Raw genomic sequence first — 57,671 nt, 5'->3', positions numbered from 1 at the left:
CACCATGTCTTCCAGGTGGACCGGGGTGTCCTCGGTGCCGGGCGTGCCGTTTCCGGGGTTGCCCAGGGTGCCCACAGTGCTGGTATAAACCACCCGCTCCAGGCCCTGAGCGGTAGCCGCGGTAAGCAACTGCCGGGTCCCGTCCACATTGCTGGCGTACATGGTGGCGGGGTCCGGCACCCAAAGGCGATAGTCCGCGGCCACATGAAAAAGGCGGGTGCAATCAGTGAGGGCCCGCGTAAGCGACTCCGCGTCCCTGAGGTCGCCTACGGCTACTTCCACCGCCAGGCCAGTCAGGGCCGGATGATCGGGATTGCGGGCCAGGACCCGCACCGTGCGCCCGGCAGCCAAAAGTTCTTCCACCACTGCCCGGCCCACAAACCCGGTTCCGCCAGTCACCAGGGTTTTGCCGTCATGCGTCAATGAAAAATCCCCCAACATCCCCCTTTAAGAGGAGGATTTCTTTGCCCCTCGGTTACAGGTGTTTTGCGGATCGATTCCCCCCTTTATGAAAGTTCTTAAAGGGAGGTAAGGGGGGATTTCGCCAGGCAATTTTGCAGGTTCACGAGCCTGGCTAGGCGTCTCGCGGTTCCTTAAGTTCCTGCAAATAGGTGCCCAGAGCCATTAAAGGGAAGCAGTCCCGATAGAGGTGATAGCGAATCATGAAGTGGTTGGGGAAGCCGGTGCCGGTAAACTCTTCCTCGTCCCAGCGGCCTGAGGAATTCTGGGTTTTGACCAGATAGTCCACCCCTGCCTTTACCTCCGGGGCATGAACTTCGCCCGCGGCGAAGAGCCCCAGGAGAGCCCAGGCGGTCTGCGAGGCGGTGGACGGCCCCCGACCCATGAGTTCCGGGTTGCGGTACGACTCACAGCACTCGCCCCAGCCCCCGTCTAAGTTCTGGTGGGCCTTAACCCAGTCCACTGCCCGGCGGACGTAAGGCCGGCTCATGTCCTCGCCGATGCGCTTCAGGGCCACCAGCACCGACCAGGTGCCGTAAATATAATTCACGCCCCAGCGTCCCCACCAGGGACCCTCGGGTCGCTGGGTTTCGTGCAGATAAGCCATGGCCCGGACGGCCACCGGATGGTCCAGGCCGTGACCGAAGGCCCCCATCATCTCGAGGATGCGGGCCGTGATGTCCTCGGTGGGCGGGTCCACCAGGGCCTTTAAGTCGCCGAAGGGAATGGCGTTGAGCCACTCCTTGGTATTGTCTTTATCAAAAGACGCGAAGCCGCCGTTCTTCGACTGCATGCCCAGACACCAGTTGATGCCCCGCTGCAGGGCCGCCTGGTGTTTGGCCGCATCCGCCAGGCCTTCCTTTAAGGCCACCAGCACCATGGAACTGTCGTCGACATCCGGATACCAGTTGTTAACGAACTCGAAGGCCCAGCCCCCCGGCGGCAGGTCGGGACATTTGACGGACCAGTCACCGGGCTTGAAAATCTGTTGGGTCAGCAGCCATTCAGAGGCTTGGACCATGGCGGGATGCTCAGGCGGCACCCCGGCCGCGGCCAGGGCGCGGACTGCCAGGGCAGTATCCCATACCGGCGAAATGCAGGACTGTAACCAGGTGCGCTCGCCTTCCTCCAGGGTGAAAAACTCCAGGGCCTGCAGGCCCCGCTGCATGACGTCGTGCTCCAGGTCGTACCCCCGGCAGTGCAGGGCCAAAAGGGAGTTGACCATGGGCGGCTGAATTCCCCCCCAATCGCCGCTCTCCTCTTGATGTTCCAGAATCCACTTTTCGGCTTGCCGGAGAGCAAAATGCCGGGGCCAGGGGAGGCGCAACCAGGCATAGATCTTCAGAATCCGGTCCAGAATGACAAAGACATTTTCCAACAGCGGCGCTAGGCCTTTCCAGCGCACCCGGTGGTGGGAAAACGGTTCGTCCGCACACAAAAAAAGTTCCTGCACTCCCTGTGAAGGCGGCAGGTGGTGCACCGGACGCTTGGCCATGATGATCATTAAGGGTACGACGGTGAGCCGGGTCCAACTGGAAAATTCATAGATACTCAGCCCGGACCAGGACGGCAGGAGCATGAACTCCACCGGCAACAGCGGAATCCCGTCCCAACTCACCTGACCGAACAGGGCCAGAAAGATGCGGGTAAAGACCCGGGCCTTTAATGCCCCGCCCTTGGCGCAGATAAACTCCCGGGCTTTAACCAGGCGCGGGTCTTGAGCCGATAGCCCCGCCATTTTCAGAGCCAGGTAGGCTTCCACCGAGGCGCTGATCTCGCCGCCATCCCCATGCCAGATGGACCAGCCGCCGTTGTCCAGTTGCTTCTCCAGAATATCCGCAACCATCCGCGGCACCTTGCCCTCGTCCAGACCCAAAAACCGATGGAGCATGATATACTCCGCGGTAATGGTGACGTTGGACTCCAGTTCGGCCCACCAGTATCCCGCCGGATCCTGCATCTGCAGCATGGCGGCAGTGGCTCGTTGGGCAGCGCGTTCGATTCTGTTGAGATGTATTCTGGGAAGCGCGTCAATCACAGACTGGCTGCGGACTGAAATGGTTTCCCCCCCCATTTCTTTCCCCCCCCGAGTTGTTTCTTAATCGGCATAATATAGCATACTCTCTAAAAAAGCCCCAAGATTTTCACCTACTCAAGCACTTTGCACCTACGTTAAGTTTAAGTTAATGGATTATCAACCCCACCATAGTCGCAGAAATCAGTTTTTAAATTTCCTATTAACTAATGGTATCGGCCTGGCCTATTTCTTTGGCTCCCAGAAAGAACTGGGGCCCCGCCTGCTCGCGGGTGAAGACGTCCAGGGGGCCCCGGAGTCCGACCTGGATCTGGGCGTGGTGTTGCTGGAACATCCCCTGGATTACTGGGAGGGACAAAGGTTGCGAAAACAGTTGGAAGACGATCTCGCGCCGCTCTTTGCCCCGGTTCGCTTACATCTTTTGCTCCTGGAAGAAGAAAACGCCCACGTGCAATACGCCGCCATCCGGGGCATCCAGATTTATGCCGTGAACGAGGCATTTGTCACTCAATATCGCCGCCGGGTTTTCACCCTCTACGGCGACTGGCACTCCTGGTGGCCTTAGGGTTTCCTCAGTTCTGGCTCAAATTCCAGCCCCAATCTCCAAAGTTGCACGTTGCATCAAAAATAATCATTATTATCTTGTATAGGGTACAATGACGTTCAGGTTGACCGCGACGGGAAATTCTGCTATGGGAGACTTATCTTGAAAATGATTACTATCTGCCGGCCCGGAATTCCACCTCGCCGCCTCATTGGCGTCCGCTTGCATACCGACTTATCCACAGCCTTCAGGAGATAACATGGCAACGAAAGACGAAGAACAACATCAAATCATCATTCCCGGCGAACTGCCCATGTTGGCGGTCCGGGACGTGGTGGTTTTTCCCAATATGGTGCTGCCCCTGTTTGTGGGACGGGAGACCTCGGTGCTGGCTATCGAAGCGGCCCTGGCCGAAGATCGTCTGATCTTTCTGGCCACCCAGAAAGATCAAAGCGTCGAGAATCCCGAGCCCGAAGAAATCTATACCGTCGGCACGGTAAGCCTCATCCTGCGCATGCTGAAACTTCCGGATGGGCGTCTGAAAATCCTGGTCCAGGGCAAGTCTAAAGCCATGATCCAGGAGTATGTCCAGGAGCGCCCCTACTTCCAGGTGGGCCTGGAAGTTTTGCCCGAGGCCACCGTTACCGAGATTTCTCCAGAGGCCGAGGCCCTGATGCGTAACGCCCGGGAGATGTCCGAGAAGATTTTGACCCTTAAAGGCATCATGAGCCCGGATCTTCTAGCCATCCTGGAATCCATCGAGGAACCCGGGCACCTGGCGGACTTGGTGGCAGCCAACTTGCGTCTAAAAATCGAAGAGGCCCAACTGGTTCTGGAGGAGATGGACCCCATCCGGAGTCTCATCAAGGTCAACGATTTTCTGCGTAAGGAAATGGAAGTCTCCGCCATCCAGGCCAAAATCCAGAACCAGGCTCGGGAAGAAATGGACCGCACCCAGCGGGAATATTTCTTGCGGGAACAGCTCAGGGCCATCAAAAAAGAACTGGGCGACCTGGACGAGACCAGCAAGGAGATGGAGGAGTATCGTCTTAAGATCAACCGGGCCCGGATGCCCAAGGAGGCGGAGGAAGAGGCTGTCAAGCAACTCTCCCGCCTGGAGCAGATGCACCCCGACGCGGCCGAGTCCTCCATCGTCCGCACCTACCTGGATTGGCTGGTGTCTTTGCCTTGGAGCAAGGGCACCCGTGACAAGCTTGAGGTCAAAGAAGCCAAGGCGATCCTGGATGAAGACCATTTCGACCTGGAAAAGGTCAAAGACCGTATCCTGGAGTACTTGAGCGTCCGCAAACTCAATAAGAAGATGAAAGGCCCCATCCTCTGTTTTGTGGGGCCTCCGGGAGTGGGCAAGACCTCCCTGGGGCAGTCCATCGCCCGGGCCATGGGGCGCAAGTTCGTGCGTATCTCTTTGGGGGGCATGCGGGATGAAGCCGAAATCCGCGGCCACCGGCGCACCTATATCGGAGCCCTGCCGGGGCGGATAATCCAGGGGGTCAAAAACGCCGGCTCCAATAATCCCGTCTTCATCCTGGATGAAGTGGACAAGATCGGCATGGATTTTCGGGGCGACCCCGCCGCGGCGCTTTTGGAGGTCCTGGACCCGGAGCAGAACCATTCCTTCAGCGACCACTATCTCAATGTGCCCTTCGACCTGTCCAAGGTGATGTTCATCACCACCGCCAACCTGGTGGACCCCATCCCCTCGGCGCTCCGTGACCGCATGGAGGTCATCCGCCTGGCGGGCTACACCGGAGAAGAGAAACTTGAGATCGTGCTCCGCCACCTCCTGCCCCGGCAACTGACTGAAAATGGCCTGACCGCCCGCGATTTCAAGATCTCCAACGAAGTGATCAAGCAGGTCATCATGTACTACACCCTGGAGGCGGGGCTCCGCAACCTGGAGCGGGAGATCGGCTCTCTGTGCCGCAAGGTGGCCCGTAAGATCGCCGAAGGCGAGAAAGGGCCGTTCGCGGTCAGCCGGGGAAACCTGCATATCTACCTGGGACCGCCTCGCTATCTGCCCGAAGGCGAAGTGGAGAAAGACGAAATTGGTGTGGCCACCGGGCTAGCCTGGACCCAGGTGGGCGGCGAGACCCTGCCGATAGAAGTCAGCCTGATGAAAGGCAAAGGCCAGCTCATCCTTACCGGTCAGTTGGGCGACGTCATGAAGGAGTCTGGCCAGGCGGCCTTGAGTTACGCCCGCGCCCGGGCCGACCGCCTCAACCTGGAGCCGGATTTCTATGAGAAGCTGGACATCCATATCCACGTGCCCGCGGGCGCTACCCCCAAGGACGGTCCCTCGGCCGGAGTCACCATGGCCACCGCCCTGATCTCGGCCCTCACCCAGATTCCGGTGCGCCGGGACGTGGCCATGACCGGGGAAATCACCCTCCGGGGCAAGGTGCTGCCCATCGGCGGCCTCAAAGAGAAGGCCATCGCGGCGCTCCGGGCCCGGGTCCAGAAGGTCATCATTCCCTTGGCCAACAAGAAGGACCTGGTGGAAATTCCCAAAAACGTCAAGCGCCGCCTCAAATTCGTGCCCGTGGCCGATATGGACGAGGTCCTGAACGAGGCCTTGCTGCGCTCCCCTTTCAAAGAGGGCAAAAAAGCCGGAACCCCTAAGTCACGGGTGACCACGCCGCCTTCACACCTGGTGGTCTAGCTTATAGCGTTTAATCTGTAGGGGCGGGTTTCAAACCCGCCCCTACCTTCGCCTACATGGTTTGACCTGGGGTCTATCACCCGGTTGAAAAATCAAAACGGCTTTTCGCCGGTAGCACAGGCTTTCCAGCCTGTGCTCATGCAGGCTAAAGCCTGCGACAACATAATGTCAGGCAATATTGCAGATCTTTTGATAATGATAATAAGAATAAGCCTGGCCCCCCCCTTTCAAACGGAATGTTGTATTTGACCAAGGTGGCCAGGTGCGCCCTGGAACTGCACTCCATTCCGCTTGAGGTCCAGGAGGCGTTGGCCGGCCAGGTGGGGATCAAGGGTGTCATCGAGCTTGTGGTGTTGGTGGGCTTTTACCGCATGATCGCCGGCGTGATCTTTGCCTTCAACGTGGCCTTGCCGGAAGAGGCCGCCGACCCTTTTTCATGAGAAACCGAGTCTGCGCACCCTTTAAGATGCTGGTCACTGACTGCTGAAAAAGTGGATTCCATCCTTTCATATCCCTATTTAACTCGCTGGCTTGCCCTGGGTGGGCTGCTCATCCTCTACATTTTCTTTGCCGCCGCCGAAACCTCTCTTTTTGCCTTGAGTCCCCTTGACCGTCTGCGCCTCAAGGAACGGAGCAAAGCCCGGGGGGAGCTGGTGGAATCTCTCCTGAAGCAGCCGCAGCGTCTCCTGATCACCCTCTTGATAGGGGTTGATATCATCACCATCCTGGCATCGGTGCTGGCCGCTTCCCTGGCCTTAAGCATCTGGGGGGACCGGGGTAAGTGGATCGCCCTGTTGGTGATGTCCCCCATTCTCCTGCTCCTGGGAGAAATCATTCCCAAGTCCGTGGCCCTCACGTATCCGGCTCGCCTGGCGCTGCGCTTGGCCCCCTTGGTGCGGGTGGCCCTGACGGTCTTTGCTCCTGTCCGGGTGGTGCTGCTTCAGACCAGCCGGGGAATCCTGGCTGCCTTGGGGTTTCGGCCTGACCTCCAGGTGCCCGCCGTGCATCAGGAAGATTTTGTCCGCATGGTGGAAGAAAGCCATCGGGGAGGGATGATCGCCGCCTTGGAACGGGATTTCATTCAGAACGTGTTGGACTTCGGGGAGGTCAGGGTAAGTCAGATCATGGTGCCCCGGCCCGACATGTTTTCTCTTCCCGCTGACCTGCCTTTCCCGGAGATAATCCAGGCCATAAAACGGTCCCGGTTCTCCCGGGTGCCCATTTATGAGGAGACCCACGACCACGTGCTGGGGGTCCTCCATTCCAAGGACATTCTGGAGTTGTGCCATCCAATCCCCTGCGCAGGTGAACTGCCCCGGCATCTCCTGCGCCCGGCCTATTATGTCCCGGAAAATAAGCGAGCCTTTGACCTTTTAACCGAACTCCAGACCCACCGCCAGCGCCTGGCCCTGGTGGTGGATGAATACGGCAGTTTGGTGGGTCTGATCACGGTGGAAGACCTGCTGGAGGAGCTCTGTGGCGAAATTCCCCAGGAATTCAAGGTCGAGGAAAAAGTCCTGGAGCAGGTGTCCCCGGAAGTCTGGCGGGTCAAGGGAGCCATGTCTCTGGCGGACTTCAACGATGCACTTAACCTGAACCTGCCGGCCGAGGAATTCGATACCATCGGCGGCCTGGTTCTTAACCTCTGCGGCTCCTTGCCCCGGGAGGGCCGGGTCATTCAATATGACGCAGATGAAAAGCTCATTTTTCGAGTGTTGCGGATGAAGGGCACCCGCATCCTGGATCTGGAAGTGCGGCGGCAAACCCCATGATTATTGGCCTGCTCCTTATTTTTATCCCTTTCCTGCTGCTGGAAGCTTTTTTCTCCGGGTCTGAGATCGCCCTTATTTCAGCCAGCCGCCGCCGTCTCCGGCATTGGGCGGAACAGGGGGACCGGGGGGCGGCCAGGGCCCTGAAGCTGCTGGAACGGCCGGAGCGCCTGCTGGCCACCACCCTCCTGGGCTCCAACCTGTCGGAAATCAGCAATACGATTCTGGTCAGCGCCTTTTTGCTGGAAACCATGGGGACCGGGGGAGAAATCTTGGCCATGCTGCTGCTGCCGCCCTTGATTCTGATCTTCGCGGAGATTACCCCCAAATCCATCGGCCGCCAGCACTCCACCCGTCTGGCCAGGCGCCTGGGACCCATCCTCTGGGTCATATCCTGGGTTCTTTATCCCCTCACCTTCATCTTCGCGGGCTTAAGCCGCGTGGCGCTCTGGCTGACCGGGGCGCGCCACACCAGCAAGTTGCCCTTTATCAGCCGGGAAGATTTGCATCTGGTGGTGGCCAAAAGCGGCCCCGAAGTCGACCTGGAGCGCAAGGAACGCATTTTTATCCACCGCATTCTGCAATTTTCCCTGCGCAGCGTCAAGGAAGTCATGGTGCCGCTGATCCGGGTGACCGCCATCCCGGACACCCTGACCATGAGCCAGGCCTTGGAAGAATTCCGCACTTCCCGCTTTTCCCGCCTGCCGGTCTATCACCACCGCATCGACAACCTCATCGGGGTGGTGCATGACTTCGACCTGTTGGGCGAAGACGACCTGGAACGCCCCGTTCGCACCATCATGCGCTCGGTGGCCTTTGTCCCGGAACTCAAAAAAATCGACCGGCTGCTGGCCGAGATGCAGCGCCAGGGGAACCACCTGGCCGTGGTGGTGGACGAATACGGCGGCGCGGTGGGCATTGTCACCATCGAAGACCTCTTAGAAGAGATCGTCGGCGAGATCATTGACGAATTTGATCAGGAGATTGCGCCCTTCAAGAAGCTGGGGGAAGGCCATTACCTGGTCAGCGCCCGCACTGAAATCAAGGCCCTAAACGAATCTCTCCACCTGAGACTGCCCGCCGGGGATTATGAAACCCTGGCCGGGTTTCTCATTGCTCAGTTGGGGGATTTGCCCCGGGCCGGGGAGCAGTTGCAGTTCCGCAATCTCAAGTTCACCGTGCGCCAGGCCGAGGCCCGGGCCGTGAAGGAGGTAGAACTTGTTGTCGAAAAAACCGCAGAGTGAACCCTGATAGTTTCGCAAAAAGCCAAGAATTCCCAATCCATCTAATAAGAAGATCAAACCTGGAATTTTCGGGGTGAGGTGATAATTGTCGAAGCTGGTAATCATCAACTCATCCGGCAATAATCTCTAGCCACGTTCATTTATCCTAAAACCATTTCTGGAATGCTTCCTTAAATTTGCAAGAAACTCTCTTAACGCTTTCCGGCCGGCCGTCTTCTAAATTAGCAAATCCTGTTTTTCGGAGGGTAAGCGAATGAACCTGAAGAGATGGTTGAGCGTTTTCCTGATGATGGGTCTTATCCTGGCCTTAAACCCCCTGGGCGCCCAGGCCAGACCGAAATATCACCACCCTCGTGGGAATGCCTATGGGTGGGATGGCCCAAGGCATCATAACTTTGAGCGTCACCAAAAGCATTTCCGGCGCTCCTGTAAGGGTCCACACCATCACCGTGAATATGGGCACTACGCAGGACCACCGCAGGTTGCCTATGTCACGCCTGTTGCTCCCATCATTGCAATGCCTTACCAGCAACCCCAACCCTATTACTCGCAGCCCGCAAATCCAGGCTTATCCGGCAACTTAAACTGGAATTTTTAAAAAATATTTAAAAACCTCTAATGTTTTCACACGGGCGACCGTCTAAATTGCAAATCCGGAGTGCAGAATTAATTCAAGGAGGATAATTAAATGAGACCAGGAAGATGGTGTAACGTCATTCTCGCACTGGGTCTGTTTATGGTTCTGAGCCCTCTGAGCGCCCAGGCGGGGCCTAACCGTCCCTTTGCCCCGCAGCCGAATCGTCAGGCTTTCAACCGGCCCCAGCCGAGTAGCCATGCTACTCAGGCCAACGCCTGGAATAGGCAGCCGCATCAGGGGCAGCAGCCTCGCGCCCATGCCTATGGGTTAAATGGCCACAACCGTCAGTGGCAGCAGCCGCGTGGCCATACTAACGCCGGAAATAATCAGCCGCATCGGTGGCAGCAGCCCCGTGGCCATGCCTATGGCTGGAATGGCCAAAACCGTCAGTGGCATCAGCCGCGCGGCCATGCTAACGCCTGGAATAGGCAGCCGCATCAGGGACATCACCCTCAGGGCCATGCCAATGGCTGGAATGGTCATCAACGTCAGGGGCATCAGCCCTCCGGCAATGCCTACGGCTGGAATGGTCATCAACAACGTCCGGGGGACCAGCACCGGAATGTCTATGGGCGGAATGATCAACAGCATCAGGGACAACAGCCGCCCAACGCGGGTCAGCACAATAATCCTGGTTCTTCTTATAATCGTGCAGGCTATCAGGCACATCCCCAATCTCCCAATATCGGCCCCAATCCGTCAGGCTATTCCCATAATACCACCAGGCCGGAGGGTCATACTGGTGCGCGGCCCAGTTCTCGCCACCCCGATGCTTCCGGGAATGCCCCTCTGAGTCAAGGCCAGTCTCCTGCTGGGGTAATCTAGGCTGCTGACTATCAGGAATTGCAGGTTTGGTCGGTAAGAACAAACAAGTAAAAATTCAGATGGATGCAAGGGAGGGGGGCCGCCCGCTTGTGCTCTTCCCCTCCCTTGACCATTATAGCGTTTGCCAAAAGTTTTTTCCGTAATAGGAGATACTTTAACACCCCAAATCCCCCCTAACCCCCCTTTGGCAAATGGGTGAACTATAAGGAATTACTTATAAAGTCACCCTTTGAAAAAGGGGGAGTTAGGGGGATTCTTGGTCAGGGTACTTCTTTTTTTAGGCATAGAGCCTCATGGGTTGGAGAAATCTGCTGTGAACATGGAAATGATTGGCGAGGCACATCCACCACCACTCGGGTGCCCTGGCCAGGTTCTGACTCGACACGGCAATTCCCCTCGATTGCCAAGGCCCGTTCGGTCATAGTCATCAGGCCCCATTTATGCCCTGCCATTGGGAGGGCGACCTTATCCTGGTCGAAGCCTATGCCATTGTCGGCAATGGTGAGGCGAAACGTATCATCGTTTTCTTCATGCCACACCACTACCTTGGTGGCTTTGCTGTGCCTGGCCACGTTGGCCAGGGCCTCCTGGGTGATGCGGAACAGAGCCAGTTCTACCGGGGCTGCCAATCGTAGGGCTAACTCTTCCCCTCTAACTTCCACGGCAATGCCGGTCTGCGTGGAGAACTTGCTTGCAAACTGGCGCACTCCTCCCATTAAGCCGTAATGGTCCAACACCGTGGGCCTTAAACCTTCCATGATGTTCCTGGTAATCTCACCTGTCTGTTCTGCCACCGCGCCAACATCAGCGAGCCTGGACAGCAGCTGATCCAGCGACTCTCTTTGGGCTCTGATCATGAGAGTTTCTATGGCGATATTAATGCTGGTCAGGTTTTGACATACCTGATCGTGGAGTTCCCGCGCCAACTCTTGGCGTTCGGCTTCTTCTACCTGCGCCAGTCGGGCCGTTAGCCCTCGCAGTTCCTCCTGTTGATGAATAATTTTTTCCTCGCCTCGCTTGCGCTCCGTTATATCTTCATAGACACCCAGAACCCCAAAGACTTCACCGTTGGGCATTTGTAACGGGACTTTGCTGGTATTGAGCCAGATATTTTCATGCGTGGGGGTGGTTTGCGGCTCGATAATATTTATCTTGGCGCGGCGGGACTCCATAACCTGATGGTCATCCGCACGGTAGAGCTCCGCTTGTTCCCGCCAGCCCATGTCAAAGTCGCTCTTGCCTATAAGTTGCTCCGGGTGGCTAAGGCCGGCGTCGCGAGCGAACAGGCTATTGCAGCCCATGTAGCAAGAATCCTTATCCTTCCAGAAGACCCTGACCGGGATCGACTCGATAATCAATTGCAGCATGTTCCTGGATTGCTCGAGCTTTTTGGCGGTTTCTTGTAATTCAAGAAGATTCTGAGAAAGCGCCTCCTCCGCCCGCTTGCGCTTCTCCTGGGCAAGATCCATGGCCTGGCCCATAGTCCGCCCCACAACCACCACCAGCGCCCCGGTAATTAGGCTGAAAATCAGGGCCAATACCGCCGCCCCCAAAGCATCGGTGTGAAATAGGGCGGGGATGAACCGATGCAACAAACCTTGGACCATAACTACCGTCACCGCCATGGGGAGAAAAGCCCGCAGCAGCCTGGCCTGGCTCGAAGGGCCCACCAGCATCCGTAGTGGCAAAGCATCAGGACCGGTCCCAGCTACCAGTCCCACCCCCATGAGCAAAAACGCTATGGCGGTGGTTAGCGCCATGGGGATCACGACGCCGCCGTAAAGGAGCGGGGTTCCGAAGAGGTAGCCCAGAGTGGCGATAGTCCCTATTATGGTCACCGAACCCCCTAAAAAGCCTGCCAGGTGCCGACTGATGACCTGATCTTTTCGTCGCAGAATAATTAACAGGTTGGTCCCGCCTAAAAAAAGCGTGAGGCCGGTAAGAGGGGAGATGCGATTGGTGAGCACTTTCCCGAATTTCTTGGCAGTGGGGAACAATAAATTTTCAAAATTTAGATCTCTGCCGACAAAAAGCTCGATAAAACTAACGAGGCCAAAGGCCGCCACCAGGAATGCCACCGCTAAGGCCACTGCCCTGCCCCGGGCTGAAGGCCTTGTCCTGGCCTGATAAGTTAAAATGCCCCCCAGCAGCAGGAATGAGCAAGCTGTGCTGGGGGCCATGCCGATATAAGAGGGATGGATACTGGATAAAACCCGAACTCCGGAATACCAGCTCACCAAGCCGAGCAGGCCAAGCCCCACCACTCCGGCGCCGCAAGAAACTGTCATACATTTAAACCGGCCAGCTTGACGGTCGTCTTGAGGAGTATTCATTAAATCACCCATTGGTCCGACAGCTGTAAGGATAACCGGAGCCATTCTGTTGATCGTGATGCTGTAACTCTATCTGGGCCATAGACAAAGGAAGGAAACCTTCGAAAAGATCTCATAATTCTCTTTTCAAGGCTTATCGGCTTTAAACGGGAATTTCTTAAGGGTCGGTGGCGCTACAAAAATTGAAACCACATGGTTTCTTATGAAAAAATTCGCGGGGAGAAGAGAAAGTACCTGCGCTATATATTCGGAATTCAGCCAAGGATGAATTATAATCGATATGGCGTTAATATCATTTCATTAATCCCCTCTCCCCTGGTGGGAGAGGGTTAGGGTGAGGGGGAATAATTTTTGGGAACTCAGCCATGCTGGGCGTTTTTTGACTGTTTCGCGGGCATCAGCGGTGACATGACCCTGGGGGCCTTGATTGACCTGGGACTCCCGGTGGCCGAACTCCAAGACCTGATCGCCGCCCTGGGGCTTACCGATGTCTCCATCACCGCCCATCAGGTCAGCAAAGCCCTTCTCACCGGCGTCAAGGTGGAGATTTCCTCCCAAGCGCGGCACCCGGCCCGCACCTATCGGGACATCTGCGCCTTGATCGAGGAGGCCCCCCTGACCGACGCGGTCAAAACCCGAAGCCTTACCACGTTCCGCCTCCTGGGTGAGGTGGAAGCCCGCATCCACGGCCAGCCGATTGAGACCGTGCATTTTCATGAACTGGGGGCACTGGATACCATCGTGGACGTGGTGGGCGCGGCGCACGGCTTGGAACGCTTGGGGGTCTCCCGGGTCTTTTGCAGTTCGATCCCCATGGGCTGGGGCATGATCACCGCGGGCCACGGCCGGCTCCCCAACCCGGCCCCGGCCACCCTCGAGTTGTTGAAGGGCTTGGCCGTGTACGGCACCGACCTGCCGGGGGAACTGGTCACCCCCACCGGAGCCGCGATCTTGAAGGCCAGCGAGGCCGTGTGCGAACCCTGCCCCGGCATGACGCTTAAGCGCGTCGGCTACGGCGCGGGCAGCCGGGATCTGCCGGGCTACCCCAATCTCCTGCGCCTCTACCTGGGGGAGCCCCTGACCGCGGCCCCCGGCCGTAAGGAGACCATCCTGGTTATAGAAACCCACCTCGACGACATGAACCCGGAATGGTACGAGCCGCTCATGGCCGGCCTCTTCAGCGCCGGAGCCTTGGACGTGGCTCTCACCCCCATCCAAATGAAAAAAAACCGGCCCGGTGTGCGCTTAACCGTGGTCGCACCCCTGGCAGCCAAAGCCGGGCTCCTGGACCGCATCTTTGCGGATTCCACCACCCTGGGGGTGCGGGTCATGGAAGTGGAGCGGGTCACGGCCCGCCGCTGGCCCGAGACCATTGATACGCCCTACGGCCCCCTCACGGTCAAGGCCATGGAATACGGCGGCCACCGCCGCTTGCTGCCGGAGTACGAAGCCTGCCGCAAAATGGCCGAAGCCCAGGGCCTCCCCTTAATTGAAATCTACCGCCTAATTCCTCGGGAATAACGCGAGACCGTTCAATACGGAGGGGGTCTGATTTTTGCACCGAAATCATAGCTGTTGGCGAGGCACTGAATAGAGGCGGCGAGTTACCCGCAGCGGTTCAAAAATTTCCCCTCGTTCCCAAGTTGTACTTGGGAACGCAAATGCTTGCCAAGCTGAGCTTGGCGGGTAAAGACGTTCCTCACTTAACTAGTTTAGCATTCTGCCCCTGTCAGGACAATTGCTCTTAGGGGGTGGACTTTATGGGTTTACTTGTTGGCCTCTGCAACCGCTTACAACAACTTTTCCCTGACAAGGTATTCCATGGCCCGTTGGGCATAGGTGGTCATGATGCTGATCATCCAGGTGATGTGGGACTGGATATCGGCGAACATCTTGGAATCGGCCATGCCGATGAGCCCGGCCATCACGGTGCGCAGCCGGATCATGTCGGGATCGCCAATTTGCACCGTGGCCAGATTGATCTCTTGCTCCAGGCCCTTGAGTAAGTCCAAAAAAAGCTTGCCCGCGCCTTCCTGCTCCAACCCCTGCATCTGGGTTACGGAGTTGAGCAGGCGGGATGCCAGCAGGAGCTCCGCTTTAATCCGGTCGGCAAAATGGAAAGCCAGGATAGCCTCTCGCCGGTTAGCCGGGAAGGCTTCAGCCATAACGTCACCTCCAGATAGATTGTCGCTCACCTTACCATATCTCATTCCCGGCCACAACCAACGGCTTCGGGGAAGCCAGATGGGACGCTTCAATCGGCCCGTGCCCGCTTTTTTCGTCGGCCCGGTCACTCTGCCGGAATTGGTTTCAATATAATTACGAAAAGTCTTAAATAAAGGGAACTGCAAGGGAAAAAAAAGTGGAGATGACTGGCGAGGCCAATTTGTAATGATTAAATTTACCGGAAACCTTAAAGGAAAATTGGCCCCTTTTTTGCCTGTCGCTCTGTCATTTTTCTGACAACAACAGAGAATCCGGCACGTTCTCCTTTAGGTGGGCAAATCTTTGGAGAGTCTCTCGGGCCGGGAAGCGGAATCGGGATTAGAGGGGATATTCTGTTTTTTCATTTTCTCCAGCAAGGTGGTGCGGTTGAGGTGAAGAAGTTGGGCCGCCTGGCTTTTCACCCAGTTGCTCTGGCGCAAGGCTTTAAGGATCAAGTTACGCTCAAATGATTGCACCGCATCGGTAAAATGAATGCCCCGTTCCGGAAAATCCTCTGGCTTTTCAAGGGGGGGGAGGATCAGGCGTTGAAACTTCTCGGGCAGGTCGGTTACCTCGATGACTTCGCCTTCGGTGAGGATAACCAGGCGTTCCATGAGGTTTTCCAGTTCCCGGACATTGCCGGGCCAGGGATACCGGCAGAGGAGGTCCAGGACTACGGGGCTGAGGCGTCTGAGGGGTTTCTTTTTGGTCCGGCTAAATACCTCCAGGAAATGGTGCACCAGCAATGGAATGTCGGAAGCCCGCTCCCGCAGAGGAGGCACCAGAATGGGGATCACATTGAGGCGGTAGAACAGGTCTTCGCGGAACTTGTTTTGGCTCACCAGTTCTTCCAGATTCCGGTTGGTGGCGGCGATCACCCGGATATCCACCCGGATGGTTTTGATCCCGCCGATTCTTTCAAAGGAATGGTCTTGCAGGACCCGGAGAATCTTCACCTGGAGGCCGGGGCTCATCTCCGAAATTTCATCCAGAAAGATGGTGCCAGCGTTGGCCTGTTCGAAGCGCCCGATGCGGGTGCGCACCGCATGGGTAAAGGCGCCCCGTTCGTGCCCAAAGAGTTCGCTCTCCAAAAGTTCTTCGGGAATGGCGGCGCAATTGACCGGAATAAGAGGCCCTTCGGCGCGAGGACTGTTATAATGTATGGCATGGGCGATGAGCTCCTTGCCGGTGCCGGATTCTCCCAGGATCAAGACGTTGCTGTCGCTTTCCGCGACCTTACGGATCAGTTCGAAGACGCGGGTCATGGGGTCGCTATTGCCCACCATGTTGGCGAAACCGAAGCGCCGCTGCAGCTGTTTCTTGAGGTGCAGGTTTTCCCACTTGAGGCGCCGATGCTCCAAAGCTCGGCTCACCACCAAGCGGAGTTCGGTAGGGTCCACCGGCTTGGTGAAGTAATCGTAGGCTCCGTGGCGCATGGCGGTTACGGCGTTGGTGATGGTGCCGTAGCCGGTGATGATGATGCATGGGCAGGCAGGCTGTTCGCGCCTCAAATATTTCAGCAGTTCCATGCCGTCCAGGCCGGGGAGGGCCAGGTCGCTCAGCACCAGGTCAAAGGCCTGCTCTTTTATCAGGGACAAGCCCTGTTCGCCGTTGGCTGCGGTGGCCACTTCATAGCCCTCGGCCTCCAGGATTTCTTTCAAGCTCTGGAGCAGGGCTGGATCATCATCAACGATCAGGATAGAGGCGTTATCCCGTTTCATGAAAGATCTCCCATGGTTAATAGAGGATACACCAAAGTGCCTCTTGTGTCAATAAAATGACATATGGTTAAGCCGCTCATGATAAGCGTGCGGGAAAAAAGTTGACTTCGAAAAAATATTATTGTTATGCTTTAATAACCTTGGCGTGAGGAGAACTGGTGCTTCCAACTTTAGCTGTTATTTTATGGGCTTATGGAATGTACGCCCTGTTTTCCTTTATTTTGCAGCGCAAAGGCGGCCAGCCTCGCGGACAAAGCCGTTGGCGCAAGCTTACCGGGTTCATTCTGGTGGGCGGCATCGTCGGCTTGGGATTGATTCTCTGGTGCTGCTACTCTCCGGACAAGACTGATCAGCGGTTGAAACTTGCCGGATTTCTGGGGACCGTGTATGCTGAGGGCTGGCCGGACCGCGTGGATAAGGTGGAGTACCCGCCGGTCAAAGCTTCGAACCAGGGAACCGGAGAACAACCGGCCTATGCTCTTCTGCATCCTGAGACCCCGGCCAGCCAGATAGAGCCGGAAAAGAAGCTGATCCGCCCCCGGCCGAGCCGGGCTGCCAACAAGCAAACATCCGGCGTCCATGAAAAGTCCGGCAAAACCGCCAAGGTTGCCAAAACCGTGACGCCCTCGTCCAAAAAGGACAAAATGGCGACCAAGAGTCGCGCCAAGAAAAAGAAACGGTCTTCTACCAATGCCGGTTAGAACACCGGGGTCTGCCCCCTGAGGCCGGTTGGTTTCCCAGCCACTGTGATCCGCCACGTGTCAAGAAATTCGAACGTAGTTGCCTTCATTACCTGGCACCCGGGCCTTTCGGCACTACCATACCCGCCCCCGGCAGAGTAACCGTTGCCCCAGGTTTCAGCCACCCAAACCGGAAAAATCGCCCGAGCTGCGGGGACGGTAAGCCTCGCGGTCTTCGCCAGCCGGATTCTGGGCCTGGTGCGGGAACAGGTCTTTGCCGGTCTCTTTGGCGCGGGTTTTGCTTTTGACGCCTATGTCGTCGCCTTCCGCATCCCCAACCTGCTCCGGGACTTATTTGCCGAAGGGGCCTTGAGCTCCGCCTTCGTCACCGTCTTTACCGACTACGACCAGCGCCTGGGTCACGAACAAACCTGGCGGCTGGCCAACAACGTCATCTTCTGCTGTACCTTGCTTTTGAGCCTGCTGGTCCTGGCGGGCATGATCTTTTCTCCCCAACTCGTGGGATTCATGGCCCCGGATTTCGGGGCGGTCCCGGGGAAGCTCGACCTCACCACCCTGATGACCCGGATCATGTTCCCCTTTCTGGTCTTGGTGTCCCTGGCGGCCCTGGCTATGGGGATGCTCAATACCAAAGGAAAATTTTTTGTCCCGTCGCTGTCCTCCAGTTTTTTCAATCTGGGCTCCGTCGTGGTGGGAGTGGGGGTGAGCCTGGTGGCGCCCCGGTTTGGGGTAGAGCCCATTGTTGGCATGGCTTGGGGGGCTCTGGTGGGCGGGGTCCTGCAATTGGCCGTACAGCTACCGCTCCTATGGCGGGTGGGGTTTAGACTCTGTTGGGTTATAGACTTTAAGGAACCGGGGCTCAGGCGAATCGTCAAGTTGATGCTTCCCGCGGTGGTGGGCCTGTCCGCCACCCAAATCAATATCTTCATCAATACCTTCTACGCTTCCAGTTGTGCCCAGGGCAGCATCTCCTGGCTCAGTTACGCCTATCGGCTGTTCCACCTGCCCATGGGGCTGTTCGGCGTAGCCTTGATGGTGGCCACCCTGCCGATGGTCTCCCGCCACGCGGCCAACAAGGACTTGGGCGCTCTCCGGGAAGCTCTGCAGTCCTCCCTATCTCTGGCCATCCTGGTTACCCTGCCTGCGGCCTGCGGTTTGATTTTCCTGGCTCACCCTATCATTGCCCTCATTTATCAGCACGGCCAGTTCACCGCGCTGGATACCCAGCAAACCGCCACTGCCCTGGCGCTTTATTCCCTGGGGTTGGGGGCCTTTGCCGGGGTCAAAATTATGGTGCCGGTGTTCTATGCTCTGGATGATACCCGCATACCGGTGCTGGGCTCTTTTGTGACGGTGGCCGCTAACCTGGGGTTGATCCACCTCACTCTGGCGCCCCTGCAACACCGGGCCATCGCCCTTTCCACATCCCTCAGCATGATTCTAAACTTCCTTGTTCTCGCGGCGGTGCTCTACTCCAAGTTGGACGGTTACCAGGTGCGCAGCCTGCTCCTCAAACTGATGAAGTTAACCGGGGCCAGCCTGATCATGGGCCTGGCGGTATCTTGGCTCCATGGCCATGCCACCGCCTGGTTGGGGCCTGGTTTGATGGGACGGTGCTTAAGTCTGGCTGGAGTGATCGCGGTGGGGCTGGTCCTCTATGTGGCCTTGGTGTCACGCTTACAGATTCCGGAATTTCAGGAGTTGGTGCAACATATACGGAGTAGGCTTAAACGTTCTTAAGGGAGGACCTCATGGAACCGACCAAGAAGATCGGCCCCATCTTGAAGCTTCTGGAGGAGCATTACCCGGACGCCCACGTCACCCTGGACTTCATCAATCCCCTGGAATTGCTGGTGGCCACGGTGCTGAGCGCCCAATGCACCGATGTCCGGGTCAACCAGGTCACCCCGGAGATATTCAAGCGCTACCGCAGCGCGGCCAACTATGCCGACGCCCCCTTGGAAGACTTGGAGCAGGCCATCTATACCACCGGCTTTTATCACCAGAAGGCCAAGAGCATCAAGGCCATCTGCCAGGCTTTGGTTACGCAGTTCGGCGGGCAGGTGCCCGCGTCTCTGGATGACCTGGTAAAACTGCCGGGCATCGGCCGCAAGACGGCTAACGTGATCCTGGGTAACGCCTTCGGCATTCCGGGTATCACGGTTGACACCCACATGGGCAGGGTGTCCCAGCGTCTGGGGCTTACCAAGCAGAAGGACCCGGTCAAGATCGAGTTTGACCTGATGCCCCTGGTGCCAAAGGAGCGTTGGGTAAAGTTTTCTCACCAGATGATCTGGCATGGCCGGCAGGTCTGCACCGCCAAAAAGCCCGACTGTCCTCGCTGCCCCCTACTGCCCCATTGCGATTACGGGCGAAAAGCCACGGGCCAGGCGGCTTGACAGAAGCGGCGATTCATGGCATAAGACGTTAAACAGTGGCTTTAAGGAGGTTAAAACGATGCAGAAGCAATGGCGGCTCAAACTGGTGGCGGTCCTGGTGGCCCTGGCGATGATGGGTGGCTGCGCCGCGACCATGCTTATGGGACTTGGGGGTCTTGCCGCCCTGGGATCGTATAAGTGGGTGGAAGGCACTATGGAGAAAGACTACCCCAAGCCCATGCAGGAGACCTTTAACGCCGCCCTGGAAGCTGCAACAAAGCTGAACCTGAAGGTCACCGCGCAACAGTATACGCCCTCGCAATCACATATCGACGCCGTGACTCAGGATGGCACCGCGGTTAAGGTGGACCTCATTGCCCGTCCTAACAATATCACCACCGTCAAGATCCGTTTTGGCATGATGGGCAACGCCGACTGGTCGGGCTATTACCACCGCCAGATTATGAAGATCCTTAATATTCCGGATCAGCCGTAAACTGGCGCGATATTATTAAGCGGAGCAGGGCAGGGGAGGGCTAAACCTCACTGCCCTGATGCTCGGGGACATAAAAAGGGCCGGAAGTTTTGCTTCCGGCCTTTATTCCTTCATAGAGGGACGGGGAGGAGGTGAGAGGAAGGGAAATTGATTTCACCTGCCCCCGCTCAAAAATTCTTAGCTCCCCCCTCCCAACAACTGAGCGGAGCGGATGGCGTCGCAGATGGCCGGCGGCAGCTTCTTGCCGGCCAGGTTGCCCCGTTTGCCGGCGTGGGCCGGGTGCTCGGGGTTGCAGGGATACTCCCCGCACTCCTCGCAGACCAGCATGCTGCCCTTGCCGTACATGGTCCAGATCAGGTCCACGATATTCCGGATGCGCTCCATGTTGCCCCGGACCAACTCCGGCATACCCTCCACCGTTTTGAATTCCGCGGCGAACTCCGCGGCGCATTCCAGGAAACGGAAGATCTTGGCCAAGAGCGACACGGACCAGGAAAAGGCGTCGGCGATCTCTTCCGCGAAATCCAGGGCCTTCTCATGATGTTCCTTCAGGAAAGCCTCGGTCTCGTCATCTTTGATCTCCTGCATGAACAGGCTGGCCAGGGACTTGGAGACCTCCCCCACTTCCTCCAGCAGGTGGAAGGCAATTTCCTGGACAGATAAGACCTCTATATTATTGGCAAAGATGGTATTAAGCATCTCCGCCATGCCTCTCATGGAAGCAGGTTTTTTGCGGGCGCGGGTTCTTCGGGCATATTCGTGAACACACTGCTTCGTGAACTTCTTGAAATTTTCGTCTCGGTACTCCACCTCTTTGCTGGCAGCCAGACAGGTGCAATGGGGATTGGCCTTAAAAAAGGCGTTGATTTCCCGCATTTTCTGGGAGATTAAGAACGGCACCGCCTCGGTGGGCTCGCAGTGGGCGTGAATCCAGCGACCCAAACAGACCGGGCAGACCCCGGGATACTTAAACCAGACGATGTCCGAGGGGGTGGTGTTGATATACGGCACCAGCTTCACCGCATCACTGCTGTTCTTGGCAGGCTCCTGGGTGACGCGTCGGGCAAAGGTGAGCCACCAAACCACCACCTCCCCCAGTTCCCGGGCCACCTTGTGCCAGCGGTTCTTGCGCACCTCCTCGCACACCTCGGTGGCGTGGGACAAGACGTGAATCCAGACCAGCCAGATGGGGCGGTCTTTATCCTTGGGCCAGATGCTGCCAATGACTTCAGCGTACTCTTCGATGGACGCTTCAGCAGGATTTAACAGGATATTGGTAGTCAAGGGTTCGGTTCGTAAAACACTCATCATCATAACCTCCTGAAGGAGATATCCCCTGCGTTTCCCCTAGCGAGGAAAAACTCGTGGTTTGGTTGCTTAAAGGGAAGATTTGCCGGTAGTGGCTAAAGGTCAGTCAATGATCCCATGCTCGGCTCCGCCAGCATGACTTTGAGAGATAGGGTGAACATACAAATTCTATGGCGATCGGTCAAGGTCGGGACCGTTAATTTTCAGTGAGAATTTTTAGGTGGCGTCGGCGGATTTAGAACTGCCGCAGGAACCGGAGGTCGTTTTCGAAAAAGAGGCGGATATCGTCGATGCCGTATTTGAGCATGGCGATGCGCTCGATGCCCAGCCCAAAGGCAAAGCCGGTGTAGGTTTCCGGGTCGTAGCCCACGGCTTCGAAGACCGCGGGATGGACCATGCCGGAGCCCAGAACCTCCAGCCAGCCGGTGGCCTTGCAGACCCGGCAGCCCTCGCCCCGGCAGATGACGCATTCGATGTCCACTTCGGCGCTCGGCTCCGTGAAGGGAAAATAGCTGGGACGGAAGCGCACCCCCACCTCCGGGCCGAACATCTGGTGCACGAACGCAGTGAGGACCCCCTTGAGGTCGGCAAAGGTGATCCCTTTATCCACCAAGAGGCCCTCTACCTGATGAAACATGGGAGAGTGGGTGATATCCGAATCCCGGCGGTAAACCTTTCCCGGGGCGATGATGCGCACCGGCGGCTGGCGCTTCTCCATGGTGCGGATCTGCATGGGGGAGGTGTGGGTCCGCAGCAACACTTTGTCGTTAAAGTAAAAGGTGTCCTGCATGTCCCGGGCTGGGTGGTCCGGGGGCAGATTCAGGGCCTCGAAGTTATACCAGTCCAGCTCCACCTCGGGGCCTTCCACGGCCTCAAAGCCCAGGTGCAGGAAGATATCGCAGACCTCCGCCATGATCTGGTTCAAAGGATGGATGCGGCCCTTAAGGGCGCGGCGCCCCGGCAGGGTGACATCCACGGCACTGCTGGCCGCCTGACGGGCCGTTTCTTTCATGGCGCGTAAGGCCTCGTCCAGGACTTCTTCCAACGCGACTTTAGCCCGGTTGGCTTCTTGGCCGACGCTCCGCCTGACCTCAGGGTCCAATTTGCCCAAACCCCTTAGGATGGTGGTCAACGCGCCCTTGCGCCCCAAGTATTTAACCCGCAGGACTTCCAAATCATCAGGGCTGTTGGCCCCTTTAATCTCGCTGAACGCCGCGGTTTCGAGATCCTTGACTGCTTGGGAAGACATGGCGATAGCCAACAAATATAGGGCGTGCCGTGCACGCCGATTGATGGCGGCCATGGGCCGCCCTATGTCTGACCGCCGAGAATGGGCGCTGCTTTACTGCCCGCCCTTGGAAAGCTCGGCCACCCGGGCGAACCCTTGGGGATCAAAGATCGCCATATCGGCCAGGACTTTGCGGTCCAGGTTGATCTGAGCCTTTTTCAGGCCCCCGATGAATTTGCTATAAGACATCCCCAGAGGGCGCAGCGCGGCGTTGATGCGAACGATCCACAGGGCGCGGAATTCCCGTTTCCGCACCTTGCGGTCCCGGTAGGCAAAGGTCAAGGACCGTTCGACGGCCTCCCGGGCGGACCGGTAAAGCTTGTGCCGGCCGCTGCGGAACCCCTTGGCCATTCCCAGAAATTTTTTGCGGCGCGCTCTGGAGGCAACGCTTTTTCTCACGCGTGGCATGACGTACTCCTAATCTCAGAGATAAGGCAACAAACGCTTCAAGCTCTTGGCCTCCGCGATGGACATGTAGGCCGCGGACCGCAACTGCCGCTTGCGCTTGGAGCTCTTGCTGGTCAAAATGTGGCTGGTGAAGGGTTGCTTGTGTTTCAGGCGGCCGTTGCCCGTAGCCTTGAAGCGCTTGGCCGCTCCCCGATGGGTCTTCATTTTGGGCATGGTTGTTCCTCGCATGATGCTAACACTGCGGCCGCCATACCGGCGACCGGGTGGATGACCAGTTCATCGTTCTAACTATCGGCTGAACCCAAAATTACACTTTATACTCTATTCATCATATTTTAACAAGATTTCTGCAAAAAAATCCTTTCCCTCGGCCGATCGGGCGTGGCATCAGGCGCGGCGCGGGAAATGGCGCAGAACTACTTAGGCGTAACGATCATGGAGAGGTTCCGGCCTTCCAGTTTGGGATTCGACTCCACGGTTCCCACATCCGCCAGGGCTTCCGCCATCTGGGTCAGAATACGAAAGCCGCGGTCCGTGTGGGCGATCTCCCGGCCCCGGAAAATTACTGAGATCTTAACCTTGTCGCCCTCGGAGAGAAAGCGCCGGGTATTTTTTAACTTGAAGCCCATATCGTGCTCCTCGATCTTGGGCCGGACCTTGATTTCCTTGACCTGGATCGTGGTCGCCTTACGCCGGGCTTCCTGAAGTTTTTTGCTCTGTTCGTACTTGTACTTGCCATAATCCATGATGCGGCAGACCGGCGGGGCGGCCTGGGGCGCTACCTCCACCAGGTCCAGGTGCGCCTCCACTGCCAGGGCTAGCGCCTCTTTGATGGGCATGACCCCGAGCTGTTGGCCGTCAACGCTGATAAGCCGTACCTCCGGCACCCTGATCTGCTCGTTAATCCTGACTCGTTGTTGCTTCGGCTGGATGACCGTCACCTCCTGTTAAGATTGTCTGTAACTCAATTGCTTTGGGCCTAATTTCCCGGTTGAAGCCCCAATCCTTGTGGTTGGTTCAGGGGGAAAAGGGGAAAAGGGAAAAAGGCGAAAAGGATAAAATGCTCCGCTTTTGTTCTCCCTTTTCACCTCTTCGCCGTTTCGCCTTTTCCCCCAAGTTTTTAAGAACCGGGGGGCTTCGGAATTTGGGATTCTTCCTTGAGGCGCTGGATAAACGCTTCCAGTTGGATGCCCTTCAATTCCGTGCCGTCCCGCAGGCGGGGCGCCAGGGTGCGGTCCGCTGCTTCCCGGTCCCCCATGATCACCATATAAGGAATTTTCTGGACCTGGGCCTCTCTGATCTTGTAGCGCAGGCTTTCCTGCCGGGTATCAACTTCCACTCGCAGGTCCGCATCCAGTAGCGCCCGGGCAACTTCCTGGGCATAAGGATGGACCCGGTCGGTAATGGGCAGCAGGACGGCCTGCACCGGGGCCAGCCAGACCGGGAACGCTCCGGCGAAGTGCTCTATCAGGACACCCATGAAGCGCTCCAGGGAGCCCAGGATCACCCGATGGAGCATGACCGGGCGATGGCGTTCCCCATCGTCGCCCACATAGTTGAGGTCAAAGCGCTCCGGCAGGGTAAAATCGCACTGAATCGTAGCGCATTGCCAGCGCCGCTGCAAGGCGTCCTTGAGTTTAATATCGATTTTGGGGCCGTAAAACGCCCCGTCCCCTTCGCAGATGCCGTAGGCTACCCCCCAGGTCGCCAGCGCCCCGATCAAGGCGTTGGTGGCGAGGTCCCACTCGGCGTCAGTGCCGATGGATTTCTCCGGCCGGGTAGACAGCTCTACTTCATACTCGAAGCCGAAGATGCCCATGACTTCGGACACGAACTGCAGCACCCCCAGGATTTCGCTCTCAACTTGCTCGGGCATGCACAGGATATGGGCATCATCCTGGGTAAACTGGCGCACCCGGGTGAGGCCGTGCAATACCCCGGAGCGCTCGTGGCGCATCACGGTGCCCAGCTCGAAAAAGCGCAGGGGCAACTCCCGGTAGCTCCTGACCTTCGACTTGTAGATCAACATGTGGGCCAGGCAGTTCATGGGCTTGATGCCGTACATCTGGCCTTCGACTTCGGTGAAATACATGTTGTCCCGGTAGTTGTCCCAATGGCCCGAGCGTTTCCACAGGTCGGCCTTGAGCATCTGCGGGCCCATCACCATCTGGTAGCCCCGTTTGAGATGCTCCCGGCGTTCAAAATTCTCGATGAGGCTCCTAAGCAGGGCGCCCTTGGGGTGGTAGATCACCATGCCCGGCCCCGCTTCCTCCTCAATACTGAATAGCCCCAACTCCCGCCCCAGGCGGCGGTGGTCCCGCCGTTTGGCCTCCTCCAGGAGTTCCAGGTGGTGCGTCAGCTCTTCCTGGGTAGCAAAGGCGGTCCCGTAAATGCGCTGGAGCATGGGCCTGTGCTCGTCTCCCCGCCAGTAAGCCCCGGAGGTCGCGGTGAGCTTAAACGCTTTAATATAGCCGGTGGACGGAATATGGGGACCCCGGCACAGATCGATGAAATTGCCCTGCTGATACAGGCTCACCTTATCCTGGGGGATCTCTTCCAGGATTTCGACCTTGTAGGCTTCCCCCTGGCCCCTAAAATACCCGATGGCCTGCTCCCGCAGCATTTCGTCCCGGCGGAAAGGCTGATCCTGGGCTGTCAACTCCGCCATATGGGCTTCGATTTTCGTGAGGTCTTCCGGCGTAAAGGGCTCGGGCACGTCGAAGTCGTAATAAAAACCGGCTTCAATGGCCGGGCCGATGGCCACCCTGACCCCGGGAAACAGGTCCCGCACCGCTTCGGCCATTAGGTGAGCGGCGGAATGGCGCATGATCTCAAGACCCTCGGGACTTTCCAGGGGGATGGGGACAAGGGTGCAGTCCTGCGTGAGCGGAGAGTTTATATCCACCGCGTCCCCATTGATCCTGGCGGCCACAACGTTATGGTCGGTGGCCAGGTTTAGTGCCTGCAAGGCCTGGGCTACCGTAGCCCCCTGCTCCAGGGTGATGGTGGGGCCTTGATCCAGGGTAACTTTGATCATGATCGCCTCAATAAAAAAGGCATCTCGGGCCTCTCAAGGAGCCTTCCCAGATGCCGTCCAATGCCCAATTATGTTACATACGGGTTGAAATCAAAGGAATTGCCGTTTAGTTCCCTTATCCCCAAGCGCCAGGGGGCTCTAATCATTTCGGTTCGGGGATTATTTCTCATAAATACCTGTGTTTGTCAAGAAATTTTCGCAAAGCTGTCAACTTAACGGGACAGTCGCTCATGAGCCTTAGGCCCTCTCAAAACCATGAAATCCCGGTAGGGCGGGCGTCCCCGCCCACCACTCTACTTTGAACCTCGAACCTCGAACCTTGAACTTTTCGTAACAGGGGTCCGCTCGAAAACCCCGGTCCGGTCCGGACCGGCCGGCCAGTCGTTCGTCGTTCCCCATGAGAGCTACGACTGGGGCGCTGTGGACCTCACTGGGCCTCGACGCCCGGCTCCGGAGATTATCCTTGCAAGCCGTGGCGGATAGTGAGAAGGTGCATTAAAAGTGCTTCGAGTTATTTCGAAACCGAGGTTTTTTGTCATCCTGAACGAAGTGAAGGATCTCAGCTTGTCGGTAATACGAGGGTCTTCGCTCCGCTCAGAATGACGATGTTCTCCAAGCTGCGAGGGTTTTGGAGGATTCAGGCCTGGAGCCGCCCCCATCGTGTGAAGCCCGTGACAGGGTCTGTTTTAGAAGGCTTTCACTTGTGAAAAAATGAAAAAATTTAAAATTATTCTCATGGCCCTGCTCGCCGGGCTCTGCCTCGCCTGTCAAACGGAGCCGTCTCCGGCCCGATTAAAACAAGTGCTGACCGCATCCTGGCAGAGTTATCGACGTCATTTCATCAATTCTGAGGGCCAGGTCAAGATTCCCGAAGAGGGTGGCGGCACCATCTCCGAAGCCCAGGTTTACGCTCTGCTCCGGGCCGTGTGGGCTGGGGATGGGACCACTTTTGTCCGGGTTTACAGTTGGACTTACCGGCATCTGTCCCGGGCTACGAAATACGGCGACAGTCTGCTGGCCTGGCGCTGGGGCCGTATGCCCGACGGCTCTTGGGGGGTGCTGGATGCCAACAGCGCCGCGGATGCCGACCTGGATTACGCCCTGGCCCTGATTTTGGCCCACCGCAAGGGCTGGCGGGCTCCGCCGGGCCTGCCCGAGTACCTGGAGGAGTCCCGCCGGGTTACAAATGCGATCCTGGCCAAGGAAGTGGTGCGTCTTCCCAACGGCGAACTGCTCCTCACTCCGGGCAACTGGCATGAACCGAAGCCGCCATACCTGGTGAACCCGTCTTATTTCTCGCCCGCGGCTTACCGCCTATTTGCCCAGACCGGCGCAGGTCCAGGGAGGCAACCAGGGAAAAATACTTCCAATGAGGGTACTCCCGCCCCCTTGATGGGGGAGAGCTGGGGTGGGGGTGAGGGCACAGCCGCGGCTGGCCATTGGCGGGACCTACATAAAGCCACCTATCCGTTTTTGGAAAAAATCTGCCGAAGGTTGGGCGATCTGCAAGGCGTGGGCCTCTTCCCCGACTGGTGCCGGGTGGACGCCGCAGGCACCATCAGCCCGGCGCCTGACAAAGGCACCAATTTCGGCTGGGAAGCAGTGCGGGTGCCTTTCCGGGTGGCCCTGGACGGACTGTGGTTTAAGGAATCCCAGGCCGCCCAGTTGCTGAAGAACAGATTTCTGCCGTTTTTTAAGGACCAGTGGCAGGTCCACCACCGGCTCATGGCGGTCTATCACTATAACGGCGCCCCCGCGGTGGACTATGAGAGCCCGGTGCTCTATGCCGGGGTGCTGGCCGCAGCCCTGGCCGCGGGCGATAAGGACTTTGCCCGGGAGATGGCCCTGAAGATCCTGTCCTTCTACCGGGAAGACGACAACCGCGTTTACTTCGAGGCCCCGGACAACTACTACGCCAACAACTGGGCCTGGCTGGGCTTGGCCCTCTATGCAGGGTGGGCTGAGCTCGACAAATGACCGATCTGAAAGACCTCATCTCCTAAGATCGGTATTGGTGGCACAGGCTTTCCAGCCTGTGCTGCAAAACTTGCCACGCCATGTCAAGGTTAGCTTGGCGGAACAGATCATGCCGACGGCCGGAAAGTTTTCCTCCGGCGGGTGCCAAAATGTGATATAATTACAAAATTAAACTCTTTCTATGAACCAGGAATTGCCCCATATCTATACGGTGACCGCCCTCACCCGGGAGATTCGGGACCGGTTGGAGACCTATTTCTCCCTGGTCTGGGTGAGCGGCGAGATCTCCAATCTCCGGCAGCCGTTGAGCGGCCACTATTACTTTACCCTCAAGGATGCCGGGGCCCAGCTTAAGGCGGTGCTCTTCAAGGGCAATCACCAGCATATGCGCGCCAAGCCTCAGGAGGGCAAACAGTTCCTCTGCCGGGGCCGACTCACGGTGTATGAACCCCGGGGGGAATACCAGTTGGTGGTGGATTACCTGGAGCCCCTGGGGCTCGGAGCCCTGGCGCAGGCCTTCGATATCCTGAAAACCCGCCTTGCCGCCGAGGGACTCTTTGCCCCGGAGTCGAAGAAACCCTTGCCATTCCTGCCCCGGAAAATCGCGCTGGTCACTTCCCCCACGGGCGCGGCGGTGCGGGATTTTCTGCGTCTGTTGAAGCAGCGCTACTTAAACGTTGAGGTGCTTATTCATCCGGTGAAGGTGCAGGGGGCCGAAGCCGCGGGAGAAATTACCCGGGCCTTGGACGACCTGAGCGCTTATCCCGGTATTGACGTCATTGTCCTGGCCCGGGGCGGCGGTTCCCTGGAAGACTTGTGGCCCTTCAATGAAGAGAGCGTGGCCCGGGCCATCCATCGCTGCCCCATCCCGGTGGTCTCGGCGGTGGGTCACGAAGTGGATTTTACCATTGCCGATTTTGTGGCGGACCATAGAGCCCCCACGCCCAGTGCCGCGGTGGAACTGGTGGTGCCGGATAAGGCTGAACTTTTACGCCGCCTGACCCGCCTGGGCGTCACCCTGGCCCGAACCTTAGCCCGGCGCCGGGACCAGGCCCGGCAGCACCTGGATTTGATGGCCCGGCGGCTGCCGGATGTGCGCCGCAATCTCACTGACCTGCGTCTCAGGTTGGATGAGCGCTCCGAGGTCCTGGTGCGGCGGACCCGGCGAGCTGTGATCCACCAGGAGCAGCACCTGCGCCTGGCCACTTCCCGGCTTTTTCTCTTAAGCCCACGGCGGGCCTTGGGGACGCCCCGGCAGCGGCTGGAACAGGCGGCCGCCAGGCTGGGCCAGTGCCTCTGCCAACGCCTGGTGGAACGCCGCCGGCACCTGGACTACTGCCAGACGCACCTGGCGCAACTGAATCCCCTCTCCATTTTACAACGGGGCTACGCGGTGGCCACTCTGCTGCCGGCAGAGACGGTAATTCGGGACGCCGCTCTGGTGCCTCCGGGCGCGGAAATTCGGGTCCAGGTGGCCAGGGGCCGGATGGATTGTGAAGTGCAAAAAGTGAGCGGTAAGCAGTGAGCAGTTTTTTATTGTGGCTGCGAAAATAACCAGTGATTCTATGAGGTTGCGGTAACCGCAGGCTCCATAGGGTGGGCCGTGCCCGCCGAATTTCGGCGGCCACAGGCCGCCCTATAAATACTTTCAAAACCGAAAACGGAAAACAGCTGAAAGAACGGCGGCCACGGGCCGCCCTATATCTACTATAAGGTTGTAGCCGCAGGCTTTAGTCTGCGCCGACCCAGGCTGAAAAGCCTGTGCCACCGAAAACCGAAAACCGAAAAGTGTTCTAAAATGGCCAAAGCAAAGCAGGAAGAACCGACGTTTGAGGCGGGGCTAAAGCGCCTGGAGGAAGTGCTGGATTCTCTGGAGCACGGCGATCTGGCCCTGGAAGAGGCCATGCGCGCCTTCGAGGAAGGGGTGCAATTGGTGCGGGTCTGCCATAAAAAGTTGGACGAAGTGGAAAAGCGGGTGGACCTCCTCCTCAAGGACGATGCCGGGCGGTTTTTTACCCGGCCGTTCCCGGAAGATGAAGGTAACAGCCAGTGATCAGTAATCAGTAATCATTCGCCTGGTTTTGTACTGATCACTGATCACTGTTTACTGATTACTCTTAAGTTTCTTGCGAGGAAAACTTGGATCTCAAAGCTTACCTGGAAGAACGCCGGGGATTAATCAATCGGACCCTGCAGGCATACTTGCCGCAGGTGCGGGGACCGGCCTTCCGGGTGACCCAGGCCATGCACTACAGCCTGTTCGTGGGCGGTAAAAGGCTGCGTCCCATTTTGTGCCTGGCCGCGGCAGAAGCCGTGGGGGGCGACCCGGGTGAAGCCTTGCCCGTAGCCTGCGCCTTGGAAATGGTCCACACCTATTCCCTGATCCATGACGATCTGCCGGCCATGGATGACGATGACCTGCGCCGGGGGCAACCCACCTGCCATAAGCAATATGACGAGGCCACCGCTATCCTGGCAGGAGACGGCCTGCTCACCGAGGCTTTTCGCACCATGGCCGCGGCGGCTTACAAATATGAGGGCCGGGAAAGAGTCCTGCTGGACGTGATCAACCTGGTGGCGTCTGCCGCGGGTTACCAGGGCATGGTGGGGGGCCAGATGTTGGATCTGCTGGCAGAAGGCCGCCGGGTCACCTTAAAGGAGTTGGAGACCATCCATCGCGCCAAGACCGGGGCTTTGCTTACCGCGGCCGTGCGGGCCGGGGCTCTCATGGGGGGCGGCAACCGGGTCGAAGTGACTGCCCTGACCACGTATGGCGAAAAATTTGGGTTAGCGTTTCAGATTACCGATGATCTATTAGATGTAGAAGGTGAAACCGCTGAAATGGGCAAGGCTGCGGGTATGGATGAGAAGCGCCAGAAAGCGACGTATCCTGCGGTGCTGGGCCTGGAAGCCACCCGGGCCTGGTCCCGGCGCCTGGTGGCGGAGGCCGTCGCGTCGCTGGAATCCTTTCAAGCCAAGGCCGAACCCTTGCGGGAACTGGCCCAATATCTGCTGGTACGGCGCTCTTAGGAAAATAGTCATAACTTGAAATGAGTGTGTGATAGTATTGACTTTAGAAACAACCCATGGGGGAGAGGTTAAGCATACATGGACAATCGTCAAGGCAACAGACCGGATGTTTCGGTCCGCCGTTTGTTGGATACCATCAATAATCCTCAGGACTTAAAGAAGCTGCCGCCGGAATTCCTGCCGCAACTGGCCAAGGAGATCCGGGAGAAGATCATCTCCACCGTGGCGCTCACCGGGGGGCACCTGGCCCCCAGCCTGGGGGTCGTTGAGCTCTCCATCGCCCTGCACTACGTCTTTGACTGCCCCCGGGACAAGATCGTCTGGGATGTGGGACACCAGGCCTATGCCCATAAATTGCTCACCGGCCGTCAAGACCGGTTCCATACCCTGCGCCAGCACGGCGGTATCAGCGGCTTTCCCAAGCGCGGCGAAAGTCCCTACGACGCCTTCGACACCGGGCACAGCTCTACCTCCATCTCCGCGGCTTTAGGCATTGCCAGCGCCCGCTGCCTGAAGCGGGAACGCAACCGGGTGATCGCGGTGATCGGCGACGGCTCCATGACCGCGGGGATCGCCTTTGAGGGCCTCAACAACGCCGGGGACCTGAACAAAGATCTTATAGTGATCTTAAATGACAACGGCATGTCCATCGCTCCCAATGTGGGCGCCCTGTCCTCCTTTTTAAGCCGCCAACTCACCCGTCCCACCATGGTCTTTCTGAAAAAGCAGGTGGAAAATCTGCTGCGCTCCTTTCCGGCCATCGGCGATGATCTGTTGCTCTGGGCCAAGCGGAGCGAAGAATCTTTCAAGGCCTTTTTCACCCCGGGCATGCTCTTCGAGGCGCTGAAATTTACCTATCTGGGGCCGGTGAACGGCCACCGCCTGGACCATTTACTTGAGACTTTGCAGAATGTTAAGAACTTAAGAGGCCCCATCCTGGTCCATGTGCTCACCACCAAGGGCAAGGGCTACGAGCCCGCCGAAACCGACCCCACCGGCTTCCATGGCCTGGGCAAATTCGATCCCGATACCGGCGAGCCCACGAAGAGCGTGAGTAAGGTCCCGAGTTACACCCAGGTTTTTGGCGACACCCTGGTTCGACTCGGTCGGGAGAACCCCCGGATTGTCGCCATTACTGCGGCGATGCCTGATGGCACCGGTTTGACGGACTTCCGCACAGAGTTCCCCAGCCGCTTCTTTGATGTAGGCATCTGTGAGCAGCACGCCGTGACTTTTGCCGGCGGCCTGGCCTCGGAAGGCATGCGGCCCGTGACCACCATCTACTCCACCTTCATGCAGCGGGCCTATGATCAGGTGCTCCACGATGTCTGCATCCAAAAGCTGCCGGTGGTCTTTGCCCTGGATCGGAGCGGGGTCGTGGGCGAAGACGGCGAGACCCACCAGGGGCTCTTCGACCTGTCGTTTCTGCGCCATCTGCCCAACCTGGTCGTAATGGCTCCCAAGGACGAAAATGAATTGCGGGACATGCTCTTCACCGCGGTGGAGCATCCTGGTCCCATCGCCCTTCGGTACCCCCGGGGCCGGGGCGTGGGAGTGGCGTTTTCTTCCACCCTGAGCCAGTTGCCCATCGGCAAGGCCGAGGTCTTGCGGGAAGGGGAGGACCTGCTCATCCTGGCCCTGGGCGCCTCGGTGTATCCGGCCCTGGACGCGGCCAAGGAACTGGACAAGCAGGGGTTCAGCGCTACCGTGGTTAACGCCCGCTTCGTCAAGCCTTTAGATGAGCACCTGATCTTGAGCCTGGCGGCCAAACACGGCCGGGTCCTGACGGTGGAGGAAAACGTGCTGGCGGGCGGCTTCGGCAGCGCGGTGCTGGAACTCCTGGCGGACCGGAATCTCTTCGGGATCACGGTCAAACGCTGCGGGATTCCCGACATCTTCGTAGAACACGGCACCCAGGATATTCTCCGTAAGAAATACGGCCTGGATGCCGCCGGCATCCTGAAAAGCGCCCTCGCCATCCTGGAGCAACCGGCCCAGCCCAAGAAAGTGGTCTGGGGCACGTTCAATTAAAGAGGGTTTCGGTTAAGGCAGACAAGGCAGGGGGCAATGATCCCTGCCTTTTTCATTTTTTTATTAAGGGAGTAATCCTTGCATCACCGGAGGATATATGCAACTTAAGCAGTATCGTGAAGTCAGCGCCACGCATTTTGATAATGACCAGGCCAAGGGCATAGACGCCCGGGTGGTCATCGGTAAGAATGACGGCGGCGATAATTTTTATATGCGGGTATTTGAGATAGCTCCCGGAGGCCATACGCCGATGCATACCCATGATTGGGAGCATGAGATGTTTATCCATGCCGGGGAGGGCGAGGTCTTCGGTAATAACTGCTGGAACCCGATCAAGCCTGGCAAAGTAGTCCTTATCCCCGCCAATGAGATGCATCAATTGCGGAATCCCGGCAAGGAGTTATTGGTGGTTGTCTGCCTCGTCCCCGGGACCGCTCCGGAATTATAAGGTGGCTGGAATTCTAACAATCAGAACTCCGTCACTCTCTAAACAAATGGGAATATAATGCCTTGAGCATTATCGTTCTCCAGTTCGCTTGGCCGGCGGGAAAAAAGAGAAAACCGGAAACCTCAAACTGAAAACCGGAAACCCAAAGCCCAAAACTCGCCTGGATCAACTCTTGGTGACCCGGGGTCTGGCTAAGAGCCGGGCCCAGGCCCAAGCCTTGATCCTGGCCGGGCGGGTGCAGGTGGAGGGCCTGTCCGCGCCCAAGGCCGGCGCCTTGGTGCCGGATGAGGTCCGGGTCACCCTGAAGGAGTCGCCTCCCTTTGTCAGCCGGGGTGGGGAGAAACTGGCCGGGGCCCTGGATCATTTTCAAGTGGCCCTAGAGGGCAAGGTGGCCCTCGATGTGGGGGCCTCCACCGGTGGTTTTACCCACTGCCTGCTCACCCGCGGCGCCCGCAAGGTCTATGCCGTGGACGTGGGCTATGGCCAACTGGACGCCGTCTTGAGAAACGATCCCCGGGTGGTGGTATTGGAACGTGTGAATATCCGCCACCTGCCCCGAGAGGCCATTCCCGAGCTTATCGACCTCGCTACCCTCGATCTTTCCTTCATCTCCCTAACTTTGGTGCTGCCGAAGATCCAGGAGTTCCTCCGTCCGGAGGGTGAAATCGTCGCCATGGTCAAGCCCCAATTCGAAGTAGGCAGAGGCCAGGTGGGCAAAGGCGGGGTCGTGCGAGATCTGAAGTTGCAGCAAGACGCGGTGCAGAGGGTGGCCGCGGCTGCGGCCGCTCTAGGCTTTAATGTTAGCCCGGGGTTTCCCGCGCCCCTGAAGGGTCCCAAAGGGAATCAGGAATATTTTCTATATCTTACCCATCAAAGCGAACCCCCGGATTCCCTTGACAAGCCCTCGGACTGATTTTAATATTTAAGTAAATTTGCAGTCTAAAAGAAGAAATGAAGACTGGCGATTTTTCCGGGAGGGAAAAACGCCGGATAGGGAGCAAACATATGGAAAACAGAATCAAAACCGTGCTTTTACTGGCCGGCTTGACCGCGTTTCTCATCTTTATGGGAAGAATCCTGGGCGGCCGCTCCGGCATGTATGTGGCCTTTATCCTGGCCCTGGCCATGAACTTCTTCAGCTACTGGTTTTCCGATAAAATCGTCTTGAAGATGTACGGAGCTCAGGAAACGACGCCCGCCGACGCCCCGCAGCTTCACCAAATCGTAGATGAACTGGCCCATGAGGCAGGTATCCCCAAGCCCCGGGTTTATATCATTCCCGATGATTCGCCCAATGCCTTCGCCACGGGCCGCAACCCGGAGCACGCTGCGGTGGCGGCCACCGAAGGCATCCTGCGCCTGCTCACCCCCGCGGAATTGAAAGGGGTCCTGGCCCATGAGATCGGCCACGTGCGGAACCGGGACATCCTCATTTCCACCATTGCCGCGACCATGGCCGGGGCCATCATGATCCTGGCGGACATGGCCCGGTTCGGGGCCATCTTTGGCGGCTCGCGGGATGACGACGAAAGGGGAGGGATTATCGGAATTTTAGTGATGTCCATCATCGCGCCCATCGCCGCGATGCTCATCCAGATGGCCGTCTCCCGGTCCCGGGAGTACCTGGCGGATGAGACCGGGGCCCACCTGGCCCACAACCCCGAATCTCTGGCCCGGGCCCTGGAGAAGCTCTCCATGGGAGTGCAGCGGGCCCCCATGGACGCCAGCCCAGCCACGGCCCACATGTTTATCGTCAATCCGTTGACGGGCAGCAGCCTCATGAACCTCTTCAGCACCCACCCGCCCATCGAAGAGCGGGTGGCGCGCCTGAGGGCCATGCGCAGCTATTAAGGCTGGAAGGGCAAAATCAATTCATGGTATAAAAGGTCATCCGCCTGGGCAGATGACCTTTTATCGTCCTTGCGCAGGGCTTTTCGACTGATCTCCCGAAGGCGGCAAGGAGGCCGACAATGATAATACGACAAATTGTGGTTACATACCTATTGGGCTTGGTGGTTCTGGCGGTGCCGGCCTGGGCCGGACAGGCGCTTCTGGTAAAAGGGATGGAGGCCCAGAAAGTGGGTCACAATGAGGAAGCCCTGAAACTGCTTAATGGATACATAGACCGCTATCCCCAGGTGGTCGAGGCCAGGTACTATCGCGCCCTGGCCCTGAATGGCTTGGGGCGCAAGAAAGAAGCCCTGGAGGATGTGGACAAGGCCCTGACGGATAACCCCGATAACATCAAGGCCCTCCTGCTCAAGGGGGACCTCTTGGTGGAAATGGACCGGCGCCCCGAGGCCATTTTGGTTTATTCACAGGTTATGAAGTGTGACCCCAAAAACGCCGAGGCCTGCAAGCAAAGGGGAGATTGCCTGGCCCAGGTAGGTAAGTTCGACGAGGCCATCGCCGACCTCAATCGAGCCGCCAGACTGGCTCCCCGAGACCCCTGGGTCTTCAACAAGCGAGGCATGGCCTGGTTTTGCCAGGCTGAATATCAGAAGGCGGTGAACGACTTCACTACGGCAATTGGGTTGCAACCCGACCTGGCCCTATCTTATTTTTTCCGGGGGAATATCTATCGCCACCATTTGAAAGAACCGGACAAGGCCGTTGCCGACTTTCAGGCGGGGTGCCGGCTGGGGAGCACCCTTTGCTGCGGAGAGTTGGAAAAAATGGGGGTCAAGCCGGAAGGAAAATAGTTAAAGTGCTAGTCTAAAGTTCTTTCCTTCTATTCCCCTCTCCCCTTGTGGGAGAGGGGAGGGGTGAATAAGAAAAAACTTTTGGCACTGATTATAACCACCGTTACATTTCAGCTCTGCAATTCCTAATAATGCACACTTGAAAAGCCTGTCATCTTTCATATCGTTGTTGGATGCATCGCAGTCCTGAGTTTATGCTGTCTCCATGCCTTGCCGGGATAAAAGCGAATCACCACTGGCCAACCTGAGAAAAATGGGCAGGCTCCAGCCGTCCCACCCGTGCCGCGTCCCGGGACAAAAATGCCGGTCCATCATTAATTCATTGATATTACTAGCTAAGTTTTACGAAAACCAAATATTTACCCCGGGACAAGCGCGGGACAAGGGCGTGACAACCCTAGCACCGCCTCGACCGGAACGCGCTTGCACGCGGGTTTAGACCGGGTATATGGCGAGGGTACCTCGACAATGTCCCGGCACATGTGCCGGATTTGCCCGTCCAATCGGCCTGCGCCTGGCAATTTTCCACGATTTTTGGGGTCATTTTGAGGGGGTAAAGGCCGTTTAAAAGCCGTTTTTTCTATCATCCTGATAAAACCAAAGCTCTCAACTTGATAAAATATAAAATTTTTCGCTACACTAAAAATGACCATGCTTATCGAAGGAAAGTTTTGATACCGATTCGCCTTCAAATGGTGGCACAGGCGTCTCGCCTGTGCAGGCATAGGCCAGAGCCTCCGCCTGTTAAAATTTGCCCTTTGAACGCAACTCGGTATGAAATGGCTTGCAGTCTGATCCTTCCCAGGTCTTTGGAGATGCCGTCGAATTAACGTGATTCGTATCGGCTGAACAGATATAATATTAAAAATACTTAATCATTGCCTATCACCGAAAATTCGGAGGAAATCGATGTCATTAAAAACCTGGACAAAAGGTACCATATTCCTTTTTGCCCTGGTGTTCCTGTGTACCTGGGCATTACAACTGGAGGCCTGGGCCCGGGCGGGAGGCGGCCGTTCCATGGGCAGCCGCGGCTCTCGCTCCATGACGGCTCCTGCACCCTACACCGCTCCCCGGCCCAGCCAGCCATCCTCCACCTACAACCCCACCAGACCGTCAACACCCGCGCCTGGACCGTCTCAATCGGGGAGCTTCCTGCGGAGCATGGGCGGCGGTATCCTGGGCGGCCTGGCCGGCGGGATGCTTTTCCATAGCCTGTTCGGCGGATCTTCGGCCCATAGTGGGGGCGGAGTCGCCGGCGGCGGTGGGGGCGGCATTGGCATGTTCGATATCCTGCTGCTGGCGGGAATTGCCTACCTGATCTACTGGTACATCAAGAAAAAGCGCCGGGAGGCCACTGCCACTGCGGGATATTATCAGAGCAGCGGCACCGTGGAGTTGCCGCCGCAGCCGCAGTACGCACCGCTCTATGACCAGCCTCAGGGTGCAGCGCCGGCCGGCGACCGGGACCTGGAGGGAGGACTGGCCAATATCCGGCAATACGATCCTTCTTTTGACGAAGCCAAATTCCAGGACCTGGGCATGGATACTTTCTTCAAGATCCAGGGCGCCTGGGCCAACCGGGATATGGCTCCTGTCAGGACCTTGATGACGGACGAAATGTACCGGGGTTTCCAGGAAGACGCGGACAAGCTTAAAGCCCAGAAGGTGATCAACCGCCTGGAAAATATCGCGGTGCGGTCCGTGGATATCACCGAAGCCTGGCAGGAATCGGGCTCCGATTTCATTACCGCGCGGGTCTATGCCAACCTGCTGGATTACAACGTGGATGAAGCCAGCGGCCAGGTGACCTCCGGGAGCAAAACGGAGCCGGTGAAGTTCGAGGAGTACTGGACCTTCACCCGTCCCGTAGGCAATAACGCCTGGCAACTGTCCGCCATCAACCAGTCTTAAAGGATAGTTTTCAGTAGGGGCGACCCATTGGGTCGCCCTTTTTTATGAGGTCGGGAGAGGGGGTAGGGGCCGTCGGCACCTGGCCACCTTTCCCAATGCTTTTTAAATATCCGCCAGGCGTTGTGGAGCGGTGTAGATATTGAGGCGTTGGCCCCTGACGAAGCCCACGGTGGTGAGGTTCAATTCCTGGGCCAGTTCCAGGGCCATGGAAGTGGGGGCCGAGACTGCGGCCAGGATCGGGATGCCGGCCCGAATGCATTTTAAGGCCATCTCGAAGCTGATGCGGCCGCTGAGCAGGGCCACCAGGCCCGTGAGGTTCTGACGGGTGAGGACGGCCCGGCCGATGACCTTATCCATGGCGTTATGGCGGCCCACGTCTTCGGCGGGGATGAAGACCTGGCCGTCGGGGCTGGCCAGGGCCACGGCGTGGGTGCCGCCGGTGGCCTTAAAGACGGTCTGAAAATCATGGAGCCGTTCCATCAGTGCGAAGAGCTTGGCCGGAGCAACGGTGAGGGGGCTGTCCACCTTGGGGACCTTCTGGCAGATCTCGCTGACCGCCTCCTTGGCGCAGAGACCGCAACTGGAATAAGACACTTCCAAGTGGCGGCGGCCCCGCCGGGCCAGGGCCTCTGGCGTCAAGCTGATATCCACTACGTTGGGGGGTAGCAGGGGGTCGGTGGCGGTGCCGCAGAAGTGAATGGTGATGACCTCGGCCAGGTCCCGGACGATGCCTTCAGTGTAAAGAAAGCCCAGGGCCAGTTCCTTTTCCAAACCCGGCAGGCGCATGAGCACCTGAAAGGGCTCGCCCCCCAAGCGGATTTCCAGGGGCTCTTCCACCGCCACCCGGTCTCGGGCGGATTCGATCTTGCCGTGGCCAAAACGCCAAACAGGAAACTCTTTAATAGGTTCATCCATAGTTTTATAGAGGTGACCTCAGGTAATAATATCAACCAGAACCCCTGCCTACTTACACACCCCCAATTCGCCCCAGCCCAATTTGGTGCGCAGGATTTCAAAATGACTGCGGTAGGGCGACTTCACTATCTTCAGATAGCAGGGAGCCCGGTGGATTTCTAGCCGGTCGCCCGGCTCCATGGCCTGACCCACCTGGCCGTCCAGGGTGAGGTAAACATCCTGGACTTTTTCGTCCAGAGAGACAGCCACCGTGACCGTGTCCGGCAGAATGAGAGGACGGTTGCTCAGGGTATGGGAGCAGATGGGCAGCAAGATCAGGTGGCGCAGGGTCGGGTAAACAATGGGGCCTCCGGCGGACAGATTATAGGCCGTGGATCCCGTGGGGGTGGCGACGATGAGCCCGTCGGCCCGGTAGACGGTGAGATATTCCCCGTCTATCCAGGTTCTCATTTCGGCGATGCGGGCCAAAGCGCCTTTGTTGATCACTGCGTCGTTTAAGACGTTTTCCTGCCAGGCCATCCGGCCCTGTCGGAACAGGGTAGCAGTGAGCATCAGGCGCTCTTCCACTTCAAATTTGCCGGTGAGCACATGCTCGGCCATGGAGGGGTAGAGTTCATCCGAGGAGATTTCCGTCAAAAACCCCAGGCCTCCCATATTGACCCCGAAAATGGGCACGCCCTTGCCGCCGTAATGCCGGGCTACACTCAAGATGGTGCCGTCGCCTCCCATCACCACGATGAATTCGACATCCTCAGGCAGAGGCTGGATATGAGGCTCGGGCTCATTTTCGAAATGACACGCCTTGATCCCGCGGCCCTCGAGCCAGGTCTGCAAAGCCCGGCCCGCTTCCAGGGCATCGGGTTTAAACTTTTTGGTGATAATGGCGACCGACTTCACGGGCAGGCCTCCCCCGGTTGACAATTTTCATAATGTTAGATAATTTTTATAAGATTGTCACTGTGAGATTCTGGAGGAGGGTGCGAAATTTCCCTTTCCCCTTAAAATTTTTATCGACAAAGGAGTCACCATGCAACTTGCCAGCCGTATCCGCCAGATTCCCCCTTCCGCCACCCTGGCCCTCAATGCCAAGGCCAATCAGCTCAAGGCGCAGGGGGTCGATATAGTCAATTTCGGGGTTGGAGAGCCGGACTTCGACACCCCGGACAACATCCGGGAGGCCGGCATCCGGGCCATCCAGGAGGGTTTTACCCGTTATACGCCGGTGGGGGGCACCCCGGAACTGAAAGCGGCCATTATCAATAAGTTCCAGGGCGATTACAGCTTGAGCTATAAGCCCAGCGAAATCCTGGTGTCCTGCGGCGGCAAGCACGGCCTCTACAATTTGTTTCAAGTGCTCTTCGAGAAGGGCGACGAAGTCATCATTCCCGCGCCCTTCTGGGTTTCTTATGTGCCCATGGTCATGCTGGCCGAAGCCACGCCGGTGGTCGTCCCCACCCGGGAAGAAAACGGCTTTAAGCTCACCGCGGCGGAGTTAAAGGCGCAGCTCACCCCCCGGACCAAGGCCATTGTGATTAACAGCCCCTCCAACCCCACCGGCGGCGTCTATACCAAAGACGAACTGGCGGCCCTGGGGGAAGTGGTGCTTTCGGCCGGGCTCTCTGTGATCTCGGATGATATCTATGACAAGATCCTGTTTGACGGGGCCAAGTTTGTGAATATGGCCATGCTATCGCCGGAATTGAAGGCCCGGACCTTCATCCTCAACGGGGTCTCCAAGGCTTATGCCATGACCGGCTGGCGCATCGGCTACCTGGCCGGACCGGAGGTCGGGATCAAGGCGGCGGATACTCTCCAGAGCCAGAGCACCTCGAACCCCACCTCCATCTCACAGAAGGCCGCGGTAGAGGCCTTGAACGGCCCCCAGGATTCGGTGCAGACCATGTTGACGGAATTTGCCTGGCGCCGGGACGATATCTATCGGCGGACGCTTTCGATCCCCGGGGTCACCACCATCAAGCCCGGAGGAGCCTTCTATCTCTTTCCTAATTTTTCGGCGTATTATGACAGGCTCAAGGTCGAGCCGGGCCAATCACGGTCCGGGGCCCTGGCGGCCTACCTCCTGGAAGAGGCCCAGGTGGCGGCGGTGCCGGGAGGCGAATTCGGAGAAGACAAGTGCCTGAGATTTTCCTATGCCACATCCCGGGAGCGCATTGCCACGGGATTAAGCCGGATTAAGGCAGCCTTGGAGAAGTTGGGGAAATAAAGATTAAATCGGAAAGATATTGCGGAGAGCGCGGCCGGCTTTTACAGTCGAGCCGCGCTGTCCGTTCAATGCCTGCTTAGTGGCCGGCGGCTTTGCGTTTGGAGGCCTTCAGAGGATTGGTTTTATGGGCAATCTCTTTCTTTTCGGCTTTCACGTGAGTGGCTAGATTACAGGGCCCCCGGCGCCATTTGGAGGTGGGGTCCGGAAAAGAACCACAGAAGGAGCTGCCATTGGATCCCATGATCCGGTCGCAGCCTTCACATTCCGTTACCACCGGTTTACAGCTGCCGCCGTTGAACGAACAGCCTTTCTTAGTCATAAAGGTACAATCTACCCCTGGTTTCAAAGTTTCGCAGTGCATGGCCGTAGCCCCCCTTGATATTCAGTAAATCTTATATTTATATACTACATTTATAATCATTGTCAATTAATTTTCGATAATTTATTGGTTAGCAGGGTATTTTTGTTTCCCCGCCTGCCGGCTGACCTCAAGTTGCGCCGCCGGCTAGGCTTAAAGAGCCCATTGACCCGGCTCGCCCGGGGACTTATTTTATGCTCAAGGACTTAAACAATTGAACATAAGCGCTCTCTGCGTTCTCTGCGCCTCTGCGGTGAAAAATAATTAACCGCAGAGGCGCAGAGATAAATATGTCAAATTAGTGATGACGCTATGTCTAGTTCTAAAATATTGTTGCAGGCCAGGTTTTACAAATTGCCCCGGCCGCGTCTTCACCAGGAAGGGTGGAAATGACCAAAGCCAGTCTCAAGGATTACCAGGAAAAGCGCGACTTTTCCCGTACCCCGGAGCCTTCGGGCAAGGGACCCAGGATTTCCCGGGAGCCCATCTTCGTCATCCAGAAGCACGCCGCCAGCCATCTCCACTACGACTTCCGCCTGGAGGTGGACGGGGTGCTCAAGTCCTGGGCCATCCCCAAGGGCCCCTCCACCAACCCCAAAGACAAGCGCCTGGCCGTGCCCACCGAAGACCATCCTTTGGAGTATGCCAACTTCGAAGGCACCATCCCGGAGGGGGAATACGGCGGCGGCACGGTGTTGGTGTGGGACGCCGGTCCTTACCGCAATCTGACGGAGAAGAAAGGCGAGGGCATCCCCATGGCCCAAGCAGTGGAGCATGGCCACGTCAAGATCTGGTTGGAGGGAAAGAAGCTTAAGGGCGGCTACGCCCTGACCCGCTTTCGGACCGGCAAGGACGAGTCCTGGCTCCTGGTGAAGGCGGACGACGAGGAGGCCGACGCCCGCCGCAACCCCGTGGCCAGCGAACCCCAATCCGTGCTCACCGGCCGCACTGTGGAGGAGATCGGCGGAAAACCGTAAGGCCGACCTGCGTGTCCGCCCAAGGCGCTTTCTGCTATAATGAACCATGGACCTGATCGCGGCCTTGATGGACCCGGCCGCCTACCCGGAATCGACCGGGCGGGTTGACCTGATCCAGACGCATATCTCCTGGGTCTTCATCACCGATGACTTCGCCTACAAAGTCAAAAAACCGGTGGACCTGGGCTTTTTGAACTTCACCACCCTGCGTCGCCGCCACCACTATCTCCAGGAAGAACTCGTCCTCAACCGCCGTCTTTGCCCTGAAATCTATCTGGAGGTCCTGCCCCTTACGGCTCAAGGAGAACGGGTGCGGCTAGGTGGCCAGGGGCACCCGCTAGACTATGCCTTGAAAATGGTGCGCATGCCCCAGGATCGCATGATGGATGAGGTGGCGGACCGGGGCGAGTTGGGCCGGGAGCATCTGGACCGCATCATTGCCCGGCTGGTCCCGTTCTACGAGCAGGCGGCCACTGGCCCCCGCATCAACAAGTACGGGGAACCGGCTATCATCGCCTACAACCATGAGGAGAATTTTTCCCGGACCGAAAATCTGGCGGGGCAGATGTTTCCCCGGGAATTGTTCCAGGGGATTCGCGACTTTGCCCGGTCATTCCTTTCCCGGCACCGCACCCTATTCCGGCAACGCATCCGGGAAGGCCGCATCCGGGATTGTCACGGCGATCTGCACATGAAAAACATTTGCCTGGCCGACAGCATCTATGTCTTTGATTGCATTGAATTTAATCACCGCTTCCGTTATGGTGATGTGGCCGCGGACATCGATTTTTTAGCCATGGACCTGGATTTCCACGGTCTCCGGGACCTGTCGCGCTATTTCGTAGAGCGCTTCGCTACGGCCTCCCGGGACCCTGACCTCCTCCAGATGTTGGATTTTTACAAATGCTACCGGGCCTATGTGCGGGGCAAGATCCACGCCTTTACTGCCCAGGACCCGGCGCAACCGCCAGAAATTCGGGACCAGGCCCGGAAAACCGCCCGGGCCTATTTTGACCTGGCTGGAGAATATGCCGAAGCGGGGGCGCGATGGGCCGCATGATCGTGGTGGTTTTCGGGTTGATGGCCACCGGCAAGAGCAACCGCTCCCGGGCCCTGGCCAAAACTCTGGGGTGGCCGGTCATCCATAGCGACGTGGTGCGCAAAACTCTGGTTGGCCTCAAACCTACGGACCGGGTGCCCGTGGACTTCGGCCAGGGTATCTATAACCAGGATTTTTCCACCCGCACCTACGATGAGATGCTCCGGCAGGCCGGCGAACACCTGGCGGCGGGGCAAAGCGTCATCCTGGACGGCTCTTATAAGCGGGCGTCTGAGCGGGCCCGGGTGCGGCAGTTGGCTAAAGCGCAGGGAGCCCGGCTGGTGTTCGTGTACTGCGAATGCCCTCCGTCCGTGGCTCGGGAACGCCTGGGGATTCGTCTGACCGACCCGGAGGCCATCTCAGATGGACGGGTGGAACTCTTTGAGGCCCAGGCCCGGGACTTCGACCCCTTTACGCCCCAGGACCGGCCGCTACTCCGGCTGGATACCACCCGGGACCCCGAGGTGGTGTTGGAAGAACTGAAAAGCTTCGTGCAAAGTTATTTATAGGGCGGCCCGCGGCCGCCGAAAATCGGCGTGCGCGGCACGCCCTATAGCTGTATCTTTTCAATATGGAGAATAGTAATGACCCCTGAAGAAGCGATTGTCCAGGTAAAAAAACGGGCCAAGCATAACTTCAAAACCGGCCTGAACTGCGCCGAATGTGTCATGGAAGCGGTGTTGACCCATATCGATACCGGCCTGCCCCATGAGGCCATGTGTGTCATGACCGGTTTCGGGGGCGGCGGCGGCCTCTTCGGCGACACCTGCGGCGCCCTGGTGGGGGCCATGGCGGCCCTGGGCGCGGTGTACGGCCGCCGGGAGGTGCCCGCCAGCGCCAAGTCCGCGACCGCGGAACTCTATGGCGAGCCCGGCCTTTACCGCCTGTTCAATCGCCTGCCCAATGAATTCAAGCAGCGCTACGGGAGCACTCAATGCCGCCTGTTGACCTCCCAGTGGCGGAAAACCTGGCTCTGCAAGGACCATCTCCAATTTTGCCGCAACCTGACCATCGAGGCCGCGGGATTGGCCGCCGAGATGGCCTTTCCTAAAGATCTGGCCCGCTGGGGCTCTCTCCCTTTTGGGGAACAACATCCTTAATACCAAGCTGCGATCATGCAATTAACTTAATCATATCTACAACTCTTTGAAATTTTTGATAAGTTTTGTATATGGTAAGTGAGCAAAACATACCATTTGCCGTGCAATTACCACTCCTGGTGTCCATCAGGGGTACACCGCCCTAACCTGCACAAAAGCTGTCAAGGCCGGAGTAGTAATGTTGGGGAGGACGAAGAAGCCGGAGACGGGAGGACGCATATCAACGATGACATTGACGCCAGCCTAGGAGAGAGGGGTATTTAATCAATGTTTTGAATTAAATAAATACTTATGCGCACCTTGATTGGAGAAATTTGATGTATTATGTTTACTCCAATCTGTACAGGGAATAGAATGGCTAATATCTAATCCGTTCAAAAACGGAGGTAAACTATGGAAAGAAGATATTTTTTCATGGCCATGTTGTTGCTTTGTTTACTAATCTTGTCCACCCCTGCTGCTGCCTCTCCCGTCACTTTTTCAGGTACCGGAGCTAATCCGGCCGATATCCAAGCGGTAGTGGATAATTTCAAAGCTGCTCTGGGGCCCCTAAGACAAATTAGATGGGATGGTGTTCCCGAGGCACTTTCTTCCCCTAATGCCTTTCCCCCAGATTTTTTTAAAGCCTCTCAAGGGGCAGTTTTTTCCACCCCGGGATCCGGGTTCGAAGTCAGCGCCAATTCTGGTCCTGGCATTGAATTTGGTAATATTGATCCCTCATTTCCCGCTCTGTTCGAGCCCTTCAGTCCCCAAAAGCTCTTCACTGCCGTTGGCAGCAACATCACCGACACAATTTTTTTCGTTCGTGGTACCGACACTCCTGGGACAGTTAACGGCTTTGGGGTGGTTTTCACGGATGTGGATTTGGTCGACAGCACGAGTATGGAATTTTTTGGGTCGGGTGATGCCTCGTTGGGATCTTTCCTCGTCCCAGCTGCGTCAGGTGATGAAACCTTCTCCTTTCTCGGAGTAATATTCAGCGCGGGGGAGCGAGTAGCAAGGGTCCGTATCACCAGCGGTAATTCCGCGGACCCGGTGGTAATGGATGACTTTATTTACGGAGACCCAATTCCTCTGCCGGGAACCTTTCTGCTTATGGGAACCGGTCTGGCGGGATTTTGGCTGCGTCGCCGTTTCATGAAAAACTAAAACAGCCATTGGTGCCAAACTGAAGGGAAAGCCGGTCCAATTGGAGCGGCTTCCCTTTTGTTTGGCCATACTAGATTATTTTTCTTTTAATTATCGGTTCAAAATTTTCAGATCATCCCGGCTATCCAGGCCCATCCAGATGGAAACTGCATGTTTCCGCTGCCTTTGTCAATTCAATCTGTGAGGTTACCGGCTATCTATGCGCAGTGTAGATCAGGATGATAATCTTTTGATATGTTTATCATTCGTGGCGCATGATCTATAACCCAAATTTACCTATTTTGCTAGAGGCTACCTTGACAAAGAGATTTTGTTGCGATAGAAATAGACCAACTGGTCGGTTTATTTTATAAAGAGGTTTGGAATGTCAACTAAAGGGGACTTAACGCGGCAACATATCATAGAAAAATCAATGCAGCTCTTTTCAGTCCACGGCTACTTCAATACCTCCATTGAAAGCATTGTCAAAGCCACCGGTCTGACCAAGGGCGGACTTTACGGCCACTTCGGCAACAAGCAGGAAATCTGGTCTGCGGTCTATGATGAATGCGTCAGGATTTGGAAAAATATCGTTTTCCGAGGCGTGAGAGATATTCCTGATCCCCTGGGCCGGATCGAAAAAGTCATAGAAAACAGTTTGCAAAATTACCTGGGCGCGGGGGTTTTCGAGGGCGGCTGTTTTCTGCTTAATTCCTTGGTGGAACTCGCCGGACAGTCCCCCGCCATGAGCGCCTATGTCTTGAGGGGCTTCAAGAGCTTTGCCAAATTGATCCGGCTGTGGCTGGAAGAGGCGGAGCAGCAAGGCAGGTTAAAGGATGGCTTAGATCTCGACGGAATCGCCCATTTCATCGTGGTCTCGCTGAACGGCGCCGCACCCTTGTATGCCGCCAGCCATGACCCTGCCGTGTGGCAGCAAACCCTGGCCCAACTACATTATTATATCGAAAGCCTACAACAAACGAATATTACTAACTTATCATGATAAAGGAGAGTGCGTCATGGATTACACCAACGTGCTGGTGGAGAAAAGGGATCAAATCGGCTTTATTACCCTGAATCGCCCGCAAGCGATGAACACCTTCAACGTGCCTTTTGCCCGGGAGCTCAATGATGCCCTCTGGGACATGGAGAACGACCCTGAGGTCCGGGTGGTGGTGATCGATGCCAACGGCAAACATTTTTCTACAGGTATCTCGCTGGATGAATTTAAAAATAAAACCAACAAAGAGTATCGCGAGTTTATCCACCTGATGGATGAGCACAATCACACCATCGCTAAAATGAAAAAGCCGGTGATCGCCTCGGTGAAAGGCTATGCCCTGGCCAACGGCGCCGGTCTGTCCTTTGCCTGTGACCTGACTGTGGCTGCAGAGGATGCCAAATTCGGGACCACGGCCATCAATGTGGGCCTCATCTGCCTGGGACCGGCGGCGCCTTTGGCCCGCAACGTCGGCCGCAAAAAAGCGCTGGAAATGGTGCTGCTGGGAGATATAATCCCGGCCGCGGAGGCCCAAAGGCTGGGACTGGTCAATAAGGTAGTGCCGGCGGATAAACTTGAGGAAGCCACCCTGGAATTGGCTAATAAATTGGTGGCCAAAAGCCCGCTGGCCCTCCAGATTGGCAAAGCCGGGATCTATGGGGCCGAAGATGTGCCCTACCACAAGGCCTTGGATTTGCTGGGCGACATGTTTGCGGCCCTGTGCAGCACGGAAGATGCGGAAGAAGGGGTCAAGGCGTTTCTGGAAAAGCGGAAGCCGGAGTGGAAGGAACGCTAACGGTTCGCACGAGCCGCGATTCACAAAAGCATACAGGTGAAAAAACAATGAGCGTCGAAGAGGTAATGACAAGTCATGGATTCAATCTCTCGGCCAGTTGCGCCGGAAAAGCGTCGTTTACAAAATGGATAAAATACAACGGCAAGCGCGCCTATATAACCGTCAATGATGCAAACGGGGATAGCTTTCCCACTGCCCTGGATGAGCCCGTTCGGGTGACCACTCATGACCTCAGGTCCGGGGACGAACTTGAGGCGCCCTTGGATTTCGGCTCACTCAGCTCTTATTTGGCCTCACTAAAAGAGTGAGGCACAACCGTTTCAGCTCCAGGATCTGCCAAACAGGCCATGTTGAGCGCCGCACTCAGGATGGCCTGTTTTTTGTAATCGGGATGCTGCAGTTTGGGGGGAATATTGGCGCATGTCCTTGCCAAAGGGGGCTGCCAAATGGTAGGTTATAAGCGATCAGCGGTCAGCTTTCAGCTATCAGCAAGACACCTTTGATGCGCCGTGGCCAAATGTAGGGCGGGCACTGCCCGCCATAATTCTGTTATAAAATAGCTAAAAACTTAAATAGGAATAAGCATGGCATCTGACGATTCACGTGGAATAGAGAAACCCGAAGCGCCAAAATTAAAGCGCATTTTAAGCGGTATGCGTCCCACCGGGAAAATGCATCTGGGCAACTATTATGGGGCCCTGTATAACTGGATGCGCCTCCAGGAAGATTATCAGTGTTTCTACTTCGTGGCCGACTGGCATGCCTTGACCACGGAATACGAGACCCCCGGCACCATCAGCGGCTTTATCCCGGAGATGGTGACGGATTGGCTGAGCGTGGGCCTGGATCCGGAAAAATCCACCATCTTTGTGCAGTCGGCTATTCCAGAACATTGCGAGCTCTACCTGATCTTCGGCATGTTCACCCCGGTGCCCTGGCTGGAGCGCAACCCCACCTACAAAGACCAGATGGAGCAGTTGGCCCACAAGGACCTGGCCACCCACGGCTTTTTGGGCTATCCGGTGCTCCAGGCCGCGGATATCCTGATGTACAAGGCGGGAGGGGTGCCGGTGGGGGTGGATCAGGTTCCCCACGTCGAGATGACCCGGGAGATCGCCCGGCGGTTCAACCACCTCTACCGGCCCATTTTCCCGGAACCCGAAGCTCTGCTTACCGAAATTCCCAAGCTCACCGGCACCGACGGCCGCAAGATGAGCAAAAGTTACGGCAACTGTATCTACCTGAGCGACCCGCCGGATGTGATGGCCAAGAAAATTCGCCAGATGACCACCGATACCCAGCGCCCTTTCAAGAAAGATCCAGGCGAACCGGACCGCTGCCTGGCGTTTCCTTTCCACCGGCTCAATCTGCCCAAGGCGCGCCTTGACGAAATTTCCACGGAATGTCGCAAAGCCAACCTGGGCTGTGTGGATTGCAAGAAGATGCTGGCCGAGGCCCTGCTAGAGAATCTGGCCCCCATCCAGGAACGGCGTCGCTATTACGAGGCCCATCCGGACGAGGTCCTGGATGTTATGCGCCAAGGCAACGACCGGGCCCGGCAACAGGCCCGCCAGACCATGGCCGAGGTGCGGGACGCGGTGGGTTTTAACCGGAAATTCCAATTAGGGCCTTTCCCCCCACTCACGTCTTCAAAAAGATAGGGTCGTTGGAGGGAAGGCCGGCGAGGGAAATTTTGTCGGCTTTCCCGGCCAGAGACCATGGCGTGGAATTTGGAAAATTATTTAAAAAATGCTCTGACATTTTTCATTGGGTTGATAGTCGCCCTTTTAATAGCGGAAGCTACTCTCAGGTTATGGCAGCCTATTGAATTCAGGGTAAGAGGGAATAAGATTGTTTTAAAAACAAACCAAAATTATGTGATTAATAATGACAAAATAGAAAAACTAGACAAAGTCGTAATTCATAAAAAAAATAGTTTGGGTTTTAGGGGAGAAGAGCCGCCACAAGAATTTTCTCATTATCTGAGAATTATTACAGTTGGGGGAAGTACTACAGAATGTCTCTATTTATCTGATAGCAAGACCTGGACTGAAGACTTGGGGAGAAAACTAAGAAGCGTCTTCCCTAATCTATGGATTAATAATGCCGGCTTAGATGGTTGTTCTACTTTTGGACATTTAGTTCTACTAGAAGATTATTTATTAAAAATAAAGCCAAATATAATTATTTTTCTTGTTGGCATTAATGATGTAGGGTTACAAAATGAAGCAGATCATGATAGATATATTATCAGTAAATCTTCATCAAGCATATATTCATCAACAATAAAAAAAATCATAATGAAAAGCGAATTGTGTTACTTTATACTTAATCTGTATAGATATTGGCAAGCTAAGCGAATGGGAGTTACACATAGTAATATTGATTTAAAACAAATAGAAAGTGTTGATGTTAAAGATGACGATATAAATAAATTGATTAAAATACATAAAGAGAAATATTTGGATTCTTATAGAAAGCGATTGTCAAGATTAATTGAGGTTTGTAAAGAAAATTCAGTTGAACCAGTTTTAGTTACTCAACCATCTCTTTATGGAACCGGCATTGATGAGGTTACCGGGGTAAATTTAGCAACTGTCAAGTATGGTGATATCAACGGCAGGGCTGAATGGCAATTATTGGAACAATACAATCAAATTACGCGGATAGTTTCTTCAAATTATAAGGTGTTATTGATTGACTTAGCAATCGAGATGCCGAAAAGTTCTCAATATTTTTATGATTGGCATCATTTTACTAACATAGGTGCTCAGAAAGTTTCAGATATAATATATCAAAAACTTGAGCCACACGTAATGGCGGAATTTGGCCACAATGATATAGCTCTGGAAAAGGCTTTGATAAATCCGTCCTTGCCTCACCATCCTGCCCAAAACGAGAAGAGATGAGTAACAGTCCGCCGGAACGCCTCCAAAAATTTCTCGCCCGGGCCGGGGTGGCTTCCCGGCGGGCTGCGGAGGAGATTATCCAAGCCGGGCGGGTAGCCGTCAACGGCCAGGTGGTCACCGCGATGGGGGTTAAAGTCGATCCTGACCGGGACGAGGTCAAGGTCGATGGACGCGCCGTCAAGGTGCAGGGCGCGCTGGTTACCGTTATGCTGCACAAGCCCTCCGGGTATGTCTGCACCACCCGGGACCCCGAAGGGCGGCGGATAGTCACGGAGTTGTTAGGCGCCAGGACGGATCGGCTCTATCCCGTGGGACGCCTGGACTACGACGCCACGGGGCTTTTGCTTCTCACCAACGACGGCGAACTGGCCTATCGCCTGACTCATCCCAGCTTCCAGGTCCCCCGGACCTACCGGGTGACGGTGGAAGGCGAGGTGAGTCGCGAAACCTTGCGGCAAATGGCCGCGGGGATGGACCTGGACGGTCGTTTTGTTTACCCGGAAGTGGCGGTGATCAAGCGGGAGCCGGAAAAAACGGTCTTGGAAATCACTGTACATGAAGGGCGGTATCATCTGATCAAGCGCTTGATGGAGCAAGTGGGGCACCCGGTGCTGAAATTGAAGCGCATCGCCTTCGGCCCGTTACGGCTGGAAGGGTTGCCTCGGGGAAAATTTCGGGAGCTCACCAGGCGGGAAGTACAGGCCTTAAAGGCAGGGGTGGAATTACCGTGAATCCGGAGGGGAGACCGTTGGAACCTTCGAGGCCCCCGGAGCCCTACTGGGGACAGGAGTTTATGCCGCCCGCATCGGCTCCTCGGCCGCCCCGGCTCTGGCTGCACGTGGTGTTGTTACTGGCCACGCTGGCCACTACTATTGTCGCCGGGGCCCTCCAGCAAGGGGTCAATCCCCTGGAAACCCCTGGTCTGCTCTATAAAGGCATCCCGTTTTCCTTAACTCTGCTGCTGATCCTTGGCACCCACGAGATGGGCCATTACTTGATTTCCCGGAAGCACCACCTGGACGTGACCCTGCCCTATTTCATCCCGGCGCCACCCATTCCCTTCATTATCGGCACCTTTGGGGCCTTTATCCGCATCCGTTCCCCCATCCGGGACAAGCGGGCCTTGCTGGACGTGGGCTGCGCCGGTCCTTTGGCTGGGGTCCTGATCTCCATCCCGGTCATCCTCGTGGGGTTGAAATTATCCACCGTCACCGTCTTCGGTGGCGGGGATGAAGGGTTGACCCTGGGGGAACCCTTGTTATTCAAACTGCTGAGTTGGCTGGCCCTGGGCCACCTGACGCCCAGCGAAAATGTCATCCTGCACCCCGTGGCCTTTGCCGGCTGGATCGGCCTTTTGGTGACGGCCCTCAACCTGATGCCGGTGGGGCAGTTGGACGGGGGGCACGTGACCTACGCCCTGTTCCCCTCCTGCCATCGCTATATCTCCCTGGGCGCTATCGGGCTTTTGGTAATCTGCGGGGTAATATTCTGGCAGGGCTGGCTCATGTGGGCCGTACTCTTGACTCTTCTGGGCTGGCGCCACCCGCCGCCATATCTCTACTGGCTGCCCCTGGACCGGCGCCGCCGCATCCTTGGAATCATCACCATCGTAGTTTTTGCGCTCACCTTTTCCCCGGCGCCCTTTGTCCTGAACTAATGGCAGCCAGCGGCAAGTTGGGCAGGCAGCGTCCCCTTGGAATGATTGTTTAAGGCAGGGAGCAATGATTGGCATCCAGGAAATAGCCACATATAAATTTTGCCCCCAGTGCGGCGGCCGGCTGGAAAAACGCCAGGTCAAGCCCCAGGAGCCCCGGCGTCTGGTATGCACCGCTTGTGGTTTTATTTTTTATATTGATCCTAAGTTGTCGGTCATCGCTGTGATCCCCATGGCCGAGGGCGTGGTCATGGTCCGCCGGGCCATCGAGCCGGGCTACGGTCTCTGGGTGGTGCCCGGAGGGTTTGTGGACCTGGGGGAAGTGGTGGAGGAGGCCGTAGTCCGGGAAACCCACGAGGAGACCCTTCTGACCGTGCGGCCCTTGAGGCTGCTTAATATCTACTCTTACCCGAACCATCGCACTATCATCGCGGCCTACCTGACGGAGTATGTGTCCGGGGAACTCACGGCCGGAGACGAGACCCTGGAAGCCCGGCTGTTCAAGCTCTCGGAAATTCCCTGGCCCCAGATCGCCTTTTCTTCCACTAAAGAAGCTCTCCGCGAGTATATTGCCCAATGCCGCGGAATCGATTGTCGCTAAGTCTTGTAGGGGCGGGTTTTAAACCCACCTCTACGGCTGGACTTTTCAGTAAAGGAGAGGATGCAGAATGTTGAACATGCGCCGGCAGCTCTTGGAAATCCTCCGGGAAAAATCTTTCCGGTACAGCCCTGATAAGCCCTTCAAGCTGGTGAGTGGCCGGGAGAGTCCTTACTATATCGATTGCCGGCCCACCACCCACAATGCTGAGGGCCTGGCCCTCGTCGGCGAAGTATTTTTCGACCTGATCCGGGACCTGAAAGTTCACGCCATCGGTGGCCTCACCATGGGGGCGGACCCTATCGCTCACGCCACGGCCCTGACCAGCTTTTTAAAGGGGCAGCCCATTAACGCCTTTTCGGTGCGTCACCGGCCCAAGGAGCACGGCACTGGGGGGCTGTTGGTGGGTGACGTGGAACCCGGGGATCGGGCGGTAATCGTCGAAGACGTGGTGACCACCGGCGGCTCCGCCTTACGGGCCATCACTGCGGCCCGGAATTTCGGCCTGACAGTGGTCAAGGTGCTGATTCTGGTGGACCGGGAGGAAGGGGGCAAAGAGGCGGTGGCCCAAGAGGTCGCCGATGTGGAGGCAGTATTTACCATCTCGGAATTGAAATAGGGTCTCGTGAACCCCCCCACTCAGGCAGGGGTAAAATCCCGCCTCACCTGGAGCACGCGATCAAGCGCAGCCATGAGAGTGTCAAAGCCAGATCAATTCGACTTATGAGCCCCGAGCCGGTGGCGGATTTCCTCCAGCAACGGGGGGAGAATCTCGCGGAAATCTCCGACAATACAGATATCCGCCAGCTCAAAGAGGGGGGCATGGGGGTCTGAGTTAATGGCCACCACCAGCTCCGAGCCCTCCATACCCACCACATGGTGCGACATCCCGGAGATGCCCACTCCGATATAAAGACGGGGCCGGACGGTTTTGCCGCTCTGGCCGATCATCTGCTCATCACGGGCCCAGCCCTCGTCTACCGGCGGCCGGGTGGCTCCCACCGCACCGCCCAACAATCCCGCCAACTCTTCCACCAGTTTCCAGCCGTCAGGCCCCCCGACCCCCCAGCCCCCTGCTACCACCACCTCAGCCGTCTCCAGGGGCAGTGCCCGGGATTCCTCCCGTTGCACTTCCAGGACCTTGGGACCTGAGTCGTCCAGGTCATTTCCCACGGCCAAATTAATAACCCGGCCGGGCCGCGGGGACGGTAAGATTTTTTTCATAACTCCCGGCATCACCGTGGCCATTTGGGGGCGATGTTGCGGACAACGGATGGTAGCCACAACGCCGCCGCCCCAGCCCGGAACCATCTGCAAGAGGTTCCCATCTGCATCCAACTGCAGATCGATACAGTGGGCGGAAAGGCCGGTATTAAGGCGCGCCGCCAGGCGGGGGGCCAGTTCCACGCCCAGGCTGGTAGCCCCAAACAGCAAAATTGACGGCTGATGTTCCCGGCAGGCCTTGGCCAAGACCGCGGTATACGGCAAAAGGCGATACGGTTCCAGGCCAGGATGTTCAGCGACTAGGACCGTATCGGCTCCATGGGCGATAACCCGGTCGGCCAAGGGCGCCACGTCGGCGCCCAACAGCAAGGCAGCCACCGTACTTCCCGAGGCCGCGGCCAGCTCCCGGGCCTTGCCCAGCAGCTCCAAACCGACATCGTGCAGCACCCCGCCCCGCTGCTCCATGAATACCCAAATTTGCGGTTTTTCCATTGAGTTACATGTTCCTGTTAAATGAGGAAGGGTTCAGCTTTCAGCAGTCAGCTTTGTAAATTAAAACAACCGGTTGCATTATTACAGCAACTCTACCATCTTGGACCCAAATGCTAACTCTTTGTTTTTGCGGATAGCTGATAGCTGACTGCTGAACGCTTGCTTAAATTATTCCCATCTGACTTATCTTGTCTGCCAACTGCTTGGCAATCTCCTCCGGGCCGCCCGTGAGGCGTAGGCTCTGGCGCACTTTTTGACGCACCAGCAGATCGGCCATTTGGGTGGGGGAGCCTCCCAAACCGATAAGCCCGGCGCCCAATTGCAGGTCGGCATTGGACCATATGGTGATCTCCCGGTCTTCTGCGGCCAGGATTTCAAGGAAAGAACTATAGCGCGGCTTATTGGCTTCCTTGGTGAAAGAGAGCAGCAGGGGAGGGGCGGCTGAAAACTTAACCGAGCCGTGTTCGATCTTTTGAGTTATCACCAACTGCCCGGCTGGCCTGAGTTCCATGCGGCTTACGTGCATGATATTAGGAACCTGTAGGAACTCGGCAATTTGGGAAGGCACCTGGGCGGTGGAGCCGTCCAGGGTGAAATTGCCGCAACAGATCAGGTCAAAGGGCGCAAGGCGGCGGATGGCCGCAGCCAGAATCCGGGAAGTCGCCAGGGTGTCAGAGCCGGCGAACCACTGGTCCGAGAGCAGCACCGCCCGGTCGGCTCCCAAGGCCAGGGCTTCACGTAATACCGGCAGAGTTGAGGTGGGGGCCATGGTAAGGAGAACCACTTCGGCACCGCGAGCGTCCTTGATTTCCAGGGCGGCTTCCAGGGCATGCTTGTCCAAGGGATTGATTACACTGGGAATGCCCTCGCGTATCAACGTCTTGGTCACAGGGTCCATCGCCAGCCGGTCCCAGGCCTTCGGGTCCGGGACCGGCTTGAGGCAAACAATTACTCTTTTCATAGTTCCTGGCTCTTAAGCCTTTTTGTAGTACGGCGCCAACGCAGCCCTCCCGATAACCACCTTGCCGATTTCCCCGGTGCCGCCCGCGGAGATCGTCACCATGGCATCCCGCAGGAGGCGCTGGACTTTATATTCTTTCATGATGCCATAGGCTCCGTGAATTTCGATGGCCTTCTTGGCGCAACGGGCCGCGGCGTCGCAGGTGTAGGATTTCGCCATGGCGCTTTCGGTATCGAACCGCATATTCTGGTCCTTCATCCAACTGGCCCGGTAGCACAGGAGCCGACAAATTTCCAGGTCCGTGTAAATCTCGGCGACATAAAAGCTGATGGCTTGCAAGGCGCTGATGGGTTTGCCGTAGAGAACCCGTTCGCTGGCAAACTTGGCGGCCTCTTCATAACAGGCCTGGAGAATCCCCAAGGCGGTCGCGGCCATGCCGGTTCTGCCGCTTTCACTGACGGTCTTCAGGGCTACCCCCAGGCCGCCGCCTTCCTGGCCCAAGATATTTTCCCGGGGGATGGCGCAATTATCGAACACCAGTTCGCCGGTATTGGAACCCCGGAGTCCGACTTTGTGCTCCACTCGCCCCGTCTTGGCGCCGGGGGCCTCCTTGTCGACGATGAAGGCCGAAAGTCCTTTGGGACCCTCCCCGGTTCTGGCGATGACCACCCAATAATCAGACGTATGGGAATTGGTGATGAAGCATTTCCGGCCGTTTAAAACCCATTTATCGCCTTGTAGTGCGGCGGTGGACTGCATCCCCAAGAGGTCCGAGCCCCCGGAAGGTTCGGTTACGGCCACGCATCCCATGGTTTCGCCCCGGGCCAGGGGAGGCAGGTACTTCTTTTTTTGGTCCTCAGTGCCGAAATCTTTAAGCGCAGCGATGGCCATGTGGTGGACCTGCATCCCCATGGAGACGGCCGCACAGACCCGGGCCATTTCCTCCAGCACGATGGTTCGGGCCATATATCCCAAGCCGATGCCTTCGTACTCCCGGGGGGCAATGATGCCGGTGATCCCCAATTTCGCCATGGGCTTCAGAAGGTCCATGGAGAAATCCCCGGTCTCTTCCATAGCGTCTATTCTGGGGGTAATCTCACTCTCCGCGAACTCTCTGGCCGATTTTCTGAGCAACTCTTCTCTTTCCGAAAATTTGAAGTCCATAAAAATACCTCCTTTTAGGATGAGACCGACCGGCCCCCCGATTTCGCCTAAAAAAATTTCTGCCTTTTCCGAAAGGGATGGAGGACCTGGCGTACAAAGAAATTTCAGAGACTGATCATGGTCAAGAAGTCAATAAGGCCTTTGATTGTGTGATCCAGGTTCTCCTTCGATTTGTCTGAGGTATACGCGACGCAAGCCCCCAGAATACCTGAGAAGATTACTTCGGCCGCCATGCCGGTATCGATACCCTTTTTCAGCTTGCCGACTGCCTTTTCTTGGTCCAGAAGGCGTTTAATCAGGCCCTTGAATCGTTCGAAGCCTTCATTCACTTCTTGGGCCAGGTGGGGTTGCTGGTCGTGTAATTCCACCGCCAGGGCGACAAAGACACAACCTCCCGGAAAGTTTTCCGAGTCCGCCAAATATTGATCCCGATAATTCTCCAGGATCTGCTTGAGTTTGTCCAAGGGTCGCTCCCAGCGGTCCAAGTCGGCCAAATTGCGCTGCCGCCAGATTTTCCGGGCTTCACTCAGGGCCGCGAAGAAAAGGTCCTCTTTGCTCTTGAAGTGATTGTAAAGCCCGCCTTTGGAAGTGCCCACGGCTTCCAGGATGTCACTGATGGACGTGCTCATGAAACCTTTGCTGGAAAATTGGCGCAAAGACTCGTGGATAATCCTGTCTTTGAGTGACATCGCGTGAACTCCTGCAAGATAGAAACCGACCGGTCGGTCCCTAATATAGCGGTTCGAAGTTCCCTATGTCAATGGTTTTGAATAGCCGGTAGTGTATCAGTTTGAAAATCATTTTTATTATTGCGAATGATTCTCATTTAAAATATAATATAAGCGGTATTTTCTTGACTTCTGTGTCAAATGTCCTATTTTAAGTTGACAAGATAATTCCTT

At 56.9% G+C, this 57,671-nt stretch carries 54 protein-coding genes (1 of these 54 running past the window's edge); 35 read left to right on the top strand and 19 right to left on the bottom strand.

What is annotated here, in order from left to right:
- Together hpnA and shc are read right to left on the bottom strand one after the other, a co-directional pair.
- A protein-coding gene (gene hpnA, locus WC600_12105) for a hopanoid-associated sugar epimerase (protein MFA4903472.1) crosses the window boundary here: on the bottom strand, nucleotides 1-423 show its 5' portion. It extends 573 nt beyond the left edge of the window; 423 of the gene's 996 nt are visible here — the first part of the coding sequence; its start codon is at nucleotides 421-423; its stop codon lies off the left edge, out of view.
- Between the two features lie 151 nt (nucleotides 424-574).
- On the bottom strand, nucleotides 575-2,497 hold the full coding sequence (gene shc / locus WC600_12100; protein MFA4903471.1) for a squalene--hopene cyclase: 1,923 nt from the start codon (nucleotides 2,495-2,497) through the stop codon (nucleotides 575-577).
- Between the two features lie 148 nt (nucleotides 2,498-2,645).
- Between shc and WC600_12095 the strand changes: the two genes are divergently transcribed.
- From WC600_12095 to WC600_12075, 5 genes are all read left to right on the top strand, one after another.
- The gene (locus WC600_12095; protein MFA4903470.1) at nucleotides 2,646-3,059 is read left to right on the top strand and encodes a hypothetical protein; all 414 of its coding nucleotides are present in this window, start codon (nucleotides 2,646-2,648) and stop codon (nucleotides 3,057-3,059) included.
- A gap of 238 nt (nucleotides 3,060-3,297) precedes the next feature.
- Entirely contained in the window at nucleotides 3,298-5,718 is a 2,421-nt protein-coding gene (lon, locus tag WC600_12090) for an endopeptidase La (GenBank protein ID MFA4903469.1), read from the top strand.
- A 245-nt stretch (nucleotides 5,719-5,963) separates the two neighbouring features.
- Complete coding sequence (locus WC600_12085) at nucleotides 5,964-6,158, top strand: hypothetical protein (GenBank protein MFA4903468.1); 195 nt, start codon at nucleotides 5,964-5,966, stop codon at nucleotides 6,156-6,158.
- Between the two features lie 51 nt (nucleotides 6,159-6,209).
- Entirely contained in the window at nucleotides 6,210-7,490 is a 1,281-nt protein-coding gene (locus WC600_12080; protein ID MFA4903467.1) for a hemolysin family protein, read from the top strand.
- Nucleotides 7,487-8,731 carry a hemolysin family protein gene (locus WC600_12075; GenBank protein MFA4903466.1) on the top strand — a complete coding sequence of 415 codons (1,245 nt, stop codon included), beginning with the start codon at nucleotides 7,487-7,489 and terminating at the stop codon, nucleotides 8,729-8,731. Before WC600_12080 ends, WC600_12075 begins: the two co-directional genes overlap by 4 nt.
- A 904-nt stretch (nucleotides 8,732-9,635) precedes the next feature.
- Here WC600_12075 and WC600_12070 read toward each other — a convergent pair.
- On the bottom strand, nucleotides 9,636-10,037 hold the full coding sequence (locus WC600_12070) for a hypothetical protein (GenBank protein MFA4903465.1): 402 nt from the start codon (nucleotides 10,035-10,037) through the stop codon (nucleotides 9,636-9,638).
- Nucleotides 10,038-10,453: 416 nt separating this feature from the next.
- Nucleotides 10,454-12,526, bottom strand: coding sequence for an ATP-binding protein (locus tag WC600_12065; GenBank protein ID MFA4903464.1), 2,073 nt, complete (start codon nucleotides 12,524-12,526; stop codon nucleotides 10,454-10,456).
- Nucleotides 12,527-12,877: 351 nt separating this feature from the next.
- On the opposite strand from WC600_12065, the gene larC reads away from it, so the two are divergent.
- Nucleotides 12,878-14,047: a nickel pincer cofactor biosynthesis protein LarC gene (gene larC / locus WC600_12060; GenBank protein ID MFA4903463.1), complete on the top strand. Its 1,170-nt coding sequence runs from the start codon at nucleotides 12,878-12,880 to the stop codon at nucleotides 14,045-14,047.
- A gap of 269 nt (nucleotides 14,048-14,316) precedes the next feature.
- Here larC and WC600_12055 read toward each other — a convergent pair whose 3' ends face one another.
- Both WC600_12055 and WC600_12050 read right to left on the bottom strand, forming a co-directional pair.
- Entirely contained in the window at nucleotides 14,317-14,691 is a 375-nt protein-coding gene (locus WC600_12055) for a hypothetical protein (protein MFA4903462.1), read from the bottom strand.
- A gap of 327 nt (nucleotides 14,692-15,018) precedes the next feature.
- Nucleotides 15,019-16,452 (bottom strand): sigma-54 dependent transcriptional regulator, encoded by a 1,434-nt coding sequence (locus WC600_12050; protein MFA4903461.1) that lies wholly within the window; start codon nucleotides 16,450-16,452, stop codon nucleotides 15,019-15,021.
- Nucleotides 16,453-16,649: 197 nt separating this feature from the next.
- Between WC600_12050 and WC600_12045 the strand changes: the two genes are divergently transcribed.
- The 4 genes from WC600_12045 (at nucleotide 16,650) to WC600_12030 (ending at nucleotide 20,027) form a co-directional block, all read left to right on the top strand.
- Nucleotides 16,650-17,153 carry a hypothetical protein gene (locus WC600_12045; protein MFA4903460.1) on the top strand — a complete coding sequence of 168 codons (504 nt, stop codon included), beginning with the start codon at nucleotides 16,650-16,652 and terminating at the stop codon, nucleotides 17,151-17,153.
- A gap of 144 nt (nucleotides 17,154-17,297) precedes the next feature.
- Entirely contained in the window at nucleotides 17,298-18,893 is a 1,596-nt protein-coding gene (gene murJ / locus WC600_12040; GenBank protein ID MFA4903459.1) for a murein biosynthesis integral membrane protein MurJ, read from the top strand.
- Between the two features lie 11 nt (nucleotides 18,894-18,904).
- Entirely contained in the window at nucleotides 18,905-19,552 is a 648-nt protein-coding gene (gene nth, locus WC600_12035) for an endonuclease III (protein MFA4903458.1), read from the top strand.
- Nucleotides 19,553-19,610: 58 nt separating this feature from the next.
- Complete coding sequence (locus WC600_12030) at nucleotides 19,611-20,027, top strand: DUF3568 family protein (GenBank protein ID MFA4903457.1); 417 nt, start codon at nucleotides 19,611-19,613, stop codon at nucleotides 20,025-20,027.
- A 177-nt stretch (nucleotides 20,028-20,204) separates the two neighbouring features.
- On the opposite strand, the gene WC600_12025 is transcribed toward WC600_12030, so the two are convergent.
- From WC600_12025 to thrS, 6 genes are all read right to left on the bottom strand, one after another.
- A complete protein-coding gene (locus WC600_12025; protein MFA4903456.1) occupies nucleotides 20,205-21,341 on the bottom strand; it encodes a hypothetical protein in 1,137 nt (378 codons plus the stop codon).
- A 229-nt stretch (nucleotides 21,342-21,570) separates the two neighbouring features.
- A complete protein-coding gene (pheS, locus tag WC600_12020; GenBank protein ID MFA4903455.1) occupies nucleotides 21,571-22,638 on the bottom strand; it encodes a phenylalanine--tRNA ligase subunit alpha in 1,068 nt (355 codons plus the stop codon).
- Nucleotides 22,639-22,677: 39 nt separating this feature from the next.
- The gene (gene rplT / locus WC600_12015; GenBank protein MFA4903454.1) at nucleotides 22,678-23,031 is read right to left on the bottom strand and encodes a 50S ribosomal protein L20; all 354 of its coding nucleotides are present in this window, start codon (nucleotides 23,029-23,031) and stop codon (nucleotides 22,678-22,680) included.
- Nucleotides 23,032-23,046: 15 nt separating this feature from the next.
- Nucleotides 23,047-23,244: a 50S ribosomal protein L35 gene (rpmI, locus tag WC600_12010; GenBank protein MFA4903453.1), complete on the bottom strand. Its 198-nt coding sequence runs from the start codon at nucleotides 23,242-23,244 to the stop codon at nucleotides 23,047-23,049.
- Nucleotides 23,245-23,447: 203 nt separating this feature from the next.
- A complete protein-coding gene (gene infC / locus WC600_12005; GenBank protein ID MFA4903452.1) occupies nucleotides 23,448-23,972 on the bottom strand; it encodes a translation initiation factor IF-3 in 525 nt (174 codons plus the stop codon).
- A 179-nt stretch (nucleotides 23,973-24,151) separates the two neighbouring features.
- Complete coding sequence (thrS, locus tag WC600_12000) at nucleotides 24,152-26,068, bottom strand: threonine--tRNA ligase (protein ID MFA4903451.1); 1,917 nt, start codon at nucleotides 26,066-26,068, stop codon at nucleotides 24,152-24,154.
- A 711-nt stretch (nucleotides 26,069-26,779) separates the two neighbouring features.
- On the opposite strand from thrS, the gene WC600_11995 reads away from it, so the two are divergent.
- The 10 genes from WC600_11995 to WC600_11950 all read left to right on the top strand — a co-directional run bounded on the left by WC600_11995 (nucleotide 26,780) and on the right by WC600_11950 (nucleotide 38,170).
- A complete protein-coding gene (locus tag WC600_11995) occupies nucleotides 26,780-28,045 on the top strand; it encodes a glycosyl hydrolase family 8 (GenBank protein MFA4903450.1) in 1,266 nt (421 codons plus the stop codon).
- A gap of 181 nt (nucleotides 28,046-28,226) precedes the next feature.
- Nucleotides 28,227-29,570, top strand: coding sequence for an exodeoxyribonuclease VII large subunit (gene xseA / locus WC600_11990; GenBank protein ID MFA4903449.1), 1,344 nt, complete (start codon nucleotides 28,227-28,229; stop codon nucleotides 29,568-29,570).
- Nucleotides 29,571-29,843: 273 nt separating this feature from the next.
- On the top strand, nucleotides 29,844-30,098 hold the full coding sequence (locus tag WC600_11985) for an exodeoxyribonuclease VII small subunit (protein ID MFA4903448.1): 255 nt from the start codon (nucleotides 29,844-29,846) through the stop codon (nucleotides 30,096-30,098).
- An 86-nt stretch (nucleotides 30,099-30,184) separates the two neighbouring features.
- Nucleotides 30,185-31,075, top strand: coding sequence for a polyprenyl synthetase family protein (locus tag WC600_11980; GenBank protein MFA4903447.1), 891 nt, complete (start codon nucleotides 30,185-30,187; stop codon nucleotides 31,073-31,075).
- A gap of 78 nt (nucleotides 31,076-31,153) precedes the next feature.
- Nucleotides 31,154-33,106, top strand: a complete 1,953-nt coding sequence (gene dxs, locus WC600_11975; GenBank protein MFA4903446.1) for a 1-deoxy-D-xylulose-5-phosphate synthase — start codon at nucleotides 31,154-31,156, stop codon at nucleotides 33,104-33,106.
- Nucleotides 33,107-33,203: 97 nt separating this feature from the next.
- Entirely contained in the window at nucleotides 33,204-33,554 is a 351-nt protein-coding gene (locus WC600_11970) for a cupin domain-containing protein (GenBank protein ID MFA4903445.1), read from the top strand.
- Nucleotides 33,555-33,642: 88 nt separating this feature from the next.
- Complete coding sequence (locus tag WC600_11965; GenBank protein MFA4903444.1) at nucleotides 33,643-34,467, top strand: TlyA family RNA methyltransferase; 825 nt, start codon at nucleotides 33,643-33,645, stop codon at nucleotides 34,465-34,467.
- 92 nt (nucleotides 34,468-34,559) lie between these two features.
- The gene (gene htpX / locus WC600_11960) at nucleotides 34,560-35,405 is read left to right on the top strand and encodes a zinc metalloprotease HtpX (protein MFA4903443.1); all 846 of its coding nucleotides are present in this window, start codon (nucleotides 34,560-34,562) and stop codon (nucleotides 35,403-35,405) included.
- Nucleotides 35,406-35,524: 119 nt separating this feature from the next.
- Nucleotides 35,525-36,256, top strand: a complete 732-nt coding sequence (locus tag WC600_11955) for a tetratricopeptide repeat protein (GenBank protein MFA4903442.1) — start codon at nucleotides 35,525-35,527, stop codon at nucleotides 36,254-36,256.
- Between the two features lie 909 nt (nucleotides 36,257-37,165).
- Nucleotides 37,166-38,170 (top strand): Tim44 domain-containing protein, encoded by a 1,005-nt coding sequence (locus WC600_11950; GenBank protein MFA4903441.1) that lies wholly within the window; start codon nucleotides 37,166-37,168, stop codon nucleotides 38,168-38,170.
- 102 nt (nucleotides 38,171-38,272) lie between these two features.
- Here WC600_11950 and fdhD read toward each other — a convergent pair whose 3' ends face one another.
- Nucleotides 38,273-39,085 (bottom strand): formate dehydrogenase accessory sulfurtransferase FdhD, encoded by an 813-nt coding sequence (gene fdhD / locus WC600_11945; GenBank protein MFA4903440.1) that lies wholly within the window; start codon nucleotides 39,083-39,085, stop codon nucleotides 38,273-38,275.
- Between the two features lie 48 nt (nucleotides 39,086-39,133).
- Nucleotides 39,134-39,982: an NAD(+)/NADH kinase gene (locus WC600_11940; GenBank protein ID MFA4903439.1), complete on the bottom strand. Its 849-nt coding sequence runs from the start codon at nucleotides 39,980-39,982 to the stop codon at nucleotides 39,134-39,136.
- Nucleotides 39,983-40,112: 130 nt separating this feature from the next.
- Here WC600_11940 and WC600_11935 point away from each other — a divergent pair, with 130 nt between their 5' ends.
- Nucleotides 40,113-41,309: a pyridoxal phosphate-dependent aminotransferase gene (locus tag WC600_11935; GenBank protein MFA4903438.1), complete on the top strand. Its 1,197-nt coding sequence runs from the start codon at nucleotides 40,113-40,115 to the stop codon at nucleotides 41,307-41,309.
- Nucleotides 41,310-41,385: 76 nt separating this feature from the next.
- On the opposite strand, the gene WC600_11930 is transcribed toward WC600_11935, so the two are convergent.
- Entirely contained in the window at nucleotides 41,386-41,670 is a 285-nt protein-coding gene (locus WC600_11930) for a PxxKW family cysteine-rich protein (protein ID MFA4903437.1), read from the bottom strand.
- Nucleotides 41,671-42,056: 386 nt separating this feature from the next.
- On the opposite strand from WC600_11930, the gene WC600_11925 reads away from it, so the two are divergent.
- From WC600_11925 to pyrE, 14 genes are all read left to right on the top strand, one after another.
- On the top strand, nucleotides 42,057-42,644 hold the full coding sequence (locus WC600_11925) for a DNA polymerase ligase N-terminal domain-containing protein (protein ID MFA4903436.1): 588 nt from the start codon (nucleotides 42,057-42,059) through the stop codon (nucleotides 42,642-42,644).
- 46 nt (nucleotides 42,645-42,690) lie between these two features.
- Nucleotides 42,691-43,704, top strand: a complete 1,014-nt coding sequence (locus tag WC600_11920) for a hypothetical protein (protein MFA4903435.1) — start codon at nucleotides 42,691-42,693, stop codon at nucleotides 43,702-43,704.
- Nucleotides 43,692-44,252 (top strand): AAA family ATPase, encoded by a 561-nt coding sequence (locus WC600_11915; GenBank protein MFA4903434.1) that lies wholly within the window; start codon nucleotides 43,692-43,694, stop codon nucleotides 44,250-44,252. The genes WC600_11920 and WC600_11915 overlap by 13 nt, the downstream gene beginning before the upstream one ends.
- Before the next feature lie 75 nt (nucleotides 44,253-44,327).
- Nucleotides 44,328-44,843: a C-GCAxxG-C-C family protein gene (locus WC600_11910; protein MFA4903433.1), complete on the top strand. Its 516-nt coding sequence runs from the start codon at nucleotides 44,328-44,330 to the stop codon at nucleotides 44,841-44,843.
- A gap of 393 nt (nucleotides 44,844-45,236) precedes the next feature.
- Nucleotides 45,237-45,992: a PEP-CTERM sorting domain-containing protein gene (locus WC600_11905; protein ID MFA4903432.1), complete on the top strand. Its 756-nt coding sequence runs from the start codon at nucleotides 45,237-45,239 to the stop codon at nucleotides 45,990-45,992.
- 364 nt (nucleotides 45,993-46,356) lie between these two features.
- A complete protein-coding gene (locus WC600_11900; protein MFA4903431.1) occupies nucleotides 46,357-46,974 on the top strand; it encodes a TetR/AcrR family transcriptional regulator in 618 nt (205 codons plus the stop codon).
- A gap of 16 nt (nucleotides 46,975-46,990) precedes the next feature.
- Nucleotides 46,991-47,767, top strand: a complete 777-nt coding sequence (locus WC600_11895; protein MFA4903430.1) for an enoyl-CoA hydratase-related protein — start codon at nucleotides 46,991-46,993, stop codon at nucleotides 47,765-47,767.
- On the top strand, nucleotides 47,752-48,075 hold the full coding sequence (locus tag WC600_11890; GenBank protein ID MFA4903429.1) for a hypothetical protein: 324 nt from the start codon (nucleotides 47,752-47,754) through the stop codon (nucleotides 48,073-48,075). Before WC600_11895 ends, WC600_11890 begins: the two co-directional genes overlap by 16 nt.
- A gap of 276 nt (nucleotides 48,076-48,351) precedes the next feature.
- Entirely contained in the window at nucleotides 48,352-49,428 is a 1,077-nt protein-coding gene (gene trpS / locus WC600_11885) for a tryptophan--tRNA ligase (GenBank protein ID MFA4903428.1), read from the top strand.
- 57 nt (nucleotides 49,429-49,485) lie between these two features.
- Nucleotides 49,486-50,676 (top strand): SGNH/GDSL hydrolase family protein, encoded by a 1,191-nt coding sequence (locus WC600_11880; GenBank protein ID MFA4903427.1) that lies wholly within the window; start codon nucleotides 49,486-49,488, stop codon nucleotides 50,674-50,676.
- On the top strand, nucleotides 50,673-51,407 hold the full coding sequence (locus WC600_11875) for a pseudouridine synthase (GenBank protein MFA4903426.1): 735 nt from the start codon (nucleotides 50,673-50,675) through the stop codon (nucleotides 51,405-51,407). Before WC600_11880 ends, WC600_11875 begins: the two co-directional genes overlap by 4 nt.
- 62 nt (nucleotides 51,408-51,469) lie before the next feature.
- Nucleotides 51,470-52,333, top strand: a complete 864-nt coding sequence (locus tag WC600_11870; protein ID MFA4903425.1) for a site-2 protease family protein — start codon at nucleotides 51,470-51,472, stop codon at nucleotides 52,331-52,333.
- Between the two features lie 64 nt (nucleotides 52,334-52,397).
- On the top strand, nucleotides 52,398-52,931 hold the full coding sequence (locus tag WC600_11865) for an NUDIX hydrolase (GenBank protein MFA4903424.1): 534 nt from the start codon (nucleotides 52,398-52,400) through the stop codon (nucleotides 52,929-52,931).
- Between the two features lie 67 nt (nucleotides 52,932-52,998).
- Entirely contained in the window at nucleotides 52,999-53,547 is a 549-nt protein-coding gene (gene pyrE / locus WC600_11860; protein MFA4903423.1) for an orotate phosphoribosyltransferase, read from the top strand.
- Between the two features lie 92 nt (nucleotides 53,548-53,639).
- On the opposite strand, the gene WC600_11855 is transcribed toward pyrE, so the two are convergent.
- From WC600_11855 to WC600_11840, 4 genes are all read right to left on the bottom strand, one after another.
- The gene (locus tag WC600_11855; protein MFA4903422.1) at nucleotides 53,640-54,644 is read right to left on the bottom strand and encodes an electron transfer flavoprotein subunit alpha/FixB family protein; all 1,005 of its coding nucleotides are present in this window, start codon (nucleotides 54,642-54,644) and stop codon (nucleotides 53,640-53,642) included.
- Nucleotides 54,645-54,807: 163 nt separating this feature from the next.
- Entirely contained in the window at nucleotides 54,808-55,605 is a 798-nt protein-coding gene (locus WC600_11850; GenBank protein MFA4903421.1) for an electron transfer flavoprotein subunit beta/FixA family protein, read from the bottom strand.
- A gap of 12 nt (nucleotides 55,606-55,617) precedes the next feature.
- Nucleotides 55,618-56,769: an acyl-CoA dehydrogenase family protein gene (locus tag WC600_11845; protein MFA4903420.1), complete on the bottom strand. Its 1,152-nt coding sequence runs from the start codon at nucleotides 56,767-56,769 to the stop codon at nucleotides 55,618-55,620.
- A gap of 104 nt (nucleotides 56,770-56,873) precedes the next feature.
- A complete protein-coding gene (locus tag WC600_11840; GenBank protein ID MFA4903419.1) occupies nucleotides 56,874-57,458 on the bottom strand; it encodes a TetR/AcrR family transcriptional regulator in 585 nt (194 codons plus the stop codon).
- Nucleotides 57,459-57,671 lie beyond the last annotated feature (213 nt).

The sequence above is a fragment of the Desulfobaccales bacterium genome, assembly GCA_041648175.1.
GTDB lineage: Bacteria > Desulfobacterota > Desulfobaccia > Desulfobaccales > 0-14-0-80-60-11 > 0-14-0-80-60-11.
Note: the sequence above shows the minus strand (reverse complement) of the source record. Positions and strands in the feature narration are given on the sequence as shown.

Excerpts from the sequence above, each read along its gene's own strand:
- WC600_12095 (MFA4903470.1), top strand. The coding sequence starts at position 2,646 with ATGGATTATCAACCCCACCATAGTCGCAGAAATCAGTTTTTAAATTTC.
- lon (MFA4903469.1), top strand. The coding sequence starts at position 3,298 with ATGGCAACGAAAGACGAAGAACAACATCAAATCATCATTCCCGGCGAA.
- WC600_12075 (MFA4903466.1), top strand. The coding sequence starts at position 7,487 with ATGATTATTGGCCTGCTCCTTATTTTTATCCCTTTCCTGCTGCTGGAA.
- WC600_12070 (MFA4903465.1), bottom strand. The coding sequence starts at position 10,037 with ATGTGCCTGATAGCCTGCACGATTATAAGAAGAACCAGGATTATTGTG.
- WC600_12065 (MFA4903464.1), bottom strand. The coding sequence starts at position 12,526 with ATGAATACTCCTCAAGACGACCGTCAAGCTGGCCGGTTTAAATGTATG.
- WC600_12055 (MFA4903462.1), bottom strand. The coding sequence starts at position 14,691 with ATGGCTGAAGCCTTCCCGGCTAACCGGCGAGAGGCTATCCTGGCTTTC.
- WC600_12050 (MFA4903461.1), bottom strand. The coding sequence starts at position 16,452 with ATGAAACGGGATAACGCCTCTATCCTGATCGTTGATGATGATCCAGCC.
- WC600_12045 (MFA4903460.1), top strand. The coding sequence starts at position 16,650 with ATGTACGCCCTGTTTTCCTTTATTTTGCAGCGCAAAGGCGGCCAGCCT.
- nth (MFA4903458.1), top strand. The coding sequence starts at position 18,905 with ATGGAACCGACCAAGAAGATCGGCCCCATCTTGAAGCTTCTGGAGGAG.
- WC600_12030 (MFA4903457.1), top strand. The coding sequence starts at position 19,611 with ATGCAGAAGCAATGGCGGCTCAAACTGGTGGCGGTCCTGGTGGCCCTG.
- WC600_12025 (MFA4903456.1), bottom strand. The coding sequence starts at position 21,341 with ATGATGATGAGTGTTTTACGAACCGAACCCTTGACTACCAATATCCTG.
- pheS (MFA4903455.1), bottom strand. The coding sequence starts at position 22,638 with ATGGCCGCCATCAATCGGCGTGCACGGCACGCCCTATATTTGTTGGCT.
- rplT (MFA4903454.1), bottom strand. The coding sequence starts at position 23,031 with ATGCCACGCGTGAGAAAAAGCGTTGCCTCCAGAGCGCGCCGCAAAAAA.
- rpmI (MFA4903453.1), bottom strand. The coding sequence starts at position 23,244 with ATGCCCAAAATGAAGACCCATCGGGGAGCGGCCAAGCGCTTCAAGGCT.
- thrS (MFA4903451.1), bottom strand. The coding sequence starts at position 26,068 with ATGATCAAAGTTACCCTGGATCAAGGCCCCACCATCACCCTGGAGCAG.
- WC600_11995 (MFA4903450.1), top strand. The coding sequence starts at position 26,780 with ATGAAAAAATTTAAAATTATTCTCATGGCCCTGCTCGCCGGGCTCTGC.
- xseA (MFA4903449.1), top strand. The coding sequence starts at position 28,227 with ATGAACCAGGAATTGCCCCATATCTATACGGTGACCGCCCTCACCCGG.
- WC600_11985 (MFA4903448.1), top strand. The coding sequence starts at position 29,844 with ATGGCCAAAGCAAAGCAGGAAGAACCGACGTTTGAGGCGGGGCTAAAG.
- dxs (MFA4903446.1), top strand. The coding sequence starts at position 31,154 with ATGGACAATCGTCAAGGCAACAGACCGGATGTTTCGGTCCGCCGTTTG.
- WC600_11970 (MFA4903445.1), top strand. The coding sequence starts at position 33,204 with ATGCAACTTAAGCAGTATCGTGAAGTCAGCGCCACGCATTTTGATAAT.
- htpX (MFA4903443.1), top strand. The coding sequence starts at position 34,560 with ATGGAAAACAGAATCAAAACCGTGCTTTTACTGGCCGGCTTGACCGCG.
- WC600_11955 (MFA4903442.1), top strand. The coding sequence starts at position 35,525 with ATGATAATACGACAAATTGTGGTTACATACCTATTGGGCTTGGTGGTT.
- WC600_11950 (MFA4903441.1), top strand. The coding sequence starts at position 37,166 with ATGTCATTAAAAACCTGGACAAAAGGTACCATATTCCTTTTTGCCCTG.
- fdhD (MFA4903440.1), bottom strand. The coding sequence starts at position 39,085 with ATGGATGAACCTATTAAAGAGTTTCCTGTTTGGCGTTTTGGCCACGGC.
- WC600_11935 (MFA4903438.1), top strand. The coding sequence starts at position 40,113 with ATGCAACTTGCCAGCCGTATCCGCCAGATTCCCCCTTCCGCCACCCTG.
- WC600_11930 (MFA4903437.1), bottom strand. The coding sequence starts at position 41,670 with ATGCACTGCGAAACTTTGAAACCAGGGGTAGATTGTACCTTTATGACT.
- WC600_11925 (MFA4903436.1), top strand. The coding sequence starts at position 42,057 with ATGACCAAAGCCAGTCTCAAGGATTACCAGGAAAAGCGCGACTTTTCC.
- WC600_11920 (MFA4903435.1), top strand. The coding sequence starts at position 42,691 with ATGGACCTGATCGCGGCCTTGATGGACCCGGCCGCCTACCCGGAATCG.
- WC600_11915 (MFA4903434.1), top strand. The coding sequence starts at position 43,692 with ATGGGCCGCATGATCGTGGTGGTTTTCGGGTTGATGGCCACCGGCAAG.
- WC600_11910 (MFA4903433.1), top strand. The coding sequence starts at position 44,328 with ATGACCCCTGAAGAAGCGATTGTCCAGGTAAAAAAACGGGCCAAGCAT.
- WC600_11905 (MFA4903432.1), top strand. The coding sequence starts at position 45,237 with ATGGAAAGAAGATATTTTTTCATGGCCATGTTGTTGCTTTGTTTACTA.
- WC600_11900 (MFA4903431.1), top strand. The coding sequence starts at position 46,357 with ATGTCAACTAAAGGGGACTTAACGCGGCAACATATCATAGAAAAATCA.
- WC600_11895 (MFA4903430.1), top strand. The coding sequence starts at position 46,991 with ATGGATTACACCAACGTGCTGGTGGAGAAAAGGGATCAAATCGGCTTT.
- trpS (MFA4903428.1), top strand. The coding sequence starts at position 48,352 with ATGGCATCTGACGATTCACGTGGAATAGAGAAACCCGAAGCGCCAAAA.
- WC600_11880 (MFA4903427.1), top strand. The coding sequence starts at position 49,486 with ATGGCGTGGAATTTGGAAAATTATTTAAAAAATGCTCTGACATTTTTC.
- WC600_11875 (MFA4903426.1), top strand. The coding sequence starts at position 50,673 with ATGAGTAACAGTCCGCCGGAACGCCTCCAAAAATTTCTCGCCCGGGCC.
- WC600_11870 (MFA4903425.1), top strand. The coding sequence starts at position 51,470 with ATGCCGCCCGCATCGGCTCCTCGGCCGCCCCGGCTCTGGCTGCACGTG.
- WC600_11865 (MFA4903424.1), top strand. The coding sequence starts at position 52,398 with ATGATTGGCATCCAGGAAATAGCCACATATAAATTTTGCCCCCAGTGC.
- pyrE (MFA4903423.1), top strand. The coding sequence starts at position 52,999 with ATGTTGAACATGCGCCGGCAGCTCTTGGAAATCCTCCGGGAAAAATCT.
- WC600_11855 (MFA4903422.1), bottom strand. The coding sequence starts at position 54,644 with ATGGAAAAACCGCAAATTTGGGTATTCATGGAGCAGCGGGGCGGGGTG.
- WC600_11850 (MFA4903421.1), bottom strand. The coding sequence starts at position 55,605 with ATGAAAAGAGTAATTGTTTGCCTCAAGCCGGTCCCGGACCCGAAGGCC.
- WC600_11845 (MFA4903420.1), bottom strand. The coding sequence starts at position 56,769 with ATGGACTTCAAATTTTCGGAAAGAGAAGAGTTGCTCAGAAAATCGGCC.
- WC600_11840 (MFA4903419.1), bottom strand. The coding sequence starts at position 57,458 with ATGTCACTCAAAGACAGGATTATCCACGAGTCTTTGCGCCAATTTTCC.